The 55,257-nt window shown below is 58.6% G+C and carries 60 protein-coding genes and 1 pseudogene (2 of these 61 running past the window's edge); 39 read left to right on the top strand and 22 right to left on the bottom strand.

Annotation, left to right across the window (positions count from 1 at the left end; all coding sequences use genetic code 11):
* Nucleotides 1-722, bottom strand: the 5' portion of a protein-coding gene (gene leuB / locus ACR0FE_RS20410; RefSeq protein ID WP_480914916.1) for a 3-isopropylmalate dehydrogenase. It extends 382 nt beyond the left edge of the window; only the first 722 of its 1,104 coding nucleotides appear in the window; the start codon lies at nt 720-722; the stop codon falls past the left edge of the window.
* A 91-nt stretch (nt 723-813) separates the two neighbouring features.
* Between leuB and ACR0FE_RS20415 the strand changes: the two genes are divergently transcribed.
* Nucleotides 814-1,341, top strand: coding sequence for a redoxin domain-containing protein (locus ACR0FE_RS20415; RefSeq protein WP_480914918.1), 528 nt, complete (start codon nt 814-816; stop codon nt 1,339-1,341).
* Between the two features lie 4 nt (nt 1,342-1,345).
* Here ACR0FE_RS20415 and ACR0FE_RS20420 read toward each other — a convergent pair whose 3' ends face one another.
* The gene (locus ACR0FE_RS20420) at nt 1,346-2,239 is read right to left on the bottom strand and encodes a LysR family transcriptional regulator (protein WP_480914920.1); all 894 of its coding nucleotides are present in this window, start codon (nt 2,237-2,239) and stop codon (nt 1,346-1,348) included.
* A gap of 83 nt (nt 2,240-2,322) precedes the next feature.
* Between ACR0FE_RS20420 and ACR0FE_RS20425 the strand changes: the two genes are divergently transcribed.
* Nucleotides 2,323-3,222: a Rossmann-fold NAD(P)-binding domain-containing protein gene (locus ACR0FE_RS20425; RefSeq protein ID WP_480914922.1), complete on the top strand. Its 900-nt coding sequence runs from the start codon at nt 2,323-2,325 to the stop codon at nt 3,220-3,222.
* Nucleotides 3,223-3,234: 12 nt separating this feature from the next.
* On the opposite strand, the gene ACR0FE_RS20430 is transcribed toward ACR0FE_RS20425, so the two are convergent.
* The 6 genes from ACR0FE_RS20430 to ACR0FE_RS20455 all read right to left on the bottom strand — a co-directional run bounded on the left by ACR0FE_RS20430 (nt 3,235) and on the right by ACR0FE_RS20455 (nt 8,201).
* Entirely contained in the window at nt 3,235-4,263 is a 1,029-nt protein-coding gene (locus ACR0FE_RS20430) for an endonuclease/exonuclease/phosphatase family protein (protein ID WP_480914923.1), read from the bottom strand.
* Nucleotides 4,260-5,090 (bottom strand): hypothetical protein, encoded by an 831-nt coding sequence (locus tag ACR0FE_RS20435; RefSeq protein WP_480914992.1) that lies wholly within the window; start codon nt 5,088-5,090, stop codon nt 4,260-4,262. The genes ACR0FE_RS20430 and ACR0FE_RS20435 overlap by 4 nt, the downstream gene beginning before the upstream one ends.
* Before the next feature lie 330 nt (nt 5,091-5,420).
* Nucleotides 5,421-6,026 carry a 3-isopropylmalate dehydratase small subunit gene (leuD, locus tag ACR0FE_RS20440; RefSeq protein WP_480813679.1) on the bottom strand — a complete coding sequence of 202 codons (606 nt, stop codon included), beginning with the start codon at nt 6,024-6,026 and terminating at the stop codon, nt 5,421-5,423.
* Nucleotides 6,027-6,068: 42 nt separating this feature from the next.
* Entirely contained in the window at nt 6,069-6,620 is a 552-nt protein-coding gene (locus tag ACR0FE_RS20445) for an HdeD family acid-resistance protein (RefSeq protein ID WP_480914925.1), read from the bottom strand.
* Between the two features lie 38 nt (nt 6,621-6,658).
* The gene (gene leuC, locus ACR0FE_RS20450; protein ID WP_170615578.1) at nt 6,659-8,062 is read right to left on the bottom strand and encodes a 3-isopropylmalate dehydratase large subunit; all 1,404 of its coding nucleotides are present in this window, start codon (nt 8,060-8,062) and stop codon (nt 6,659-6,661) included.
* A 43-nt stretch (nt 8,063-8,105) separates the two neighbouring features.
* Nucleotides 8,106-8,201, bottom strand: coding sequence for an isopropylmalate isomerase (locus ACR0FE_RS20455; RefSeq protein WP_480441683.1), 96 nt, complete (start codon nt 8,199-8,201; stop codon nt 8,106-8,108).
* 114 nt (nt 8,202-8,315) lie between these two features.
* Here ACR0FE_RS20455 and ACR0FE_RS20460 point away from each other — a divergent pair, with 114 nt between their 5' ends.
* The 4 genes from ACR0FE_RS20460 to ACR0FE_RS20475 all read left to right on the top strand — a co-directional run bounded on the left by ACR0FE_RS20460 (nt 8,316) and on the right by ACR0FE_RS20475 (nt 11,195).
* Entirely contained in the window at nt 8,316-9,668 is a 1,353-nt protein-coding gene (locus tag ACR0FE_RS20460) for a mechanosensitive ion channel family protein (RefSeq protein ID WP_480914927.1), read from the top strand.
* Between the two features lie 165 nt (nt 9,669-9,833).
* On the top strand, nt 9,834-10,193 hold the full coding sequence (gene rsfS / locus ACR0FE_RS20465) for a ribosome silencing factor (protein ID WP_058276550.1): 360 nt from the start codon (nt 9,834-9,836) through the stop codon (nt 10,191-10,193).
* Nucleotides 10,194-10,237: 44 nt separating this feature from the next.
* A complete protein-coding gene (gene rlmH / locus ACR0FE_RS20470) occupies nt 10,238-10,708 on the top strand; it encodes a 23S rRNA (pseudouridine(1915)-N(3))-methyltransferase RlmH (RefSeq protein WP_170615576.1) in 471 nt (156 codons plus the stop codon).
* A gap of 1 nt (nt 10,709) precedes the next feature.
* Nucleotides 10,710-11,195, top strand: coding sequence for a flavodoxin family protein (locus tag ACR0FE_RS20475; RefSeq protein ID WP_170615574.1), 486 nt, complete (start codon nt 10,710-10,712; stop codon nt 11,193-11,195).
* Between the two features lie 3 nt (nt 11,196-11,198).
* On the opposite strand, the gene ACR0FE_RS20480 is transcribed toward ACR0FE_RS20475, so the two are convergent.
* Entirely contained in the window at nt 11,199-11,546 is a 348-nt protein-coding gene (locus ACR0FE_RS20480; protein WP_170615572.1) for a hypothetical protein, read from the bottom strand.
* Nucleotides 11,547-11,749: 203 nt separating this feature from the next.
* On the opposite strand from ACR0FE_RS20480, the gene ACR0FE_RS20485 reads away from it, so the two are divergent.
* From ACR0FE_RS20485 to ACR0FE_RS20510, 6 genes are all read left to right on the top strand, one after another.
* Nucleotides 11,750-13,189: an FAD-linked oxidase C-terminal domain-containing protein gene (locus tag ACR0FE_RS20485; protein WP_480914930.1), complete on the top strand. Its 1,440-nt coding sequence runs from the start codon at nt 11,750-11,752 to the stop codon at nt 13,187-13,189.
* A gap of 56 nt (nt 13,190-13,245) precedes the next feature.
* Nucleotides 13,246-14,373 (top strand): FAD-binding protein, encoded by a 1,128-nt coding sequence (locus ACR0FE_RS20490; RefSeq protein ID WP_480914931.1) that lies wholly within the window; start codon nt 13,246-13,248, stop codon nt 14,371-14,373.
* 4 nt (nt 14,374-14,377) lie between these two features.
* Complete coding sequence (gene glcF, locus ACR0FE_RS20495) at nt 14,378-15,703, top strand: glycolate oxidase subunit GlcF (protein WP_480914933.1); 1,326 nt, start codon at nt 14,378-14,380, stop codon at nt 15,701-15,703.
* Nucleotides 15,704-15,819: 116 nt separating this feature from the next.
* Nucleotides 15,820-16,605 carry a trypsin-like serine peptidase gene (locus ACR0FE_RS20500; protein ID WP_321250447.1) on the top strand — a complete coding sequence of 262 codons (786 nt, stop codon included), beginning with the start codon at nt 15,820-15,822 and terminating at the stop codon, nt 16,603-16,605.
* Nucleotides 16,602-17,420 carry a trypsin-like serine peptidase gene (locus ACR0FE_RS20505; protein ID WP_480914935.1) on the top strand — a complete coding sequence of 273 codons (819 nt, stop codon included), beginning with the start codon at nt 16,602-16,604 and terminating at the stop codon, nt 17,418-17,420. Before ACR0FE_RS20500 ends, ACR0FE_RS20505 begins: the two co-directional genes overlap by 4 nt.
* Nucleotides 17,421-17,544: 124 nt before the next feature.
* Nucleotides 17,545-18,012 carry an Hsp20 family protein gene (locus ACR0FE_RS20510; protein ID WP_480490818.1) on the top strand — a complete coding sequence of 156 codons (468 nt, stop codon included), beginning with the start codon at nt 17,545-17,547 and terminating at the stop codon, nt 18,010-18,012.
* Nucleotides 18,013-18,187: 175 nt separating this feature from the next.
* Here ACR0FE_RS20510 and ACR0FE_RS20515 read toward each other — a convergent pair whose 3' ends face one another.
* Entirely contained in the window at nt 18,188-19,081 is an 894-nt protein-coding gene (locus tag ACR0FE_RS20515) for an AraC family transcriptional regulator (RefSeq protein WP_480914937.1), read from the bottom strand.
* Nucleotides 19,082-19,249: 168 nt separating this feature from the next.
* On the opposite strand from ACR0FE_RS20515, the gene ACR0FE_RS20520 reads away from it, so the two are divergent.
* Entirely contained in the window at nt 19,250-20,203 is a 954-nt protein-coding gene (locus ACR0FE_RS20520) for an SDR family oxidoreductase (protein WP_170615559.1), read from the top strand.
* A 137-nt stretch (nt 20,204-20,340) separates the two neighbouring features.
* Here ACR0FE_RS20520 and ACR0FE_RS20525 read toward each other — a convergent pair whose 3' ends face one another.
* Together ACR0FE_RS20525 and ACR0FE_RS20530 are read right to left on the bottom strand one after the other, a co-directional pair.
* On the bottom strand, nt 20,341-20,547 hold the full coding sequence (locus tag ACR0FE_RS20525; RefSeq protein ID WP_170615557.1) for a hypothetical protein: 207 nt from the start codon (nt 20,545-20,547) through the stop codon (nt 20,341-20,343).
* 18 nt (nt 20,548-20,565) lie between these two features.
* Nucleotides 20,566-22,041 (bottom strand): NAD-dependent succinate-semialdehyde dehydrogenase, encoded by a 1,476-nt coding sequence (locus ACR0FE_RS20530; RefSeq protein WP_480914940.1) that lies wholly within the window; start codon nt 22,039-22,041, stop codon nt 20,566-20,568.
* Between the two features lie 270 nt (nt 22,042-22,311).
* On the opposite strand from ACR0FE_RS20530, the gene ACR0FE_RS20535 reads away from it, so the two are divergent.
* The 7 genes from ACR0FE_RS20535 to ACR0FE_RS20565 all read left to right on the top strand — a co-directional run bounded on the left by ACR0FE_RS20535 (nt 22,312) and on the right by ACR0FE_RS20565 (nt 29,594).
* Nucleotides 22,312-23,391: a hypothetical protein gene (locus ACR0FE_RS20535; protein ID WP_480914941.1), complete on the top strand. Its 1,080-nt coding sequence runs from the start codon at nt 22,312-22,314 to the stop codon at nt 23,389-23,391.
* 216 nt (nt 23,392-23,607) lie between these two features.
* Nucleotides 23,608-24,726 carry a hypothetical protein gene (locus ACR0FE_RS20540; RefSeq protein WP_480914943.1) on the top strand — a complete coding sequence of 373 codons (1,119 nt, stop codon included), beginning with the start codon at nt 23,608-23,610 and terminating at the stop codon, nt 24,724-24,726.
* A 57-nt stretch (nt 24,727-24,783) separates the two neighbouring features.
* A complete protein-coding gene (locus ACR0FE_RS20545; RefSeq protein ID WP_480914945.1) occupies nt 24,784-26,715 on the top strand; it encodes an AAA family ATPase in 1,932 nt (643 codons plus the stop codon).
* Nucleotides 26,712-27,317 (top strand): hypothetical protein, encoded by a 606-nt coding sequence (locus ACR0FE_RS20550; protein WP_480914947.1) that lies wholly within the window; start codon nt 26,712-26,714, stop codon nt 27,315-27,317. The genes ACR0FE_RS20545 and ACR0FE_RS20550 overlap by 4 nt, the downstream gene beginning before the upstream one ends.
* A 16-nt stretch (nt 27,318-27,333) precedes the next feature.
* Nucleotides 27,334-28,671 carry a DUF6638 family protein gene (locus tag ACR0FE_RS20555; RefSeq protein WP_170615543.1) on the top strand — a complete coding sequence of 446 codons (1,338 nt, stop codon included), beginning with the start codon at nt 27,334-27,336 and terminating at the stop codon, nt 28,669-28,671.
* A complete protein-coding gene (locus ACR0FE_RS20560; protein WP_170681905.1) occupies nt 28,672-28,938 on the top strand; it encodes a hypothetical protein in 267 nt (88 codons plus the stop codon).
* A gap of 11 nt (nt 28,939-28,949) precedes the next feature.
* Nucleotides 28,950-29,594 (top strand): DUF1523 family protein, encoded by a 645-nt coding sequence (locus ACR0FE_RS20565; RefSeq protein ID WP_170615539.1) that lies wholly within the window; start codon nt 28,950-28,952, stop codon nt 29,592-29,594.
* A gap of 30 nt (nt 29,595-29,624) precedes the next feature.
* Here the strand turns inward: ACR0FE_RS20565 and ACR0FE_RS20570 are convergent, their stop codons facing one another.
* The 4 genes and pseudogenes from ACR0FE_RS20570 to ACR0FE_RS20585 form a co-directional block, all read right to left on the bottom strand.
* On the bottom strand, nt 29,625-30,635 hold the full coding sequence (locus ACR0FE_RS20570) for a flagellar basal body P-ring protein FlgI (protein WP_480441697.1): 1,011 nt from the start codon (nt 30,633-30,635) through the stop codon (nt 29,625-29,627).
* Nucleotides 30,632-32,659, bottom strand: a pseudogene (gene flhA / locus ACR0FE_RS20575) (flagellar biosynthesis protein FlhA). Before flhA ends, ACR0FE_RS20570 begins: the two are co-directional and overlap by 4 nt.
* 70 nt (nt 32,660-32,729) lie before the next feature.
* Nucleotides 32,730-33,422, bottom strand: coding sequence for a lytic transglycosylase domain-containing protein (locus ACR0FE_RS20580; RefSeq protein ID WP_480914950.1), 693 nt, complete (start codon nt 33,420-33,422; stop codon nt 32,730-32,732).
* A 73-nt stretch (nt 33,423-33,495) separates the two neighbouring features.
* The gene (locus tag ACR0FE_RS20585) at nt 33,496-33,924 is read right to left on the bottom strand and encodes an Lrp/AsnC family transcriptional regulator (RefSeq protein WP_170615533.1); all 429 of its coding nucleotides are present in this window, start codon (nt 33,922-33,924) and stop codon (nt 33,496-33,498) included.
* A gap of 177 nt (nt 33,925-34,101) precedes the next feature.
* On the opposite strand from ACR0FE_RS20585, the gene ACR0FE_RS20590 reads away from it, so the two are divergent.
* The 7 genes from ACR0FE_RS20590 (at nt 34,102) to ACR0FE_RS20620 (ending at nt 38,886) form a co-directional block, all read left to right on the top strand.
* Nucleotides 34,102-34,716 carry a ribonuclease D gene (locus ACR0FE_RS20590; protein ID WP_170615531.1) on the top strand — a complete coding sequence of 205 codons (615 nt, stop codon included), beginning with the start codon at nt 34,102-34,104 and terminating at the stop codon, nt 34,714-34,716.
* On the top strand, nt 34,713-35,681 hold the full coding sequence (locus ACR0FE_RS20595) for a KpsF/GutQ family sugar-phosphate isomerase (protein ID WP_480914953.1): 969 nt from the start codon (nt 34,713-34,715) through the stop codon (nt 35,679-35,681). Before ACR0FE_RS20590 ends, ACR0FE_RS20595 begins: the two co-directional genes overlap by 4 nt.
* A 12-nt stretch (nt 35,682-35,693) precedes the next feature.
* On the top strand, nt 35,694-36,293 hold the full coding sequence (lptC, locus tag ACR0FE_RS20600; RefSeq protein WP_480914954.1) for an LPS export ABC transporter periplasmic protein LptC: 600 nt from the start codon (nt 35,694-35,696) through the stop codon (nt 36,291-36,293).
* A 3-nt stretch (nt 36,294-36,296) separates the two neighbouring features.
* Complete coding sequence (locus ACR0FE_RS20605; protein ID WP_170681930.1) at nt 36,297-36,788, top strand: LptA/OstA family protein; 492 nt, start codon at nt 36,297-36,299, stop codon at nt 36,786-36,788.
* The gene (lptB, locus tag ACR0FE_RS20610; protein WP_170615523.1) at nt 36,788-37,546 is read left to right on the top strand and encodes an LPS export ABC transporter ATP-binding protein; all 759 of its coding nucleotides are present in this window, start codon (nt 36,788-36,790) and stop codon (nt 37,544-37,546) included. The genes ACR0FE_RS20605 and lptB overlap by 1 nt, the downstream gene beginning before the upstream one ends.
* Nucleotides 37,547-37,798: 252 nt before the next feature.
* Entirely contained in the window at nt 37,799-38,362 is a 564-nt protein-coding gene (gene hpf / locus ACR0FE_RS20615) for a ribosome hibernation-promoting factor, HPF/YfiA family (protein WP_170615521.1), read from the top strand.
* Between the two features lie 59 nt (nt 38,363-38,421).
* A complete protein-coding gene (locus ACR0FE_RS20620) occupies nt 38,422-38,886 on the top strand; it encodes a PTS sugar transporter subunit IIA (RefSeq protein ID WP_170615519.1) in 465 nt (154 codons plus the stop codon).
* Between the two features lie 57 nt (nt 38,887-38,943).
* On the opposite strand, the gene dalA is transcribed toward ACR0FE_RS20620, so the two are convergent.
* Entirely contained in the window at nt 38,944-39,459 is a 516-nt protein-coding gene (gene dalA, locus ACR0FE_RS20625; protein ID WP_170615517.1) for a divisome-associated lipoprotein DalA, read from the bottom strand.
* Nucleotides 39,460-39,628: 169 nt separating this feature from the next.
* Here dalA and ACR0FE_RS20630 point away from each other — a divergent pair, with 169 nt between their 5' ends.
* Entirely contained in the window at nt 39,629-40,228 is a 600-nt protein-coding gene (locus ACR0FE_RS20630; protein ID WP_321250490.1) for a L,D-transpeptidase, read from the top strand.
* Nucleotides 40,229-40,367: 139 nt separating this feature from the next.
* Complete coding sequence (locus ACR0FE_RS20635) at nt 40,368-40,550, top strand: hypothetical protein (protein WP_010442520.1); 183 nt, start codon at nt 40,368-40,370, stop codon at nt 40,548-40,550.
* A 72-nt stretch (nt 40,551-40,622) separates the two neighbouring features.
* On the opposite strand, the gene hemH is transcribed toward ACR0FE_RS20635, so the two are convergent.
* Together hemH and ACR0FE_RS20645 are read right to left on the bottom strand one after the other, a co-directional pair.
* Complete coding sequence (hemH, locus tag ACR0FE_RS20640) at nt 40,623-41,672, bottom strand: ferrochelatase (protein WP_480490802.1); 1,050 nt, start codon at nt 41,670-41,672, stop codon at nt 40,623-40,625.
* 55 nt (nt 41,673-41,727) lie between these two features.
* Entirely contained in the window at nt 41,728-42,558 is an 831-nt protein-coding gene (locus ACR0FE_RS20645; protein WP_480914958.1) for a methyltransferase domain-containing protein, read from the bottom strand.
* On the opposite strand from ACR0FE_RS20645, the gene ACR0FE_RS20650 reads away from it, so the two are divergent.
* The 4 genes from ACR0FE_RS20650 to ACR0FE_RS20665 are packed head-to-tail and all read left to right on the top strand — an operon-like array spanning nt 42,557 to nt 44,882.
* Nucleotides 42,557-43,303: a double zinc ribbon domain-containing protein gene (locus ACR0FE_RS20650; RefSeq protein ID WP_480914960.1), complete on the top strand. Its 747-nt coding sequence runs from the start codon at nt 42,557-42,559 to the stop codon at nt 43,301-43,303. The two genes, ACR0FE_RS20645 and ACR0FE_RS20650, sit on opposite strands and share 2 nt — an antisense overlap.
* A gap of 36 nt (nt 43,304-43,339) precedes the next feature.
* Nucleotides 43,340-43,597, top strand: a complete 258-nt coding sequence (gene grxC / locus ACR0FE_RS20655) for a glutaredoxin 3 (protein WP_170615509.1) — start codon at nt 43,340-43,342, stop codon at nt 43,595-43,597.
* A complete protein-coding gene (locus ACR0FE_RS20660) occupies nt 43,597-44,427 on the top strand; it encodes a carbon-nitrogen hydrolase family protein (RefSeq protein ID WP_321250503.1) in 831 nt (276 codons plus the stop codon). Before grxC ends, ACR0FE_RS20660 begins: the two co-directional genes overlap by 1 nt.
* 14 nt (nt 44,428-44,441) lie before the next feature.
* Nucleotides 44,442-44,882 (top strand): MarR family winged helix-turn-helix transcriptional regulator, encoded by a 441-nt coding sequence (locus tag ACR0FE_RS20665; RefSeq protein WP_010442526.1) that lies wholly within the window; start codon nt 44,442-44,444, stop codon nt 44,880-44,882.
* A 52-nt stretch (nt 44,883-44,934) separates the two neighbouring features.
* On the opposite strand, the gene ubiG is transcribed toward ACR0FE_RS20665, so the two are convergent.
* Nucleotides 44,935-45,681 (bottom strand): bifunctional 2-polyprenyl-6-hydroxyphenol methylase/3-demethylubiquinol 3-O-methyltransferase UbiG, encoded by a 747-nt coding sequence (gene ubiG / locus ACR0FE_RS20670; RefSeq protein WP_480914961.1) that lies wholly within the window; start codon nt 45,679-45,681, stop codon nt 44,935-44,937.
* 48 nt (nt 45,682-45,729) lie between these two features.
* On the opposite strand from ubiG, the gene pip reads away from it, so the two are divergent.
* The 6 genes from pip (at nt 45,730) to infB (ending at nt 53,021) form a co-directional block, all read left to right on the top strand.
* Nucleotides 45,730-46,710, top strand: a complete 981-nt coding sequence (gene pip / locus ACR0FE_RS20675; RefSeq protein WP_480914963.1) for a prolyl aminopeptidase — start codon at nt 45,730-45,732, stop codon at nt 46,708-46,710.
* Nucleotides 46,707-47,528 carry an ABC transporter substrate-binding protein gene (locus ACR0FE_RS20680; protein ID WP_480914965.1) on the top strand — a complete coding sequence of 274 codons (822 nt, stop codon included), beginning with the start codon at nt 46,707-46,709 and terminating at the stop codon, nt 47,526-47,528. Before pip ends, ACR0FE_RS20680 begins: the two co-directional genes overlap by 4 nt.
* A 160-nt stretch (nt 47,529-47,688) precedes the next feature.
* The gene (gene rimP, locus ACR0FE_RS20685) at nt 47,689-48,279 is read left to right on the top strand and encodes a ribosome maturation factor RimP (protein WP_480914966.1); all 591 of its coding nucleotides are present in this window, start codon (nt 47,689-47,691) and stop codon (nt 48,277-48,279) included.
* A complete protein-coding gene (nusA, locus tag ACR0FE_RS20690) occupies nt 48,279-49,892 on the top strand; it encodes a transcription termination factor NusA (protein ID WP_480914968.1) in 1,614 nt (537 codons plus the stop codon). Before rimP ends, nusA begins: the two co-directional genes overlap by 1 nt.
* Before the next feature lie 22 nt (nt 49,893-49,914).
* Complete coding sequence (locus tag ACR0FE_RS20695) at nt 49,915-50,538, top strand: RNA-binding protein (protein WP_170615495.1); 624 nt, start codon at nt 49,915-49,917, stop codon at nt 50,536-50,538.
* Between the two features lie 8 nt (nt 50,539-50,546).
* Entirely contained in the window at nt 50,547-53,021 is a 2,475-nt protein-coding gene (gene infB / locus ACR0FE_RS20700; RefSeq protein WP_480914971.1) for a translation initiation factor IF-2, read from the top strand.
* Between the two features lie 64 nt (nt 53,022-53,085).
* On the opposite strand, the gene tdh is transcribed toward infB, so the two are convergent.
* Nucleotides 53,086-54,114 carry an L-threonine 3-dehydrogenase gene (gene tdh, locus ACR0FE_RS20705; protein WP_480914994.1) on the bottom strand — a complete coding sequence of 343 codons (1,029 nt, stop codon included), beginning with the start codon at nt 54,112-54,114 and terminating at the stop codon, nt 53,086-53,088.
* 14 nt (nt 54,115-54,128) lie between these two features.
* On the bottom strand, nt 54,129-55,257 hold the 3' portion of the coding sequence (locus tag ACR0FE_RS20710) for a glycine C-acetyltransferase (protein ID WP_480914973.1). Its footprint extends 56 nt past the window's final position; the window shows 1,129 of its 1,185 coding nt (coding positions 57-1,185); its start codon lies off the right edge, out of view; it ends in the stop codon at nt 54,129-54,131.

Consider the following 55,257-nt stretch of genomic DNA (forward strand, 5'->3'; position numbering starts at 1 on the left):
ACGATTACATCGAACTGCTTGGGTGCGCGAACCAACTGCATCGCACCGTTGTCGGCATACATATGGCTCAGTTCGACTTCGGGGTATTCCTGGCCGACGCGGGTCACGACCTCGCGCCACAGAATGCCCGATTCCATCACGTTGGCTTTCTCCATCGAGCACAGTTTCTTGTTCCGGCGCATGGCCAGCTCAAAGGCCGAACGTGCGGCGCGTTCGATTTCGGATTCGGTGTAGCGCTGGGTGTTGATGCCCACACGCTCGTTGCCTTCTTCGAAAATACCGCGCGGCTCGCCGAAGTAGACGCCCGAGGTCAGCTCGCGCACGATCATGATGTCGAGGCCTGCGACCACGTTCTTTTTCAGCGATGAGAAATCCGCCAGTGCGTCAAAGCATTGTGCCGGGCGCAGGTTGGAATACAGGTCCATCTCCTTGCGCAGGCGCAGCAGACCGCGTTCGGGTTTCAGGCTGAAGTCCAGATCATCGTATTTCGGACCACCCACGGCACCCAGAAGAACTGCGTCGACCTCCTGCGCCTTGGCCATAGTCTCATCCGACAGGGGCTTGCCGTGCGCATCATAGGCCGCGCCGCCGACCAGATCCTCGCTCACGTCAAAGTGAAGGCCGCGGTTTTCGCCGAACCAGTCGATGATTCTGCGCACTTCGGCCATAACTTCCGGGCCAATTCCGTCTCCGGGCAGGATGAGGAGCGAGGGGTTGGACATGAAGGGTCTCCTTGCGTTTTGTCGCAATGGCCCTAGCGTCTGCGCCGCATCGGGTCAATGAGACGAACCCGCCAAATCAGAAGGAAAACACATGTTGATACCGGGAAACGCCGTTCCTGAACTGAAAATCCAGACCGTGGGGCAGGGAACGTTCGATCTGGATGCCGACAAGGGCGAAAACGGGACACTGGTGATTCAGTATCGCGGTTTGCATTGCCCGATCTGTATCCGGCAGATGGGCGAGGTGGAAGCTGCGCTGGATGACTTCGCCGCGCTTGGTGTCGAAGTGATCATGTTGAGCACAGACACGGCCGAGCGGGCGGCTGAAACTGTTGGAAAAGCGGGCACCTCGCGGCTGAGGGTCGGGCACAGTCTGCCGCTGCCTGCGGCACGAGATGACTGGGGTTTGTATATGTCAAAAGGGCGCGAAGGCACCGCCGAGGCCGCATTTTTTGCCGAGCCCGGACATTTCTATATCGCCCCGGACCGGACGCTGTATTTCGCATGGCTGCAATCGACCCCATTTGGCCGGCCGTCGGTTTCGGACATGAAAGGCGGTATCAAATACGCGCTCGACAACAGCTATCCGCCGCGCGGTACCTACACAGGGGCGCTCTGATCGCTTACAGGCTGGCCCGCAAACCTTCGGCCAACAGGTCCCAGACCCTGCGAATGCGCGGTGTCTGTCGCATCGCCTGAGGGGCGGCCAGCCACACCGGCAATACCGGAATCTCCACGTCCAGCGGCAGAATCTCGACATCCGGATCCGCTTCAGCCACCTGCACCTGGCTGAAACCGATGCCGCAGCCGGCGCGGATCAATTCCCAATAGGCGCTTTGCAGATCGCATCTTGTGGCAAAGTTGTCCCGATTGGCGGGCCAACCCTTGTTGCGCATCTCGGTGATGATCTGTTCGTTGGCGTCAAATCCGACCAGATCATGCCGGAACAGGTCCTCGGGGTTTTGAGGGCGGCCGGCCCGATCCAGATACGAGCGGGCAGCACAGAAACAAAGCGGCACGTCCCCGAGATAACGGGATACAATGTCCACCTGTTCGGGCCTGTACATGCGCACGGCGATGTCTGCCTCGCGATACAGCAGGTTTTCGCTGGCGTCCGTGGCAACCAGCTCAAGCTGTATGGATGGCTCCTGTATGCGGATCTGGGCCAGAATTGGCGGCAGAAGGTGATGCGAGGCAAAGACCGAAGCCGTAATGCGGACCGACCCTTCCAATTGCGTCGATTGCCCGGCCGCAGTCAGATTGAAGGCGTTCATGGCAGCATGCATCTGCTGGGCCATCGGCAAAAGCTGAGCACCTGCATCGCTAAGGCGCAGGCCTCTTGCATGCCGCTCGAACAGGGATACACCCAAATCGGTTTCCAGGGTCTGGATCTGCCGCCCGAGTGTTGGCTGGCTGCGATTGAGCTGACGCGCCGCAGCCGAGAGAGAGCCGGTTTCCGCCACTGACAAAAAGCTTTGAATCAGCGACCAGTCTGAGTGGGTGAGGGATTTATCCATTCACTGATGAATACATGATCTGTTGTTTTCGGCAATTCCCCATGTGATGTGAATGGATATCTTGGCTCTGACAGGAGGAAGCCATGACAAATACCGTTCTCATACTGGGGTCCACAGGCCGGTTCGGCCGAAATGCAAAGGCAGCGTTTCAAGATGCGGGCTGGCAGGTCCGCACCTTCGACCGCAAAACTCAGAGTTTGCAGGCGGAAGCCCAAGGCGTGGATGTGATCGTCAACGCGTGGAACCCGCAATATCCGGATTGGGAAAGACAGGTTCCAAAACTGCACAAACAGGTGATTTCCGCCGCAACGGAAACAGGCGCCACAGTTGTCGTGCCCGGAAACGTCTATGTTTTTGACGCCAACGCGCCAGGGCCATGGTCTGCGGACACACCGCATGGGGCAACGAACCCCTTGGGTCGTATTCGGGCCGAGATGGAAGACGCTTACCGTTCTTCACCGGTTCGCACGATCATCCTGCGGGCAGGTGATTTCATAGATACCTGCGCCTCCGGAAACTGGTTCGATCAGGTTATTGCCAAGCCATTGCAAAGGGGTTGGATCACCTATCCGGGTGATCCGGACATTCCGCATTCCTGGGCCTATCTGCCAGATCTTGCAAGAACCGCGGTAGAGCTGGCAGAACGCAGGGCCAGCCTGCCCAGATTCTGCGATGTGTCCTTTGCGGGGTATACGCTGACCGGTTCGGAACTGGCGCAGGCACTGTCGCGTGTGACCGGAGCCCAAGTCCTTGTAAAGCCGATGCGGTGGTGGCCCATATATTTGGCCCGCCCGTTCTGGCGGCTGGCGCCGCATCTGATTGAGATGCGGTATCTTTGGAATGTGCCGCACAGTCTGGACGGAACTGCGCTGCGCGACTTGCTTGGGCGGATTCCGCAAACTGATCTGGATGTTGCATTGCGTAATGCATCGCCAGAGTTTGGTGTATCGCAGTCCCAGTCATCGCACGCAGTCGGCGCCTGACGGGCGCACGCCTCAGGGTGCAGTCAGGTCGACCCAGACCAACCTGTGCCTGCTGGCGCGTTCTGCAGTTTTGCGAAGGGCGGACTCTTCTGGCGGCCAGAACAATCCCGACCCCGCAACCGTCAGATCTGAGGAAGGCAAAACATAATCCACCCGCAGTTCGCCGACCCCTTTCCAGCGAACTGTGTTGGTGTCACCCTCACCATTGCGAGGGATCGGGTCCTGCAAGCGTGGATCGGCCAGCAGTTTCCGGATTTCGTCGCGATGACCCTCGCCACCTTCGGGGTCCAGATTGGCGTCCCCGGCAATGACAAACGGGGCGGTCGGTGCCGGTCCCAAATGCCCGTCCAGAAGCAGTGACCAGAACCGAAGCTCATCGCGGTTGCGCAATCCGTTGCGGTCTTCAGGGCCGTCGAAGACAGGTGGCGTGGCATGAAACGTGAAAAGGTTCAGTTTGCCGATCGGAGTGTCGACTGGCACGACCCAGTGACCGGTTGATGACAGGCGTTGCACGTCTTGCGCCTGAGCTGAGGGAAATGGCCTTTCTGCCTGCTGTGGCAGTTGCGCCCCTGGCAAATCGCGCCACAGCAGCGCAGAGAAATCCAGCGTCTCGGACTGAATGATCTTGTATCGCGACAAGACCGCAAGCCCGCCGTGCCCCGTGAAACGCCCCCAGCCTTGTGTATCGCCGGGCCCCTGCGTTTCGCCATCTCCATCCAGATCGAACTCCGTTTCCAGTCCGGAATTGGGCCGTACCGAATAACTATGGGTGTAGTCGAGGCCTTGGATGCGTAATTGTTCGGTGAACGCAGTCAGGGTCAGGCCGTCCAGATCCCAGTCGATACCTTGCAAAGCCACGATGTCGGGTCGAACCGCGCCCAGAACCTCGACCACTGCCTGAACCTGATCGTCACCCTGCAGTATGTCGCGCAGCAAAAGGCCCGGACCTTCCCGGCTGAGTTCTGTGTTGAAAGTCGCGACGCGTACCGTCTCTGCCTGCGCTGCCAAGGGCAGCAACAACAGGACAAGGGCGCGGATCATGCAGTCTGCGTTGACTCGGCTGTGGAGTATGCGCGGCGCTTTTCGACGATCAGCCCGGCAATGCGCAGGGTCGCCATCCCACGCATGATCATGCTGGCGGGCAGGAAGGCCCACGCACACATGGTCCAGATCAGCGTCTGCGGATTGCTGAGCGAGATGGGATTGGCAAAATCGGTCAATAGCTTGATCAGCGCGGGAATCAGGAACGGCAGAAGGATACCGATCGAGATATTCAGTCGGCCATCGCGCTGCAGGCGGGTGACGACGTCACCGCCCTTGGTCGGGTCGAACAGCGGCAGATTGGTCCAGACATTGAACGCGCCGTTTCCTGTCGGCCAGCCGCGCAGCTTCACGGCATAAGCAAAGCTTGCAATTGTCACCAGGGCCGCGACATAGGCCACACTGGCGGTTGCCCGTACCAGTTCGATCATCGACTGCCCGGCGTCAGCAGGAAGCATCAGAACGATCAGCCGAACCGGTGAATATGGAAAGTCAGCCACGTTGGCTACAGCGAGGCCCATGGAATAGATCGCGCGTGTCAGCTCGGTCGGGGCGTACATGTTTTTGCAGATCAGCGTCAGAAACGTGACCATCGACAGCAATCCGACAAAGCGCAGCCGGTTTACCGGCGGTGCATCACGGAATTCAATGAAACTGGGGAAGGCAGAGTTGTATTCTGCAAAGGTCAGGAAAAACGCGAGGATCGCGAGAAAGACGACAATCTCGGTTCCGTTCGTCGAAGATATCGGCAGATATAACGCAGGGGTAAGCACCATCAGTGCCACCAGTATTCCACGTATCGCCGCCCCGGTTGTGCGCGCAATCAATATTCCGAACCCTTTCAAACTGGACTGGTCAGTTCTTTGCCGACTTCATTCCAACTTGTGCCTGCCGAGTGAGTCATCGGCGGATGCCTGTTTTGATGCAAGATGAACAAAACAGGTCAATCAGCTCAAGCCAAGGGGCAGAAAACACGTGCTTTCAGGCAAAATGATGGCGCAACTGGTGCGGGATTGCATCATTTTCGACGCAAATCCGACGTGTATGTCAAATTGATACCTACATGTTGTGGGTCACGAGTTTTCAACCCCAAGAATGCGAGCGGGGCCGCCTTGGCGACCCCGTCAGGTTGAGTATCCCCAGATTCGTTTCCAGAATCAGACCCAGGGGCGGGACTGGCTGGCATGTTCCTCGAATCTGTCGATGTGATGGTCTTTTTCCATCGTCAGGCCGATATCGTCCAGGCCGTTCAGCAGGCAATGCTTGCGGTGCGGGTCAATTTCGAACTCGATGACAACGCCGTCCGAGGTGGTGATCTGCTGATCTTCCAGATGCACGGTCATGCGGGCGTTTTCGCCCTTGTGTGCATCTTCCATCAGGATCGCGTGATGCTCTGCCTCGACCACGATGGGCAGGATGCCGTTCTTGAAGCAGTTGTTGAAGAAGATGTCGGCAAAGCTGGTCGAGATCACGACCTTGATGCCGAAATCCCTGATCGCCCAGGGCGCATGTTCGCGCGACGAGCCGCAGCCGAAATTGTCACCGGCCACCAGAATTTCGGTGTTGCGGTAGGCGGGCTTGTTCAGGACGAAGTCTTCGTTCTCGCCGCCATGATCGTGATAACGCATCTCGTCAAACAGCACGACGCCAAGGCCGGACCGTTTGATCGTCTTCAGATGTACTTTCGGAATGATCATATCGGTGTCGATATTGATCAGCGGCATTGGGGCGGCCACCCCGTGGACTTTTTCAAACTTTTCCATGTTCACACTCCTGCGGGAGAGGGCCGCGCCCATGCCCCGCGTTTAAGCTTCTTTCGCTTGTGTCGTTTCGTTAGGTGCGCCTTTGACGAAGAGCGCCATGAAGACCAGACCGAACCCGTTGAACAGCATCTCGATGCCAAGCAGGATGCCCAGCAACCGCAGCAGAACCGTTGGTTCCGCAGCCGCATAAGACCAGATGATGCCTGCCAGGATGATCGACAAGATCCCCGAAATCAGGGTCGGCCAGAAAAATGACGTTCCGCGCATCTGAAATGAAAGGATGATTCGGGCAATCCCGCCTGCCATGAACAGGATCAGAACAACCGTTGCCAGCGTCAGCGTACCTTCCAGCGGGTTGTCCAGGAAGGACCAACCCAGGAACAACATCACGGCCCCCATGATGAAGGACAGGATTTTGTTACCCGTTCCTTCAACCGAAAACCCCCCGGCAACCTGCAGTACGCCGGAGATCAGCAACAGCACACCCGTAACCAGTGTGACGGCAATTGACGCCACATAAGGCGCGCCCAGCACAAAGACGCCGAACGCTATGGACAGCAGCCCCAGCAGGAGCCATTTGACCCAATCACTCATTTCAGTCTCTCCCTCAAATATCTAGATATGAGGGTAGCTTACATCAGTTCACGGACGTCTGTCAGCCGTCCTGTGATTGCCGCTGCGGCAGCCATTGCCGGGCTCAGCAGATGGGTGCGTCCGCCCCGGCCCTGACGACCCTCGAAATTGCGGTTCGAGGTCGCGGCACAGCGCTCGCCCGGCTGCAACTGATCGGGGTTCATCGCCAGACACATTGAGCATCCCGCCAGACGCCATTCGAAACCGGCCTCTTTGAAGATGTCTGCCAGACCTTCTTCCTCGGCCTGAGCACGGACCAGACCCGAGCCGGGCACGACCATCGCGCGCATGCCGTCCTTGATCTTCTTGCCTTTCAGGATCGCGGCGGCGGCCCGCAGATCTTCGATTCGGCCATTGGTGCACGAGCCGATGAAGACGGTGTCGATTTCCACATCGCTCAGTTTCTGACCGGCTGTCAGGCCCATGTACTCGATCGAACGACGTGCTGCATCGACCTTGCCGCCTTCAAAATCCTCGGGGTGGGGCACTGTTGCGGTGATCGGCAGAACGTCCTCGGGGCTGGTGCCCCAGGTCACGACCGGCGCGATGTCTTCGCCACGCAGGGTGACGACCTTGTCGAAATGCGCACCTTCATCGGTGTAGAGCGTCCTCCACCAGTCCATCGCGGCTTCCCACTGCGCGCCTTTCGGGGCGTGCGGGCGGCCTTTGACATATACAAAGGTGGTCTCATCAGGTGCGATCAGGCCTGCGCGGGCACCGCCTTCGATCGCCATGTTGCAGACGGTCATGCGGCCTTCCATCGACAGATCACGGATCGCTTCGCCGCAATATTCAATGACATAGCCGGTGCCGCCGGCGGTGCCGGTCTCACCGATCACGGCCAGGGTGATGTCTTTCGCGGTCACTCCTGGTTGCAGTTTGCCAGTGATTTCCACCTTCATGTTCTTGGATTTCTTCTGGATCAGCGTCTGCGTGGCCAGAACATGCTCGACCTCAGACGTGCCGATGCCGTGGGCCAAGGCGCCAAACGCGCCGTGGGTGGCGGTGTGGCTGTCGCCACAGACGACGGTCATTCCGGGCAGGGTCCAGCCCTGTTCCGGGCCAACGATGTGCACGATGCCCTGACGAACGTCATTCACCGGGTAGTAGTGAATGCCGAAATCCTTGGCGTTCTTGTCCAGCGCTTCGACCTGAATGCGCGATTCCGGGTTTTCGATCCCGTTTACGCGATCCGGCGTGGTGGGAACGTTGTGATCCGGCACGGCAATGGTCTTTTCTGGCGCGCGCACCTTGCGGCCCGCCATGCGCAGGCCTTCGAACGCCTGCGGGCTGGTGACTTCGTGCACCAGGTGGCGGTCGATATACAGCAGGCAGGTGCCATCATCGGCTTCGTGCGCGACATGGGCATCCCAGATCTTGTCATAGAGTGTCTTGGGGGACATCGGTCCTCTCCCGTAAGTAATGAGAAATAGCTGGCGAGTTGGCTCAGGCGGCCGATAGGCGCGCCAGGACCGTGCGGGCAGCCCCGTAGAACCGTTCACGCAGACGCGCGCGGTCTTCCAGATTCTGAAGTTGGGCCACATTGAGTCTCATGCGGTTCAGATATAACGGCCACTCACGTCAATCAAGGTTCAATACCGGTGCAGTTCGCGTGCGGGCTTGCATCGCCTCGCACAGATCGCCAATCTGGCGGGCATGAACCAGGATTTGCTACCGGAAACGCTGTCCGAGCTTTACGCGAACATGACGGCGGCTTTTTCAGAACAGCTTGAAAATCTGATCGAATTGATCGTCACGCCGGGCTGGAGGCAGTACCAACTCGTCATCATCCTGTTCGTGTGGTTGTTGGCGTTCCTGCTGAAACTGCTGACACAGAGCCGGTGGGAGGCCTGGGCCCGCGCGCGCTCCGGCTGGCCGAAATGGCGACTGCGCATTCTGGTCCAACTGATGCGGCGCCTGACGCTCGTATATTTCACGCTTCTGTCCTGGGGACTTTATTGGGGGATGCAGCAGGCGACATGGCCCTCGCGCAGTTACATCATCGGTGTTTTTGCCACATTGGGCCTGGCCTGGCTGGCCATCGCGCTGGTCTCGCGGCTGGTGCGGAACCGAACGCTGCGGCAGATATTCAAGTGGTCCATGTGGGTCTATGCAACGCTGATTGCCCTGGGGTTGACCGATGATGTGGCCGGGTTCCTGGACGGGGTGGCGATTTCCATCGGCGATCTGCATATCTCGGCGCTTGGGATCATCAAGGCTGTCCTGCTGATCGGCATCCTGCTGACGCTGGCCCGGCTTGGAACGCGCGCGGCCGAGCGCGGGCTGAAAAGCAACGAGGACATTACGCCCTCGATGCAGGTGTTGCTGGCCAAGGGCATTCAGGTGCTGCTTTACGGCGCGGTTTTCATGGCCGCGATCCGCACGCTTGGCTTCGACCTGACGGGGATCGCGCTGTTGTCCGGTGCGATCGGTGTCGGCATCGGTTTCGGGCTTCAGAAAGTGGTGTCGAACTTGATTTCCGGGATCATCATCCTGATGGACCGGTCGATCAAACCCGGCGATGTCATATCGCTGGGCGACACGTTCGGCTGGATCAATGCGCTGGGCGCGCGTTATGTTTCGGTCGTCACTCGAGATGGGCGCGAATATCTGATCCCGAATGAGGATCTGATCACCAATCAGGTGGTGAACTGGTCGCATTCTGACAAGTTCGTTCGGCTGGATCTGAAGTTCGGCACCAGCTATGGCGATGACCCACACAAGGTACGTGCCACGGCCATCCGGTCCGTTAAAACGGTGGCCCGGGTGCTGAGCGGCGGCTCGCACGAACCTGTCTGCCACATCACCGGTTTCGGCGACAGCAGCGTGGACTACGTGTTGCGGTTCTGGATCAGCGACCCGACCAAGGGGCTGACGAATATCCGGGGCAATGTCTACCTGGCGCTGTGGGACGCGTTCAAGGATGAGGGAATAACAATACCCTTCCCGCAGCGTGAGGTTCGCTTGCTTCCCGACGACGCAGACGCGCAACAACTCTCGAAAGAGTGAAAGGGCCAGGCGCCCTGAAATCGCCCATTCATTGAAATGTTGCATTCCCCTTGTTACCTTAATAGTACCCCAGCGCCGGGGTTTTGGCGGCGCGCAGCAAAGGAGGACTATGTCCTGTCTCTACATACACAGGCGGGTTTGCCCGCCGATGATGGTGCCAGCGTAATGGCCCACTCTCAGTCAATCAGCGACAAGCTGCTTGAACGCATCCTTTCCTCACTTTCCGATGACAAGGCCGAAGACGTCGTGCAGATCAACCTGCAGGGCAAATCGTCGGTTGCGGATCACATGGTGATTGCCTCGGGTCGGTCGACCCGTCAGGTCTCGGCCATGGCGGAAAAGCTGACGGATCGCATCAAGCAGGAATTCGGTTTCACCTCGAAGGTCGAAGGCAAGGATGCCGGCGACTGGGTGCTGATCGATACGGGCGACGTGATCGTCCATATCTTCCGTCCCGAAGTGCGTGAATTCTACCAGCTGGAAAAGATGTGGCTGCCTCAGGGCGGCAGCGCCTCGGCGAACTGAGGCGCCATCCCGGCCTGCATTAACTGGCCGGAGGCTAGAGAGACATGCGTATCAGCATAGTTGCGGTCGGGCGATTGCGCGCCGGACCGGAGAAGACCCTGCTTGACGATTATCTTACCCGATTTGACCGGACCGGCCGTGCGCTGGGCCTTGGTCCTGCGCGGGTGATCGAGGTTGAAGATAAGAAAAACGCCGGTATGGGCGCCGAGGGCGCGCTTCTGCGCAAGGCACTGCCCAAAGGGGCTGTAATCTGTACAATGGATGAGCGGGGACAGGTGTTGTCCTCTCCCGATTTTGCGCGGAAGCTGGGCAACTGGCGGGATACCGGGCGACAGGATCTGGCGCTGATCATTGGCGGGGCGGACGGAATAGATCCGGGTCTGCGCGCCGAGGCCGACTTTTCCATTTCCTTTGGGTCGATGGTCTGGCCTCACATGTTGGTCCGTGTGATGTTGGCCGAACAACTCTACCGGGCCGCAACTATTCTGTCGGGCGGCCCCTATCACCGGGTCTGACATGGCACAGCTTCTGATCATCTATCATTCACGCACCGGCGGTAGCCGCCAGATGGCCGAGGCTGCGGCAGAGGCGGGGCGGGCTGAGGCAGATGTGGTGTTGAAAACCGCCTGTCAGGCTGAGCCCGAGGACCTGCTGCGCGCCGATGGATACATCTTCTGCGGACCCGAGAATCTGGCGGCGATTTCGGGTCAGATGAAAGAATTCTTCGACCGCAGCTACTATCCGGTTTTGGGAAAAATCGAAGGCCGTCCGTATGCACAAATGATATGCGCCGGGTCAGATGGCCAAAATGCCGCCCGTCAGATCGCAAGGATCGCGACGGGATGGCGATTGAAAGAGGTGCAGCCCCCTTTGATTGTTTGCACCCATGCCCAGACGTCCGAGGCTATACTGGCCGAAAAGACCATCCCGGCCGACCAACTGGACAAATGCTCCGAAGTTGGGGCAGCCATGGCCGCCGGCCTCAGTCTGGGTGTGTTCTGATCGTCACTTCAACTGGACGATTGTCGTCTCGGCGTTCCAGCCGTCCACGCTGCAACGGGCCTGCACCTGAACCTGCGACGTGCCCGCCGGTATCGTGATGCCGCTCAGGGATCGCGTGAAAGGCTGCTCGGTCTCGTGTGGATGGTGCAGAACGCGAATACCAATCTGTTCGCCGTTCATGTTGAGAATACGCCAACCATCCGCGTAGTGATCCCAGCCGGTGTCAGGGTGACGGATGGTGACATCAAACCGCCACGTATCCCCGTTGCTGCTGGTCGAGACATTTTCGATCACGGGCGGGTCGGCGAGGGCTGGCGCAGCAAGGAGAAGGTTGAGAATCAGGTATCGCATGGTCCGAAGCTACGGTTTTGTAAGCGGATTGTTAATCACGTCTGTGTGTCTGTCTGACCGGTTGTCAGTGCAATGTGAAGAGCTGATCGGTGTGACCGTGCGTTTGGACGGTACTGATCATGTGGGGCCGAAGCGGCCACCAGATGAATGCTTGTCAGCCCTCCCTTTTGGTAATATTATTTTACCAAAAGGGAGGGTTCGCCATGGAAATGCCACTGCCTGATCCGGACGTGATTTCACGAAAGCACAGGATCACAATGCGCCTGCAACAGGTTTTGCCAAGCGATGCGATCATTCACGATCAGGCTGAAACCCGGGCCTATGAATGCGACGCCCTGACGGCATACAAGTGCCCTCCGATGCTGGTGGTTCTGCCATCTACCACGCAAGAGGTTTCGGAGGTTCTGCGTATTTGCCATCAGGAAGGCGTGCCGGTTGTGCCGCGTGGTGCGGGGACGTCTCTGGCCGGAGGCGCCCTGCCAACCGCCGACTGTGTCATTCTGGGCGTCGCCCGTATGAACGATGTGCTGGAGGTAGACTACGACAACCGCTTCATCCGGGTGCAGACGGGCCGAACGAACCTGAGTGTTACCGGTGCAGTCGAAGACAATGATTTCTTCTATGCCCCGGACCCCTCATCGCAACTGGCCTGCGCGATTGCCGGTAATATCGCAATGAATTCGGGTGGGGCGCATTGCCTGAAATATGGGGTGACGACCAACAACCTGCTGGGCGTGAAGATGGTAATGATGGACGGCAGCGTGGTCGAAATCGGCGGTGCGCATCTGGATGCAGGCGGACTGGACCTGCTTGGCGTCATCTGCGGCTCGGAAGGGCAATTGGGTGTCGTGACCGAGGCAACGCTGCGCATCCTGCGCAAACCGGAAGGCGCCCGGCCTGTTCTGATGGGTTTTGACGATAACGAAGTCGCCGGGCAGTGCGTGTCCGACATAATAAAGTCAGGCATTCTGCCGGTGGCAATCGAATTCATGGACCGTCTGTGCATTCAGGCCTGCGAGAACTTTGCCAAAGCCGGGTATCCGGATTGCGAAGCCCTGCTGATTGTCGAGGTCGAAGGATCCGAGGCAGAAATCGACAGCCAGTTGTCCAAGATCGTCGAGATCGCCAAACGTCACAACCCGGTCGAACTGCGCGAAAGCCAGTCCGCCGAGGAAAGCGCCCGAATTTGGCTGGGGCGCAAATCGGCCTTTGGCGCGATGGGGCAGATGAACGATTATATGTGTCTCGACGGCACGATCCCGGTTTCATCGCTTCCAAAAGTGCTGCGACGTATCGGCGAGATGAGTGAGGAATTCGGACTGCATGTCGGCAACGTGTTTCATGCAGGCGACGGCAATATGCACCCGCTGATCCTGTTCGATGCCAACAAACCGGGCGATCTTGAGAAATGCGAAGCGTTCGGTGCCGAAATACTGAAGCTGTGCGTCGATGTCGGCGGATGTCTGACCGGCGAACACGGGGTCGGCATCGAAAAGCGCGATCTGATGACACATCAATACGGGGCGCAGGATCTTGAAGCGCAGATGGCGGTCAAGGATGTGTTCGATCCGAACTGGCTGCTGAACCCGGCCAAGGTGTTTCCGCTGGATGTTTCGGCGACGCGCCGAATTGCTGCAGAGTAGGGGGCACTGCCCTCGTCGCGCGATCGCCCCGAGGATTTTGGAACAGAAGAAGAGACATGAGACCTGAAACAGAGGCCGAATTGGCCGAAATGGTGGCCGGGCTGGCGCAGCCGGTGCGAATTGCCGGGGGAGGTACCCGAGGTGTGACCGGGCCGGATGCGGACCTGAGTGTGACAGGATTGCGCGGGATCACCCTCTATGAGCCGGGTGCGCTGACATTGGTCGCCCGGGCCGGAACTTCGGTAGCGGATATCAATGCCGCGCTTGATGCCGAAGGCCAGAGGCTTGCGTTCGAGCCGATGGATCATCGCGCGCTGATGGGCACAACAGGCGAGCCGACAATAGGGGGCGTGGTTGCCGCCAATGTCTCGGGGCCGCGCCGCGTGCAGGCGGGGGCGTGTCGGGATTTTCTTTTGGGCGTGCGCTATGTCGACGGTTTGGGGCAAGTGATCCGAAACGGTGGCCGGGTGATGAAAAACGTCACCGGATACGATCTGGTCAAGCTGTTGGCCGGGTCGTGGGGGACGCTTGGCGTGTTGACCGAGGTCTCGCTGAAAGTTTTGCCGCGCTCGGAAAGTTCGGCAACTCTGGTGTGGAGCGGGTGCGACTGGTCACAATCCCTGAAACTGTTCAGCGAGGCGCTGGCGTCCCCTTTCGAAGTCACGGGTGCCGCGCGACTGCCGGGCGGATCACAGATGAAACAAACAACGTCCGAGACGGTCATTCGTATTGAAGGGTTCAGCGATTCAGTTGCGTATCGGGTTGGCAAACTGGCAGAAATGTTCAACCATCAAAAGCCCGACCGAATAGTGACCGACGCTGCGGAAAACGAGGCGATCTGGAAGGCTGTTCGTGATGTCGAGCCCTTCGCAGACACTGCGGGAAATGTCTGGAAAACGTCCGTCAAACCGACAGACATGCTGCGCGTCGTAGACCAGCCGGGCTGCACTCATCTTCTGGATTGGGGCGGAGGGCTGATCTGGACGCTTGCGCCCGAAGGGTTCGATCTTCGGGCCGCGCTGGAGGGGGTTCCGGGACATTCCACGCTTGTTCGGGGCCGCGATGCTGAAATCGCACAGTTTGGTCGTTTTCAGCCCGAACCTGCAGGGGTGGCCGCGCTGACGCAGGGATTGCGACAGCGGTTTGACCCGAAGGGTTTATTCAATCCGGGCCTGATGGGGTAGGGTAATGCAGACAACCTTTTCCGAAGAACAGTTGCAGGATCCCGCGATCCGAAGGTCCAACGACATCCTGCGGAGTTGCGTGCATTGCGGTTTTTGCACTGCGACCTGCCCGACCTATCAGGTTCTGGGGGATGAACTGGACAGCCCGCGCGGGCGTATCTACCTGATCAAGGACATGTTGGAGAACAATCGCGTTCCGGACGAAAAGACCGTCAAACACATTGACCGTTGTCTGTCCTGTCTGGCTTGCATGACCACCTGCCCGTCGGGCGTGCATTACATGCATTTGGTCGATCACGCGCGCGAGTATATCGATACGAACTACAAGCGCCCCTTCATGGATCGTGCACTGCGCTGGATGCTGGCGCAGATCCTGCCTTACCCGATGCGGTTCAGGTGGGCTTTGATCGGGGCAAAGCTGGGGCGGCCATTTCGCTTTCTGATGCCTGATGCGCGTTTGCGTGCAATGCTGGATATGGCACCAAAACACATCCCGCCAGTTAGCCGAAACGATGATCCGCAGTGCTTTGAGCCCAAGGGCGAACGCAAAAAGCGCGTGGCGTTGATGACAGGTTGCGCACAAAAGGCGCTGAACACCGATATCAATGACGCCACAATCCGCCTGTTGACCAGATTGGGGTGCGAGGTCGTGGTCGCAGATGGCGCCGGTTGCTGTGGAGCGTTGACCCATCACATGGGCAAGACGCGCGAAAGTCACGCTTCTGCCGCGACCAACATCCGGGCCTGGACGCGCGAGATGGACAGCAAGGGACTGGATGCCATCGTCATCAATACATCGGGCTGCGGGACAACCGTGAAGGATTACGGTCACATGTTCCGCAACGACGCGCTGGCTGCGGATGCGGAATGTGTATCTGCAATTGCCATGGATGTCAGCGAGCTTCTGATGCAGCTGGAACTTCCCGAAAGTGAAGGCCGGGGCATGAGTGTGGCTTATCACGCGGCCTGTTCGCTGCAGCACGGGCAAAAGATCAAAACCTATCCCAAGGATTTGCTGAAGCGCGCAGGTTTCACCGTGTCCGAGCCGGCTGACAGTCATCTGTGCTGTGGCAGCGCCGGAACCTATAACCTGTTGCAGCCTGAAATTTCGGCCCAGCTCAGGCAACGCAAAGTGCGGACACTGGAAGCGAAAAAGCCCGATGTGATCGCCGCCGGAAATATTGGGTGCATGATGCAGATCGGGTCGGGAACAGGTACGCCCGTCGTGCACACGGTCGAGTTACTGGACTGGGCGACTGGCGGCCCAATGCCCAGGGCCTTGCAACAAAGCCGAACAGCCGACGGCGGTGACGTACCCATTCTGAAGTAATCGCGGTTGATGCAACGCTGCCTCAATTGCGATGGAAAAACCCCGACTGGGCCTGCGCCCTATTTTCGCCGCACCGTTTGCGTAACAAACTGTCTTTAGCAATACCGGAGACATGCGTGCGAAACTGGATCAGGGCCATAGCGTTTGCTGTGTTGCCAATGGCAGCCATGGCGCAGGACACGGGGCTGAAAAGCCTTGAGACTTCGGATTCCGGGCGCGAGTGGATGGCCGTCGGGCGGTTGGATATCGCCGGTACCGGTTTTTGCACCGGGACACTGATTGCACCCGGACTGGTTCTGACTGCAGCACATTGCCTTTTCGACAAATCGACGCGCCGTCGGATTGACCCCGCGTTGATCGAGTTTCTCGCTGGTTGGCGCCTGGGCCGCGCATCGGCGTACCGCGCTGCCCGGCAGGTCGTAATCCACCCAGAATACCGTTTTGACGGCGGAACCCCGTCAGAACGTGTCCGGCATGATATCGCGCTGATCGAGTTGTGGCAGCCGGTCCGGAACACAACGGTCATTCCTTTCGAAACTGGTGAACGCCCTGTGCAGGGCGAAGAAGTGGGTGTTGTGTCCTACGCACAGGACAGGGCCGAGGCGCCATCCCTGCAGGAGGTTTGTTCTGTCGTGACCGGGCAGGGGGGTGTTCTGGTGATGTCCTGCGACGTGGATTTTGGCGCTTCAGGCGCGCCGGTGTTTTCCTTTGCTGGTAATCGTCCCCGCATTGTCTCGGTCGTTGCGGCCAAGGCGATGATGGGCGGCAAGAGCGTCGCGATCGGTACGGCGGTTGAGGATGCGCTGCAATTGCTGCGTGCAGAACTGTCGGCGGGGCGCGGATACGGCTCTAAAACCGGTGATTCAGGCAAAAACATCGGGGCAAGGTTCGTAAGGCCATGATCAGGTTTCTGCTGTTCTTCCTGTTTTGCCAGTCCGTTCTGATCGGTGCAGCATCCGCCCAGACATCAAGCAAACGCACGCTGGTGGACCGCGATGATCTGTATGGATGGGAAGCGGTCGGACGATTGGATTTGGGGTCGCGGTCGTTTTGTACCGGAACGCTGATTGCGCAGGACCTGGTGCTGACGGCAGCGCATTGCGCCCTGGACAAGAAAACCGGCAAACCTTACCGGTCTGGCGAGGTGGTTTTCCGCGCCGGGCTGAGCAACGGCAAGGCGTTGGCCGAACGCAACGTGGTGCAGATCGCCGCCCATCCCGCCTATGGCGCGAATGAACCGCTTTCGCCTGAAGCGGTTCGCGCCGACGTCGCGCTCATGCGTCTGGAAAAGCCAATCCCTTACACGATTGCCGATCCCTTCGCCTTGCATGGCGGGCAAATTCTCAACAAGGAAATCACCATTGCCTCATACGGGTTGGGCCGGTCCGAGGCGATTACGCGCGAACGATCATGCCGAATTCTGGAACGACGTCTGGGTCTGATTACCTTTGATTGCGATATTACCTTTGGGTCATCCGGTTCGGCCATACTGGCGAAAAATGGCCCGCGCTGGCAGATCCTGTCCGTGGTGTCCGCCGTCGGAGTCTATGACGGAAAATGGGTCGGATTTGGTATGGAACTGGCCGGCGTCGTGTCCGAACTCAAGGCGATCATGCGGCGGGATGCGCCGCAACCCAAGGCCTCGATCCGCCGGTTGCAGGTGGGATCGGGCAAGTCCAGCTCTGGTGCGAAATTCATCGGTGCTGGCGGGTCTTGAACTCGGCGAAATCGCTACCCATGTGAATTGTGCCGGATCGCCACAACGGGGTTCGGGAAACATCACCGCCCGTCCGAACGGAGGGCAACAAATCGTGAATCGCTCAAACATGAGGATACGACACATGCGTACATTTGATTTTGCACCGCTGCACCGCGCCACCATCGGTTTCGACCAGATCGCCGACATGATGGACCGCGTTCTGACCAACGACGTGGCTCAGCCCAGCTACCCGCCCTATAACATCGAAAAAACCGATGCCGACACCTATCGGATTTCCGTCGCTGTCGCCGGTTTTTCGGAAGATGACCTGTCGGTCGAAGTGAAGGAAAACGCGCTGATCGTCGCCGGTAAGAAAGTCGCCGAAGACAAACAGCGCAGCTACCTGCACCGCGGCATCGCCACGCGCGCGTTCGAGCGCCGCTTTGCGCTGGCCGACCATGTCCGTGTCACCGGCGCCAGCCATGAAAACGGCATGCTGAACATCGACCTGAAACGCGAAGTGCCCGAGGCCCTGAAACCGCGCCGGATCGAGATTTCTTCGGCGAAAGCCATCGAGAAGGATGTGGTTGACGCCAAGGCCGTGAACTAACGCGCTTTAAGATCCTGCGACGGTCTCCTCCTCCCGGACCGTCGCAACACCCGCCCCGCGTTCCTCCAGACGCGGGGCGTTGTTTTTTTGTGGGGTCAGTGAGTGGCCGTAATGCGGACAAAGCTTCCGTTCGCAGCGGTGGCTCCAAGGTCCGCTCCGCTCACGCAAGTCAGCTTCATGCAACATCGACCGGAAGTTGATGTGCCTCTCCCCATTGCCTCGGCGATTGCCCATACGTGCGCTTGAACTCGCGACTGAACTGGGACGGGCTGACATAGCCAACGTCCATCGCGGCTTCGTTCACAGGCATCCCGCCCGCGATCTTCATGGCGGCGTTGTTGAGCCGCATCGACTTAACGAACTGGATTGGGGCCATCGTCGTAACCTGCTTGAATTTGCGATGGAAGACGGCCCGGCTCATACCCGCTCGGCTTGCCATATCGTCAATCGAGATCGGCGCATCCAAGTGTGACGACACGTGCGCAATGGAACGTGCGATGGCGTTGCCAGCACCGAATGCCTGCCGTGCGAATGTGCCAGCTTCTCCCTTCAGGATCGAATAGAGCACCTCACGCAATCGCGCCTCGCCGAGAACCGCTGTATCCGTCTCGCTGTCTCCGAGCCGCAGTAGCCGCAGCAGCGCATCAGTAAAACCATCGTCCCATCGCGCGAGCCTAATTCCGGGCTCCCGCAGTTCTTCTTTGACCGAAGGCAGAACGCCCCCGGCATTTTCCATCTCCATCGCCAGCTCGGCCATAACACGTTGTTCCAGTGAGATCATAACCCCGTAGAGAGGATTGTCATGCGAGGCCAATGGCGTACCGGCCTTGACCGGCATCGACATCGGACAGCAGAGATATTGACTGCTGTCGTATTCGTATCTTCGGCCATCCAGAACGGCTTCCTTCACCCCACTCACGATGGCCACGATGCAGGGCTCGTAAACGGCTGGAACACAGGGGATTGAAAGCGTGGCGCGAAACAGCCGTACACCCTTGATGCCCGTCTCAGTCAGGCCGTCCGTTTCGGTTCGGTCTGCAATGATTTGCTTGATCTGATCCTTGCTCATAAGAGGGATGTAATGGCTCCAGATCGATGCTAGCAACTATTTTGATGCAATTGGGCAAGTATTTGCGATAATTTTGCCTGTTTCCGCGTTCTTATGAGAGCTATCTGCATTTCCATGCTTCAACAAAGTTCGCTCGGCCCATGCGCCAACGCGGATAGGAGATAAAAAATGCCAGATACCACATTTGGACCCAAAGGCTGGATGCCTGAGCGCCTCGGCGACCTCTCCGGCAAGACCTACCTCATCACGGGTGCCAACGCCGGTGCCGGGTTCCAGGCCGCGCGGACGCTCCTAAAAAAGAACGCCAAGGTCGTGATGTTGAACCGTTCGGCTGAGAAGTCTCAGGCAGCTGTTGCGGACCTGAAGAGTGAGTTCGGCAGTGAAGCAGAAGTGATCTTCATACGAATGGACCTGGCTTCGCTCGCAAGCGTGCGTGAAGCTGCAGACGAGGTTCTAAATTCCGTTCCCCGGATTGATGCGCTCATCTGCAATGCTGCCATCGCGCAGGTGCCAACCCGCAAGCTGACAGAAGATGGGTTCGAGAGCCAGCTTGGCACCAACCATTACGGTCACTTCCTACTCTGTGGTCTTCTGTTCGAGCGGATCGAAGCCTCGAAGGGTCGGATCGTTGTAGTTGCCAGTCTTGGCTACAACATGGGATTGAAGACGATCAAATTCGACGACATGAACTGGGAAGAGAGTTACGGGCCTAATACCGCATACTCACAAAGCAAGCTCGCGCAAATGATGTTCGCCTATGAACTACAGGACAGGCTTGCAGCCGTAGGGCGAACCAAGGTCGAGGTCTATGTCTGCCATCCCGGCTCGTCGGCAACGTCACTGATCAGTACAAGTGGCAGCCGGACGATGCGGTTCATCTGGTGGCTTATGACCATGACGCCGATGGTTCAAACGGCCGAGCAAGGGTCGTATCCCGAAGTCATGTGCGCCACCGAAGAGAATTTGACCGAACAACGCGCGCTCTACGGACCAACAGGCCGCTTTGAAGCCGTTGGCCCGGTCGGCAAGGGTACATTGAACCCACATGCGTATGACAAACCGGTAATGACAAGGCTTTGGGAGGTGACTGAACAAGAAACAAGCTTCAAGTGGGAGATTTGATCCAACGGGCCCCGTGCGGCTGGTGATGCTTCACCCACCATCGGACATTCGTGCTCCGTGCAGCATTTAGTAGAATGGGCTCAAGGCTGACATTAAAAGAAAAGCCCCGCGCAAATTTCGCACGAAGCACATCTTACTCAGTGTTTGAAAGTTGGATCCTCGACCACCAACCCGATCGACCAGAACACCGTGTCGCCCGCGGGCAGGATGGCCTGTCCTTCGATCTTTTCCAGAAGCTTACCGTCGGTCGAGGCCAGGAAGGGCAGCAGGTCGCGTTGGAAATCAGCAACGCCTATTGAAAGAAGGTGACGCTTTGGGTGCGCTTTTGTGGCAAGCGCACCCAAACACCGGACCGGGCCTTATCAAACCGACAGGCAGACGTATTTCATCTCCAGATAGTCTTCCATACCGTGGTGGCTGCCTTCGCGGCCCAGGCCTGACTGTTTGACTCCGCCGAACGGGCCAAGCTCGGTCGAGATGATGCCGGTGTTCACGCCGACGATGCCATACTCCAGTGCCTCGGCCACTTTGTAGACGCGGCTCAGGTCATTGGCGTAGAAGTAGGAGGCCAGACCAAAGATCGTGTCGTTGGCCATGGCGATCACATCGTCCTCGTCCTCGAACTTGAACAGCGGCGCGAGCGGCCCGAATGTCTCGTCCTGCGCGACCATCATGTCCTGCGTCACACCGGTCACGATTGTCGGCTGGAAGAAGGTGCCACCCAGGTCATGCGGCAGACCGCCGGTCAGAACTGCACCGCCCTTGTCGGTGACATCCTTGATGTGTTCCTCAACCTTGGCGACAGCTTCGGCGTTGATCAGCGGACCGGTGGTGGTGCCGGAGGTCAAACCGTCGCCGACTTTCAACGCTTCGACCGCTGCTTTCAGCTTTGCTGCGAAGGCGTCGTAGACACCCGCCTGCACGTAAATCCGGTTGGCGCAGACACAGGTCTGGCCGTTATTGCGGAACTTGCACAGCATGGCACCTTCGACGGCTGCATCCAGATCGGCGTCGTCGAACACGATGAAAGGCGCGTTGCCGCCCAGCTCCATCGAGCACTTCATGACCTGATCGGCGGCTTGGCGCAGCAGGATGCGTCCCACCTCGGTCGAGCCGGTAAAGGTCAGCTTGCGCACACCCGGGTTTTCGCAGAACTCCTTGCCGATCTCGCTGGCACGCGAGGACGGCACGACGTTGAACACACCCGCCGGGATGCCGGCCTTTTCGGCCAGAAGGCCAAGAACCAGCGCGGATAGCGGTGTTTCGGCTGCAGGGCGGGCGACAAACGCGCAGCCAGCGGCCAGCGCGGGTCCTGCCTTGCGGGTAATCATCGCGTTGGGGAAGTTCCAAGGCGTGATCGAGGCTGCAACGCCGATCGGCTGTTTCAGAACCATGATCCGCTTGTCGCGCTGATGGCCGGGGATCGTCTCGCCGTAAACGCGCTTGGCCTCTTCGCCGAAGAACTCGATGAAGGATGCACCATAGGCGATCTCGCCAACGGCCTCGGCCAGTGGCTTGCCTTGCTCGGCGGTCAGGATTTTGCCCAGATCCTCGGCGTTTTCCATCATCAGGTCGTACCAGCGGCGCAGGATCACGGCGCGCTCCTTGCCGGTCAGCTTGGCCCACTCTTTCTGCGCGGCCTCTGCCTGTGCAATCGCACCAGCGACCTGAGCGCGGCTGAGATCCGCAACTTCTGCAACCACATCGCCGCGCGCGGGGTTGGTCACGGCAAAGGTGCCATTGTCACCGTCCACCCACTGGCCGCCAATATAGGCTTTGGTCACCAGCAGATCGGGGTTTTTCAGGATTGATTTAAGGTCGGTTGTTGCGTCCAGCATGAGTCAGTCTCCGGCAGGAAAAGATTTGCGCGCACCCAACCATGTGCCGCGGGTTTTGTCCATGGCCACTCCGGAGGACGGATCAATCCAGAATATGAACAACAGAACGTCAGCGTCGGCTGATAATACAGCTTTGGATTGTATCGTCGCGCCTATCTTTTTCTGATTGATTTTGCCAAAGTTCTGGTGATTTCGAGACCCATGGGGATGTAAATTGTCATAACATCCACTATCTCATTGGGTAGATAAGAAAAAACAAGGATAGGACAGATGTCGAACCAACAGTTCGAGGCATTGATTCAGGAAACTCAGACCAAAGTGCGTGAAAGTCAGTCACAGATCGAAGGGCTGACCTCGCGGATTGAGGCCGCGCGCGCCAAGATCGGCACTGCCGAGGCGGATATCGACATCGAGAACGCGACGCTTGAGGACGTGCATGCCCATACTGAGGTGATGAATGCGAATATCGCCGAGCTGATCATGGGCCTGGACGACGTGACCAACGCCTTTTCCAAGGATTTCGACGAGATGCGCTCGAAAACCGGGTGGGAGAGCTTTGTCGGCATCTTTGCCAAGGCCAAATCCGAGTCGATGCGGCAGGAGCGTATGCGCACCGCCAATATCGACGACAAGCTGCAGGACCTGATCGCCAAATCCGACGTGATCGTGAAGCTGCTGGAAGGGCAGTTGGCGGTGCTGGAAGAACAGCGCGTCAAGGTCGAGAACAACCTGACCGGTACATTGGATGACCGTGAGGCGACTGTTGCCGAACTGGAAGCCTTGCGCGCTGAAATTCAGGGCATGGACCCAACGATTATCACTTTGGAGAACAAAATCTCCGTCGAACAGGACGCCGCCGCACGCACCCAGCTGGAAACCGAACTGGCCGAGCTGAACAAGCAATACAACGCCAAGGTTCAGGAGGAGCAGGTCAAGCTGGCCAAGTCGCAGACGCTTGAGCGGTATATCGAAAAGGGCAAGACCTGGGTCGATTCCCTACAGAACCAGGCGGCGACGCAGATGGTACTGATAAACAAGCTGCAGACAGACACGCAACAGCGCGTGGTGCTGTATGACGCCCTGACCAAATCGCTGAAAACCGCGCAGCAGCAGGACGTGGCCCACCGCATCAATGAGATCGGCGTGCAAACGGACCAAGAGGCGCAAACCGCCATGGCCGCCATCGGCACCGCGACCAACCAGAAGATGGCCGACATGCTTGAGGCGCACGAGGACCACATGGTCTTTGCCCGCGACGTGCTGGAGAAAAAGGCCAAGGCAGATGAACGCTTTGCCCGCCGGTTCGCGTCGATTGTCGAGAAGCATGATAAGAATTTGTATGGCGGATGAAGTTATCTGAATTCAGGGTAATCGGTTTGCCCAGATCAGTTCCTGAGTGGGTTTTCCAAATGGTCATCGCGACGCTGATCGTACTGGCGATAATTTGGATGTGGCCCGAAACAACGGCTGAGTGGGTTGGAACTTATTCCGCCATATGTGTGGGTAGCCTCGTCAACTTGTATCTCTTAGTCAGAAAGAACAAAAAAACAGAAGAACGCTCAGAGGATGACTGACCCCACCCAAGACCATGTCGGCCTGACCGACACCTTCGCCTCGCGCCGTTATTTCCGCAAATTCGAGGTGATCACCGTTCACCTCCTGCGCGTGGCCGCGACGATGGAGGCGGAGGGCGCGATCTCGAAGCAAGAGGTGCGGATCGTGTCGCGTTACCTCTCGGGGTTGCTCTACACCTTCCGCGCGCTATCCATGAAGTACCTGCTGGTTGGGCGCGATACGGGGCGGTTCTTTGGCAGCCTCGCCATGGACAAGCGCGACAGCGGGTTTCCGGTGGCGGCCGAGCTGCTGACCATGGCCAATGACGCGCAGCAGGCGCAGGTGCATCTGGCGAATATGCCGTCCGAAGATGACCTGAAAACCGACATGGTGCGGACGATTATTGCCGACCGGGAAATCCCTACCAAGCTGCAATTCGCGTTGTCCCAAAGGCTCTATTACGAGGAATTGCTGAAAGGACAGCTTTTCTGGGCTCGCAACGATCCCGAATGCCACTGGATCGGGAATGAAGGCGAGCGGCGCAAATTTCTGATCCACTGGGCGGTCTATGACAGCCAGATCAACCTGCCGGTCATCTACCTGATGCAGTTGGAGGACAGTGGCAAAACCGCCTTGCCCAAGGACCAACGCCGCTGGCCCGAGGTGCAGGCGCATCTGATGGCGCAGTCCTTAGGCGGGTTGAAACTGGTGACCATTGCCAAGGGATTTGATCAGGACTTTGACGACCTGCATCCCAAACACCTGCGCCGCATCCATGTGGGGCCGATGTATTCCTCGGCCTATACCGAGCAATCAGGCCCCCTTCGGCAGGTGTTGGAGGACGCGCAGGCGCCCGAAGGTCATGACTGGGCACTGGCCTGGACCACGGAAGAGCTGGAAAGCGAAGAGGTCATCGAAGAACGCGCCGGGTGGTTTTCTACCGTCGAGCGCGAGGTTTTTGCGCTGGACCCGTTCGGCGGGCAGGGGGCCGAGACCGGGGCCACGCGTACCCAACGTTCCATCATCCTGCCCCAGCGCCCGTTTCAAGTGCTGGCCGAGCGCAACCCGCCAGGCTTTGCCGATGTGCGCAAGTTCGTCGTCAGTAAAGCCGGGCAGGTGTTGAGGTATTAGATTCTGTGCCTCCGGCGGGAATACTTTTGAAAAGATGAAGCAAGGGCGGTTTTTGAGATGAGTTTGACATCAGATCAGATGGAATTGCGTGAGGCGGATATTCGCAAGCATTATCCGGCGGCGACCGCTTTGCTGAACGGTTTCGAACACGCCCCGCGAATTGCCAAAGCGGTTGAAGCCACCGTTGAACGCTCTCCGGGTGTGTCCACCGGGCGGCGGTTTCGCTCTACGACACCGGGGCTGGTGACACGCCGCACTGCGCGCGCGGATGGGGTGCATCTGGTTGAGCGGATCGAAGCCTCGGATGAGGGCGATGCGCTGGTGTCACCACCGCAGGCCACCACCCAGCAGGCCATCCGGCGCGCCATCGCAATCGCTCTGGCCGTCGCTGAGGCTTACGCGGAACAGACGCCGCTGGCCGATCTAAAGCGTGCGAATTTGACCGGGGATTTGCCCGCTGCACGCAAGACCGAGTTCTCGGAACTGCTGACGGCGGAGGCTCTGATCACGTCGCACGTATTCGGCAATGCTTTGGCTTACCTCATGTCATCGCATCTGGGTGAGACCACGGTTGATATCGGCGAGATTGAGGAAGTTCTGACTGACAACGGCCAACTCGCTCTGCATGGCGCGTTGTGGGAACTGGACCAGACCTTTGCCAAACACGCTCCCGATGATGCGCATTTGATCGCCGCAACCAGCGCCTATGCCGAGCAACTGATGGAGAAGGCCGCCCTGCGCGCGCAATCGGCTGGCCATCTGGCCCCGTTCCAGAACGCTGCCTGGCATATCGAGTCTGACGACCTGACGATCCGGGGGTTTGAGCCAGCCTCGAAGGCCAAATCCACCACCCTGACCATGACCTTCAAGAAACCGAACGAAGTGGTCGGCAACCATATCGCCAAATATCAGGCGATGAAGCTGGCCAAGATGCTGATGGCCTATGACTTCGACCGCCGCCTGAACCCGTTTGCCGAGCTTGGCGGGTTCATCTTTACCTTCATGGGCGACGGCAAACCGGGCACCGGCAAGACCACTCTGATTCAGATGATGGCCGGGCTGATCAACGACTATTGCCAGAACGCGGGCTATCCGTTCCGCTATCAGAACCTGAGCACCGACAATATCGACAGCTATCAGGGCAAATCCGGCCAGAACGCCAAGGCGTTTATCAACACGATCATCGACCCCTCGGTCATCGGCTTTGGTACCATCGACGACATCGACCAGCTGGCGGGCAAACGCGGCGACCGGCAGTCGTCAGCCGGTCAACTGGAAATCACTGCCGTGCTGATGGAGAGCTTTGCGGGTGCCAACACCGTCGTGCGCGGCAACTGCACTTTTGGCATGTTTTCGAACTACCCCGAGAATGTGGACGACGCCCTGCGCCAGCGGGCGGGGGCGCGGTTCCTGGTGGACGGGCCGCAGACGCGCGAGGATTACATCGACATCCTGCACCTGCTGATGGGCCGCAACCACGACATCCCGCTGGGCGAGCACGACGCCTATGCCGCGCAGGAAATCAAGAAGGCCGTTGCCGCCAGCTTCGAAAGCCACGCCCGCCCGCATGAGGACGCGCTGCTACAGGTCTATGACCGGGTCTCTGCTCAGATCGGCCAGATGGACACCATCGCCAAGCTGGGCACCTACCTCAAGGCGATCCAGCAGGCGGATGAGCGCTTTACCGGTCGTGCGATCAAGAACATCACCGACGCGGTCAAGGTCCGCGCGATGGATTTCGAACTGCCTGACGAATGGATGGAGAACCCCGACCTGTTCCTGTTTCGCGATTACGACACCAAAAGGGCGATGATCGAGGACCTGCGCCAGCCGATTACGGTGGACATGGTGATCCAAGAGATCAACCGCTACGCCGACAGCGAATTCCGCTATGCCGACAAGAGCGACGAGGTCGCCATTGAGAACGCGGTGCGTGAGATGGGCAGGATGGAAGAGGCCAAGCGGCGGTATCTGGAGGGGAAGGGGTGACGCCAGGTCTTGCCGAGATAGTTTCAGCTATTGCCAATACCGTCACAGCTTTGGCGGCGATTTCTGCAGCGATAGCCGCTTGGATTGGGCTGAATACTTGGAAAAAACAAACTAAGTGGCAGCATGACTACGAACTCGCTATCGAATTGTATGGTCGATTTCGCGAAAGACGTGAAATCTACAATTATTTTAGATCACCTCATTCAGTTTTGCCCGAGATCCAGAACGCGGAACGCAAAAAACAGATCGACAACGTACGCGCGAACGGAAAACGAACAGAAGCTCTCATTCTGTATTGGCAGGTGTTGAAAGAAACAGAAAACAAACAAGCTCGACTGTTCGATGAGGCCGAGCTGCGTTGGGGCGTGGACCTAAGACAGTTAAGTGAACCAATTATTGAATTGGAACACGAGCTGATTTGCTCTCTAGATGATCTTCGCGAGGTAGAAATCGGTAGTTTCCGCCCAACAGAAGAAGTAAAAAAAGAACTCGATCAAGTATTGAAAAGTCGGAGAGATTCAGAGAATCGAAAAGAGCGCTACAACAGTTGTTTCAGGCAGCTAGAGGCGGTTCTGAAGCCAAAGATTGTTCAGGTAGGATAGAGGAGGGCACTAAACAATGATCCGCCTCATCGAACAAGGCCTGATGTTCGGCAACCTCGTCCACATCTCCAGCCCGGCCTTAGTCGAGCGGTATAACCGCGCGTTGCAGCATCTGGCGGGCAAAACCACAGAGCTGACGGATTTTCATGTCGATATCTCGGGCTATTCGCCGGAGGTGGGGATTGAGCTGGAGGATGAGCTCTACCTCAACCCCAACGGGGTCAACCGGCAGTTCATTCTGTTGACGACCGAGCAGAAACGCGCGCCGTTGCTGAACGTCAAATTCTCGACCTCGCGCGATATCCTGCGCGAATTCATCGAGATGAACGAGGCGCAGCTTTTCGCCCTGACTGCCACCGATGCGGTGGCCGGAGAGCTGGTGAACTCGGTCATCAAACTCACAACGCCGCGCGATCTGCTGAACCTGCGCAAGATCGAGATTGAGGCCGACACCGCGGGCGGCACTCTGCGCAAGGCACAGCAACTGGCGGGGATGGTCGAACGGTTCAAAACCGAAGAGGATGCCTGGTTCGATGATGTTCTGATCGCGAAGATGATCGAGACAGCCAAGGAGACGGGGGACGTCACGCGCAATCCCGTCCGCCTGCGCCACACCGCATTCGAGCAGCGCAACTTCTGGACGGCGCATTTCGGCGGGCTGTATCTGTTCCCGGATCTGGATCACCCGGCGGCGATTTGTATGGGGGACAGGCCGGATGGCCTGCCGATCAAGTACATCTTTGGTCCGTCGCAGCGGAACCAAATTGCAAAATTTCTCGACTACAACGATCTGGTCGAACCCATCGTCAAGGCGCGCGGCGTGGATGCCGCCGCGATCTTGCAGCAGAAGATGGATTTCCTGACCATCGATGCTGCTGCGGATGCCGATGTCGATCTGACCGGGCTGGACCGCAGGGACATGCGCCGTCTGGCGCGCAACCATTCGGACCGTCTGCCCGAGGCTTATCACGGTCTGGCGCAGTTGCTGCGCTGGGCGACGGACGGGGGGCCCTGGCCGCGTGTAACTTCGGATCATCCGGCCTATTTCTATACTTTGCGCGCCGCCGATACGCCGCACCGCGATCTGGTGAATATGCTGCTGGCCGAACTGGCCCCGCTGGATCCGCGCCAGATGTTCATTTGCCACAAAGAGCTGTTCTACCGCACTTATGCGACATGGCCGGAAACAAAAAAAGCCTATGTTGCCGAGTTCCTTGCGCGAGAGTATCAGGTGGACAAGGCAGGCGCCCGGGCCGCGCTGTTCGGGCATGAGCCGGACATGAGTGGCAGTGATCGGGTCAGCGATGATATCATCGCGCGCGTTGGTCCCTGGGGCGCAGTAGGGAGAAGTTAAATGTTGGTCGCACTCCGCTTTCTGATCCCGTTGCTGATCGTTCTGACCGTCTTGTATGTGGGCGTATCAATCTATTCCCGCCGGGTGCGACGCGGTAAACTGATCGCGCATTGGGAGAAAAAGGGCATGACAGGCGACAGGGACGCCTTTGTCCAGCGCGGGCTGAAAAAGTACGACGGATCGTTTCGCCGCAAACTTATCCTTGGGATCTATGTCGTGCCGCTGGGCCTGATCGCGATCCTGATTTATGTTTCGAATTTCATGTGAGGGTTTGACCAATGCGTTATGTCAAATGGGCCATCATCATCCTGTTCTGGGGCACGATCGCGGCGGTGTCGAACTACACCCTGCCGCAGCATGACGTGGTTCGAATCTCGGACACCTATGAAAAACGGATCGACCCCGGTGAGAACAGCATCTTCTGGTCGGTTCATGATGTCGGCAGCGACCCGACCACACCGAACCGTGATGTGTTCTTCATCCAGACCCGCAAGACCAACGGCAAGGTCATGGTCTATCGGAACGAGGATACAGGCTGGGGCTGGCCGCCCTATTTCAAGCTGAACTCCTCGAACCTGCAGGCAGAAGCGGCAGACCTGAAATCAACAACCGAGGCGCCGCGTTGGGTGGTGGTACGTCACTACGGCTGGCGCAGTGAATTCCTTTCGATCTTTCCGAACGCCGTTAAGATATGGCAGGTCGACAGCCCGGATGTGCGGATCATTCCATGGTTCAACATCATCTTCCTGACTGTTTTCTTCGCCCTTGTTTGGGCCATCTGGGTGCGCTGGCGCAGGTTCCGAGAAGCCCGCATCGACCCAATGATGGAGAATGTGGAAGACGGCCTGTATGCCGCAGGCGACGCGATCGAGGAACGCAGCAGCAGGTTTCGCAGGTGGCTGAACAGTTGGAAGTCAAAGTAGGGGCCGAATATGACTGGGCCGGCCTTGGTGTCACCGAACAATGAATTCAGCATGCAGCGCACCGGCGGCTTTGATCGTCTTCAATATGTCAATCATGTCCCTTGGAGAAACGCCCAAAGCGTTCAAACCGGCCACCACTTCTGACAAGGTTGTCGCTTCGGGTATTTCTGCCAGCCCGGTGCCTTCTTCTTCGTCAATACCTGCGACGGTTCTGGGAACGACCACCGTTTCGCCACGCGCGAACGGGTTGGGCTGGATTGCGATCGGAGCCTCTTCGACGGTGAGGGTCAGATTGCCCTGGGATACCGCCACCCTCGAGATACGCACCTCTTGACCCATCACGATGGTGCCCGAGCGTTGATCAACCACGACACGAGCCTTGGTTTCCGGCTCTACCAGGATGTTTTCGATGCGTCGAAGTGCATGTGCAGCTGATCGTGCGCCGGTGGCGGGAATGCTTAACTCCACCGTGCCGGAATCTCTCATGATGGCCACTGCCTTTCGGAATTCTGAATTGACTGCAGTTTCGATTCGTTCACCCGTTGTGAAATCCGGTTCTCGTAGGGCCAGGCGGATTTGACTGAGCGACGACAGTTCAAATTCGATTTCACGCTCAACCTTGGCGCCGGACGGAATGACGCCAGAAGTCGGAACTCCGCGCACAACGGATGCGGCCTCGCCCTCTGCCGCCCCGCCCAGAAGCTGGGATAGCGATGTCGCCTGAGCGGCAATTGATCCTGCTGTCTGAAGGGCAAGCACGAAAAGCCTCAAGCTTAAGCCAAGTGCCAGACCCGTCAGGATTTCGGTGCCGATCAGCCGCACTACGGGGAACAGTCCAGACATCGCCCCGGACGGGTCAATTGCGGAAGAAACCACGAGCGTAAATGCCACTGCTATCGCCAGTTTTACGCGGGCCGGAATGCTGCGCTCTCCGAAGGCAGGCAGAAGGGAAACCAAAGCGGAAACCCGCAGGAAAACGGCGAACAAGTGCTCAAGCTCGCTACTGATAAACGGCAGCAAGTCAGGGGGCAGGCCGATCACGCGGGCACCGTACCGACAAGTGCCGGCCTGGCTTCCAAGCCGATTTCTTCAAATGACAGAACCGGGTTCGAGATGCCGCGTGCGTGCAGGATCGTGCGCAGCAACCTGCGTCGACGGGTCGAAGTCACAACGGCCGCAAACACGCCCCGATCCGCGGTTTGCGCAACGCTTTGCACGACACCGTCTGCAAGCTTGTTGAACAGGTTGGGCGGAAGCGCGACGTCGAGACCTGCGCTTTGGGCGTCGATTTGGTAAGTGGCGAACGTGTCCTCCCACTCCGGTGCCAGTTGGATCAGTGGGATCGACCCATCTTCGCGCTTCATGTCGGCGACCAGCTGGAACCCGAGACGTTGGCGCACCAGTTCGCAAATCCCCTCGGGCAGAGTTGTGGTCAGCCGGGCCTCGGCCACGGTTTCCAGGATCAGGGCCATGTTTCGGATGGACACCCGTTCGTCCAGCAGCAGCCGCAGAACGGAATGTAATGTATCGATCGGGACCTTGTCCGGGATCAGTTCGTCCAGCAACTTGCGGTTGGCCTCGGCCCGGCCCGGATCGCTCAGCGGAGTCATTTCGGACAAAAGACGCCGCAGCGACTTGAGTGTCAGCAGTCGGGAGAAGTTCTGCTTGATGATTTCAAGCAGATGGGTCGCCAGGATTTCGGGGGGCGAGACGATCGTCGCGCCGCTCAGGGCCGCAGCCTCCTGATCTTTGGGCAGGATCCAACGGGCCGGTGCGCCGTAGACGGGTTCGGTCACATCATTTCCTTCCGGCAGAATGTCCGGCCCTTCCTGAACCAGCGCCAATACGAGATCGGGGTTCAGAACACCGCGCGCCTGTTCGACGCCCTGAACTTTGATAACGTAAGTGCCGGTTGGAAGATCGGCGTGATCGGTCAACCGAATTTCGGGCAGGATCAGACCAAAGCCAGAGGCGACATATGTCCGCATATTGGCGATCCGCGCGTCCAGACCGGTGCCTGGGTTTAGAACCATGCTGACCAGATCCGGTGCGAATTCCAGATGAACGTCGTCAAGTTCCAGGATGTCTCCGATGGCCTGTGGAGCCGGGGCATCGGTCTCGGGTGCCGGTGAGTGCGCTTTTGTCAGCTCGGATTTTTGTTTGCTGTAAACGCTTTAGGCTGAGTATCCCAAAACACCTGCGCCTAGAATGAAGGGCAGAAACGGCAGGCCTGGCACCAACGCAAACAGGGCCATCAGCAGCGAGACTGTGCCCAATGCAGCCGGGTGCCGCCCCAATTGCGAGAAGATGGCGCTGTCGGTTGCCCCCTGCGTGCCGCCCCGCGCCAGCAGCAGCGCGGACGCGATTGAGATAATGACCGCAGGGATTTGTGAGACCAGCCCATCACCAACCGTCAGGATCGAATAGGTTTCGAAGGCGGATGCAACCGGCATACCATGCACGATCACGCCCATGATCAAACCCATCACAAGATTCAGCAAGGTGATCAGCAACCCGGCAACGGCGTCGCCCTTGACGAATTTGGACGCACCGTCCAGCGAGCCGAAGAAAGTCGTTTCCTGCTGTTCTGTTTCGCGCCGTTCCTTGGCTTGCTGATGGTCGATGGCCCCTGCGGACATGTCGCTGTCAATTGCAAGTTGTTTGCCCGGCATCCCATCCAGCGCAAACCTGGCTCCGACCTCGGCCATGCGGGCGGCGCCCTTGGTGATCACCATGAAGTTAACGATCAGCAGAACGCCAAACACGACGAGACCCAGAAAGATGCTTCCGCCCATGACGAATTGGGCAAACCCCTCGATCACATCACCTGCGGCGTTGGTGCCCGAATGACCCTGACCGATGATCAGCTTGGTGGACGAAACATTCAGCGACAATCGTAGCATCAGGGATGCCAGCAGGATCGTTGGAAAAGATGAGAAATCCAGCGGGCGTTCGATGAACAGGGTCAAGGTGAAGATCAGAATAGCCAGCGCAAACGACGCTGCCAGCCCCACATCCAGAACCCAGGCGGGCACTGGCAGGATCATCATCACGATGACCGTCATCAAGGCCAGCGCCAGCAAGACGGTCGGCGAGAACACAGAGCGGGCATCGAACCTGAACACGATCACCCCCTTAGTTGAAGACGATAAAGGCGGTGGCACTATCCGCTACCGGAACCAGCGACCCCAGCATTACCCGTTTTGGCGCTTCAGATCGCGACGGAAGCAATGGAGCAGAGGAATGTGTGAAAGGATCGCGGGCAACTGCCGCATAGCTTGTCGGCTCGTCCTCGTTGAGGCGCGCCAACTCGGTCTGAAAACGCTCGGAATAGGTCTGGGCCAAAGCGGGAGTGCGAGAGTGATAAGCTCCGGCCGCTGCGGGCCACGATGCAAACTCTGCAACAAGGCCTTTCAGAAAACGGGCGGCATATCTGGCGTTCTGATCCGGGTCGAACATTTCGTCAATCGACCGGAATGCCTGCCCGTGCCAGCGATAGTTGATCTGGAAGCAGCCGATGTCGAAACTGCGTGCGCCCGCCTTGAAGATTTGGAAAACATGGGATTTTGCCTCGACCTCGGTGTCAAACCAAAGACCTTGCCCCTCGACATTGATCGCCCACGGCCATGGACGCAGGGTGCCAGCGACATTAAGACCGGATTCCACGCGCGCGATGGCCCGCAGGACATCCAGAGGAACCCCTTCCGACAAAGCGGCTTGCCTCATGGCCTGATCACACAGATCGGCGGTTCTTGCGTCGGGTCGTGCATGCAGCGAACGCCCGGCAAAAAGCAAAATCAGAAGGAAAAGGAGTATTCGATGGGGCATTCTGCCGGTCCGGGATCTTGATCAGTCCGGGGCAGGCTAGCCGCGCATCGGTTTACATAGGGTTATCGCAGCATCAGTTCCGGTCGATCCGGCGGCCAAACACAACGCTTGTGTTGGTTCGCATGACGCCCGGGATCTTGGCGAGTTCGTCGACGAGGATGTCCAGATCTTCGATATGCGGTGCTTCGGCACTCAGCAGCAGGTCGAATTCTCCGTTGATGGACAGGCACAGTTTGACCTCGGGATAGGCTTCAAGACGTTTGATGATGCGGGCCGTTTCTTTTTGCTGCACTTCCAGCAGAACGATGACCTGAACACGCGGCGTGTCTTGCGGGCTATGCAAAACCACAGAGTACCCTGCAATTACACCGCGATCTTCCATGCGGCTGATACGCTCGTGAACGGTGGTGCGCGCCACGCCCAGCTTTGCTGCGATCCGGGTTGTTGATTCACGCGCGTTCTGCTGAAGTGCGGCAACGATATTACGATCAAGTTTGTCCATGGTGGCCAAGGTTTAGAGCATTAGCATACAGATGCTCAAGTTCCTGCTGACCTCATTTGTGTCGCGGCAAAATCCCGTCCCGGCAGCGCCTGGTCACAATCACGCCCGATGGATGGCGTTGAGTTTGCGGACCAAACCTCCTATCTCGTGGTTTGAGACCGAACAAAGGAAAAATCCGTGGCGAACCACTTGTACAAAAACGACCTGCCGGATGGGCTGGATTTGGGCCCGGTCGTGGCGATCGACTGTGAAACCATGGGTTTGAATCCGCATCGGGACAGGTTGTGCGTTATCCAGATGTCGGGTGGCGATGGGCACAGCCATATCGTTCAAGTCGAAAATGGGCAGACATCAGCTCCGAACCTGTGTGCCATGCTGGAAAATCCAGATGTGCTGAAGCTGTTTCATTTCGGGCGATTTGACATCGCGGCCATGTACCACACATTCGGTGCGCTGGCGGCGCCGGTCTATTGCACCAAGATCGCCAGCCGACTGGTACGCACCTATACAGACCGACACGGGCTGAAGAACCTGTGCCAGGAACTGATCGGCGTCGACATCTCGAAACAGCAGCAAATGAGCGACTGGGGTGCGGAAAACCTGACCGAGGCTCAGCTGGACTATGCCGCCTCGGACGTTCTGTACCTGCATCAGTTGCGCGATGCGCTGAACGGTCGTCTGGCACGCGAGGGCCGGACCGAGATGGCGCAGGCCTGTTTTGATTTCCTGCCGATGCGTGCCAAGCTGGACCTCGCCGGCTGGCCTGAAACGGATATTTTCGCGCACTCATGACTGACAACGAATCCTTTCTGAAAACCGCGCGGCAGGTCATCACTGACGAAGCCCGTGCGCTTGACGTTCTGGCGGACGGCCTGGATGAGAATTTTGCCACTGCCGTGCAGATGATCCTGCAGGCAACCGGTCGGATCATTGTCAGCGGGATCGGCAAATCGGGCCATATCGGCCACAAGATCGCGGCGACGCTGGCGAGTACCGGGACACCCGCCTATTTCGTGCACCCGGCCGAGGCAAGTCACGGCGATCTGGGCATGGTGTCGAAGGGCGATGTGGTTCTGGCGATTTCGAACTCGGGCGAGGCACCGGAGCTGGCCAATCTTCTGGCCTTTACCCGGCGGTTCGGCATCCCTCTGATCGGCCTGTCCAGCAAGCCCGAAAGCACGTTGATGAAACAGGCGGACGTGCATCTGCTGATCCCGTCGATGGGTGAGGCCTGCGGCTTTGGTATGGTGCCTTCGATTTCGACGACGCTGACGCTTGCAATGGGGGACGCGCTGGCGATCGCCTTGATGAAGTACCGGGATTTCCGGCCCGAAAACTTCCGTGATTTCCACCCCGGCGGCAAACTCGGCGCGCAGCTCAGCAAGGTTCGCGATCTGATGCATACCGACACGCCGATCGTTTCCTCGGGCACGCCGATGAGCGAGGCGTTGCTGGTCATGAGCCAGAAGGGTTTTGGCGTTGTCGGCGTTATTGATGCCGAGGGGCGGTTGCTGGGCATCGTGACCGATGGCGACCTGCGGCGGCATATGCAGGGTCTGCTTGACCTGACCGTCGATCAGGTGATGACCGAGAACCCGCGTACCATCGGACCGGGTGAACTGGCCGAGAGCGCCGTGGCTCTGATGACGATGCAGACGCCCAAGATTACCTGTTTGTTTGTGGTCGATCCGGCCTCGGGCGGGCGGGCTGAAGGCATTTTGCACATTCACGATTGCCTGCGCGTCGGGTTGGGCTGAAAGGTGGAAACTGTGGACCGCTATTCCCGCATGGTACAGTTCTTGAAGGTGCTGTTGCCACTGGTGGCTATCCTGATGCTGTCCACGGTGTTCCTTCTGTCCCGCAGCATCGAGACAGACGTGTCGGTTCCATTCCCGCAAACGGAAATCAACGATCGCCTTGCCGACCAGGTTATTACCCAGCCCGACTACCGGGGCACAACCCGCAAGGGCGAAGACGTACACATCAAGGCCATACAGGCGGCAAAAGGGGCCGAAGGATCTGTCCCGACCGCGGCCGAGTTTCGGGGGCGTCTGGGGCTGTTGAATGGCGGTGTCATAACATTGGATTCAAATTCGGGCATGATCCGACCAGACAAAAAGACGGCAACTTTTGTCGGCGACGTAGTCATAACCACCACGGACGGCATCCAGGTCACCACGGATTTGCTGAACACCTCGTTGGATGAAATCCGCGGGGATACACCGGGTCAGGTTAACGGAACCGGACCGATCGGTGATTTCTCGGCCGGGCGCATGACATTTGGGACTGAAAAAAAAGACGGACCGGTCCATATTGTTTTTACAGATGGCGTAAAGCTGGTGTATGAGCCGGCAAAAGCAGAAAGATGAAGTGTGTTTGATTTTCGAATTGCCCTTGTTTGCATCGCTCTGGTGACGAGTGCCGTTTCCGCGACCGCGCAGGAAACGCAGGTGGCGTTTGGGTCGACCAAGGCGGACCCCAGTTTGCCGGTCGAAGTGACGTCGGAAACACTCAACGTCAATCAGGAAAACGGGTCGGCCGAGTTTCTGGGAAATGTCATCGTGATTCAGGGCGAAATGCGTCTGACTGCAGAACGAGTTCTGGTCATCTACAACAACGAGCGTTCGGCGATCGAGCGGCTAGAGGCCACGGAAGACGTGGTTCTGGTAAGCCCTCCCGACGCGGCGCAGGGGGATTGGGCCGAATATACGATTGATTCCGGTGTGATCCTGATGAAGGGCAATGTTCTTCTGACACAGGGGCCAAGCGTCATCAGCGGCGATCAGATGAATGCCAACCTGACCACAGGTACCGCAACCATGACCGGTCGGGTGAAAACGATCCTGCAACAGGGCAACAACTGATGGCACGACCCAACTTATCCGTTGCCGACGGCACCTCGGGTCTCAGAATCGAGAAACTGCGAAAGTCCTATCGCAAGAAGACCGTGATCCGGGATGTTTCGATGACACTGGGCCGGTCCGAAGTTGTGGCTTTGCTTGGTCCCAACGGGTCGGGCAAGACGACGACGTTCTATTCTGTCGCCGGGCTGGTTTTCCCCGAGGCGGGCACGGTCACGCTGGACGGGCACAATGTCACGACTTTGCCGATGTACCGGCGCGCCCGGATGGGGATCGGTTATCTGCCTCAGGAGATGTCGATTTTTCGCGGCATGAGCGTCGAGGACAATATCGCCGCTGTGCTGGACATAACCGTCAGCCACGCCCATCGCCGCAAGGAACGTTTGGAAGAACTTTTGTCCGATTTCTCGATCGAGCATTTGCGGCGGGCCCCGGCCCTGGCTTTGTCAGGGGGGGAAAGACGCCGGGTGGAAATCGCCCGCTGCCTGGCTGCCGATCCCAAGTATTTGCTTTTGGATGAACCGTTTGCGGGTGTGGACCCTATCAGTGTTGGGGATATCCGGCATTTGGTTGCCGACCTGAAAAAGCGCGGAATTGGTGTTTTGATCACGGATCACAACGTCCGCGAAACGCTGGAAATTGTGGACAGGGCCTACATCCTGCATGACGGAAAGATGCTGATGTCCGGCACGCCGGACGAAGTTGTTGAAAACGAGAATGTGCGCCGCGTGTATCTGGGTGAAAACTTCAGGATTTCATAGGCTTGCGCTGATCTGCACTTGCTGCATGTCGGAAATTACACAAATACGCTTTTGTTTTGATTGACTCTTCCGCCGCCTCTTGGCTCAATTGGCTCATGGCAGTTTTGCGGCTCCAGTCTGGATCACGATATCCCTTCTCCGAAGGGCGCGATGGCAGACAACCACAAAACATGTCGCTACCCCCCACCCGATAAAAACAAGCTCGCCGCGTAACGTGGCGTCAGAATGGGTGTGAATTGTGAAGGAGATCACATGCGTTACCAAATCAGCGGAAAACAGATCGACATCGGCGCGGCGCTGCAGACCCACGTGCAGACCGAGCTGGGCGAGGTTGTGGGTAAGTATGCCCAGCGCCCGACGGACGCCGCCGTCGTCTTTTCCCGTTCAGCGCATGAATATGTATGCGAGACCACGGTGCATCTGTCGACGGGCCTAACCGCCCAGGCCAAGGCCCACGCAATCGAGATATATGCGGCATTCGAGGCTTGCTGCGACAAAATGGAGACACAACTGCGCAGATACAAGCGCCGCCTGAAAGACCACCATAAGGATCGATCCGAGCCGGTTGAACTCTTCGGCGCGTCCTCATATATCCTCGCCTCTAATGAATCGGAGACGGCTGACGAACCCGAATCGCTGCAGCCTATGATTGTGGCTGAGATGGAAACAAAGATACCATCTCTCAGCGTTGGCGAAGCTGTTATGCAAATGGAACTTGCAGGCGCCCCGGTGCTGGTGTTCCGTAATGAAAACAAGGACGGATTGAATGTCGTGTATCGCCGGGATGACGGCAATATCGGGTGGATCGATCCGTAACAGGCAAGATTGAAAGACGGGCCCCGGTTTTGGCCGGGGCAACGTCATGGAGCGTGATCATGGAGCTGTCGAGCATACTGAAGCCCGAAGCCGTACGTGTATTGTCATCTGCTTCCAGCAAGAAGCGGTTGTTTCAGGAAATCAGCGATGTCGCTGCCGCCACCCTTGGGCTGGACGCGCAGGAAGTTGTGGACAGCCTGCTGGAGCGTGAAAGCCTCGGCCCGACCGGGGTTGGCCATGGCGTGGCGCTACCACATGCGAGATTGCCGCAGCTTCAGGCCGTTTCGGGCGTATTCGTCATGCTGGAAAAGCCTATTGATTTCGGTTCGGTCGACCGTCAGCCAGTCGACATTGCCTTTTCGTTGTTTGCGCCGGAAGAAGCGGGTGTCGATCATCTCAAGGCTTTGGCGCTTGTGTCGCGGACCTTGCGTGACACATCTGTCTGCGCAAAGTTGCGGGCAAATCCTGACCCCGTCAAACTTTATGCCATTCTGACTGAAGCGCAGTCGATGCAGGCTGCGTAACCTGGCTCTATTGAAAAAGCCCCCGCTATCCGGAGGCTTTGTTGCGGCCCGAGGCGATCAGCCGCCTGTGCCCATTTCCAGTGTCCACCAGATTTTGCCGCCTTTTTCCTGATGCCAGGCAAAGCCCATCTGGCTTGCCTTCGGATCCATGATGACGGCGCGCGGGCCGGGCTCCTGCATCCATGCGGCCAGGGTTTCGGTCTCGGTCTCGTAGGTTTCCGATATCGCTTCGCCCAGGAAGGTCCCGAAGTAGCCTGCGCGCGCGGCGCGATCGATGGGCGAGGATCCGTCCGATCCGAAATGCCAGGGGCGGTTCTGACGGGCCATGTCTTTGGAATGGGTGGCTGCGGCCGCATTCAGTTGGGCATTCAGTTGAACCGGTTGCAGGCCCGAGGCCTGACGGAGTGCATTCACCGAATCCAACATGCGGAATTGTAGTTTATCGGTGCTGCCGCGAATCTTGTAGACTGTCGGCAACGGCCGCCCGTCGGCCCCCAAGGCTGTGGTTGAGGTGTCCGTGCATGCCGCCAGTGCGACAAGGCAAATAACTAGCAGAGAAAGGATACGCGTCATGATCGACCTGATAATTGTGTTATCAACGGGCATAGCGTGACTGAACGCGCTGGGCAAACGTACAATGGCCACAACCCGCGTGATTCTGCCGGTTTGATTTGCGACTGAAGCATTCTGGCAATAAAATGATCCGAAATTTCCAAGTCACCTAAGCAAAGGACCCTTTGTCATGGTCAAAAAACGTATTCAGCCCTCGACCCGCCGCGGATTTCTGGCAGGTGCGACGGCCGTGCTGGCCACGCCGGCAATCGCCCAGTACATTCCCGGAGACCCATTGCGTCCTGCTCCGGAAGCAGAACCGGCGGTTCGCCGCAATGTTTCGGGCTTCCGGGCGTTGGACTGGCAGCCCTATTTTTCCAATACCAGAAACGGTGCCATTTTGGTCGATACCGTCTCGCGGGCGCTGCATTATTGGTCAGATGATCAATCTGTATACAAACTCTACCCATCTTCGGTTCCATTGACCGAAGAACTGACCCGCCGCGGACGGACGAGCGTGATCCGGAAGGTCGAAGGCCCAAGCTGGTCGCCGACGCCGTCGATGAAGAAGCGAAATCCGGAATGGCCCGACTATATCCCGCCTGGTCCGGATAACCCTTTGGGAACACATGCTTTGTATCTGAGCTGGAAATATTATCGCATTCACGGCACCCATGACACGCGCAAAATCGGGCGCCGGTCTTCAAACGGCTGTATCGGCCTGTTCAACGAGGACATTGCCGAGCTGTTTTCTATGGCGAAGGTTGGCACGCAAGTGTTGCTAATTTGACGACATTTTCATGCACGAACCCGCTTGGCGATCAAGTTGCAATTGCAATCCCTGCGCATTGCTGATTAGAAAAAAACACGAGGTAAGTCTTAGATGTGTGACTCCACTAATCGGAATCACGCAAATTCTGGAGGTTAATATGAAAAAACTCGTTCTCGCCGCTGCTCTGACCGCTGCTGCTTCGACTGCCTATGCTGGCAACCTGGAAGAGCCGGTTGTAGAGGCACCTGTCGTTGTCGAAGAAACCCAAGGTTCGTCGCAGGGTATCATCCTGCCGCTGATCCTGCTGGTTGTTGTTGCCGCAGCTGTTGCAGCAAGCTAATTCGACAAGCTGATCAAAGAAAAGGCGGTGGATTTATCCATCGCCTTTTTTTGTGTCCGGTCCGTGGGTCGTTCAGTCCAGCCAGCCCCTGAGATTGTCTTCGATCACCGCGCCAAGTGCGGCGATATGCGAATCATCGGCGTTGAGGCATGGGATATAAGTAAAGCCCTCGCCGCCGGCCTCCTCAAAGCTTTCCCGAATTTCTTCGTTGATTTCTTCCAGCGTTTCGATGCAGTCGGCTGAAAAGGCCGGGGCGATTACCGCGATGTTCTTTTTGCCCTGCCGCGCCAGATCGGCGACGTGATCGACGGTGTAGGGCTTCAGCCATTCCTCGGGTCCGAACCTGGACTGGAACGTCGAAACCAGCTGATCGTCTGTCCAGCCCAGCCGCTCTTTCAGCAATCTGGTCGTTTTTGCGCATTGGCAGTGATAGGGGTCGCCTTGCTGCAAATAGCGTTCCGGCATCCCGTGATAGGAACAGACAAGAATGTCGGGCCTCGTCTCCATCTCTGCATAAGCGCGCTCAACCGACCCCGCCAATGCGTCGATGTAGGCAGGTTCGTCAAAATACGCGGGTACGGTCCGGGTGGCCGGTTGCCAGACCTCCTCCATCAGCGCCCGGAAGAACTGATCATTTGCTGTCGCTGTCGTGGCTCCCGCGTATTGCGGGTAGAGCGGGAAGAACAGGATGCGGTCACAGCCCGCCGCCACCATCTCGCTTACTTTGGACTTGGTCGAAGGGTTGCCATAGCGCATGCAGAAATCGACCATCACCTGATCGCCGTAACGATCTTGCATTGCGTTGCGCAGCTTGGCTGTCTGGTCCTTGGTGATCGTCATCAACGGGCTTTCGCCCTCGTCGTGATTCCAGATCGATTTGTAGGCCTCACCCGAGCTGAACGGGCGCTTGGTCAGGATGATCCCCTGCAGGATCGGTTGCCACTTCCACTTTGGATAGTCGATCACGCGTTGATCCGACAGAAACTCGTTCAAATAACGCCGCATCGGCCAATAGCTGTAGTCATCCGGCGTGCCGAGATTTGCCAGCAGGATTCCGACGCGGCCCGTTTTGACCTTTGGGTGGTCGGCTGGTGCATGGTCGGGGCGGGTTGCGTCAGTCATTTAAGCTTCCTGAGTTTTTGTGGTCCGGCCTGAGATAAACGGAAATGCCCGGCGGTCAATCGGACAGTTTGCCTTCTTTTGTCCCTAAAGCTTCAGCTAGTCGCATGCGGGCGGACCCGGGGCGCAACGGTTGCGGTTGGCTGTCGTGCGGGGACCAGCCTGTCAGGCAGATCAATTCGAACGTCGCCAGCAGACGGCCCTGAGGCGACGCAAAGTGGCGGTTGTAGATGGTCTGGGCTTTGTCAAAGATAAGGCGTTGAGTCGGGTATTTCAGACGGGCGGTCAGAATATTGGTCTCACCCATTGCGCGAAGATCGTGCATCAGGTGCATCAGGTCACGGTATTCCGCTGTCACGGTAGCCCTGTCGGCCACGGGCAATGCAAATCCGGCCCGCTGCAATAGCCCACCCAGATCCCGCAGTTCTGCCATCGGGGCGATGCGGGGGCTGAGCCCCCCGGTTACTTCGATCTCTGCCTGGCCCAGGGCTGCACGCAGTTCGTGCAGGGTTTCACCACCGGGACAGACGCCCAGCAGCAGCCCGTCCGGGCGCAGGGCGTGACGGCATTGGATCAATTGCCCGACCGGGTCATTGGCCCAGTGCAGCGCCATCGCGTGAATAACCAGATCATGCGATCCACTCTCCAGCTCCAGAACCTCACTATCCGCTATGGTGGTAGCAGCGGGCAGAAAATCGCGCCAGAGATGCGGGAACGGAGTGATAATCGCCGGTGCTGTAAAGGTTCTGTTAACCATCAAAAGCCGATCCTTCACCTCATCCATGGCAGCGTGATGCAGGAACAACGCATCGTCCCGGGCACGGGCGCGGCGCATGGTCAGTATCGAGCGATCAAACGGCGAGGGTGCAGTGTCGGCAGGCAGTTTCATGGGTCGCAAGTATCGCATGTGGCAGCGGATTCAAACCGTTGTTGCACTGATCTACCCGCCGCGTTGCCTGGGATGCGGCGTATTGACGGAATCCGACTTTGGTTTGTGCGGCTCCTGTTGGCGTGACACACCATTTATCGGCGGGACCGTCTGCGAAACCTGCGGAATGCCGATAGAGGGCGAGGCGGATGGTCACAGAATCGAGTGCGACGATTGTCTGGCGAGCCCCCGACCATGGAGGGACGGGCGCGCAGCGCTGTTGTATCAGGGTCAGGCACGATCGCTGATCCTGAGCTTCAAGCACGGTGACAGGCCCGAACTGGCCCGAACAGCGGCCCTTTGGATGGCGCGGGCAGGCCAAGATCTGCTTCGCGACGAGATGCTGATCGCACCTGTCCCGTTGCACTGGTCGCGCCTGCTGAAACGGCGATACAATCAGTCTGCCCTGCTGGCGCAAAGTCTGGCCCGTGAAACCGGCCTGGACATGTGTCCGGACCTGCTGGTGCGTCGAACAAAAACCCCGGTTCTGGATGGCAAAACCGCAGCGGAACGGGCGGACATCCTGTCTGATGCGATCGCAGTTCACCCCAAGCGGCGAAACCTGCTGACAGGCCGCGATATCCTTCTGGTGGATGACGTGATGACATCCGGCGCGACTTTGGCAGCCTGTACCCGGGCATGCCAGATCGCGGGGGCAAATCATATTTTCGTGTTGGTACTGGCGCGCGTTGCCAAGGATGCCTAATTCGCTCAAGATTGCGCGAAATCTAGGGAACGGAACATGAAGCCGGTAGAAATCTACACCTCGCCGCTATGCGGCTTTTGCCACGCTGCCAAACGCCTGCTCAAGCAGAAGGGTATCGATTTCAAAGAAATCGATGTCCTGATGGACCCCAAGCGAAAACCAGAGATGATCAAACGGGCCTCGGGTAAACGCACGGTGCCTCAGATCTTTGTAGGTGACATCCATGTCGGCGGTTGCGATGACCTGTACGAGCTGGACCGGCAGGGCAAGCTGGACCGTCTGCTGGCGGCCTGATGAAAACGGCGCTGTTGCAAATCACTTCGTCGGATGACCCGGCAGAAAACCTCATTATGGTGCGCGCCATGATGGCCGATGCGGCAGCGCAGGGCGCGCAGTTTGTCCTGACGCCCGAGGTCACGAATTGCGTCTCGACAAGCACCACACGGCAGCGCGAAGTTTTGCAGCACGAAGAAGATGACATCACGCTGGCCGGCCTGCGAGAACAGGCCGCCACGCTTGGTGTCTGGCTGCTGATCGGCTCGCTGGCGGTCAGGACCCATGACGCAGATGGGCGATTCGCCAACCGGTCCTTCCTGATCGAACCGAAGGGTCAGATCGTGGCCCGCTATGACAAGATTCACATGTTCGACGTGCAGGTCACCGAGTCTGAGACCTTCCGCGAATCCAGGAACTATCGGCCAGGCGACAAGGCAGTGATTGCCGAGACCGATTTCGGCAAGGTTGGCATGACTGTCTGCTATGACATTCGCTTCCCGCAACTTTACGCGGCGCTGGCGCAGTCCGGCGCGCGGATTCTGACTGTTCCGGCGGCTTTTTCACCGGTTACCGGCGCGGCCCATTGGGAACCGTTGTTGCGCGCGCGCGCGATTGAGACCGGCTGTTGGGTTCTGGCCCCGGCACAAACGGGTGAGCATCCGAAAACCCGCGGCAGGACGCGTCATACCTATGGCCACAGCATGGTTGTGGCCCCTTGGGGAGAGGTGCTGATCGACGCAGGTAACGATCCGGGCATTCACATTTTCGATTTGGATGATAGTTCTGTGACACAGGCGCGCAGCCGTGTGCCCTCATTGACTCACGTGCGGCCTTTCGACGGGCCCTGATCCAGAACCGGAATATGACGGACGAGAAAAATGCCCTTGCGGTCACGCTTTTCAGCGAGATCCTGACCGCCGATCAGCTTTTGCGAAACCGGCTCAGCCGGGTGCTGCCCAAGGGCATGGAGATCTCGCATTTCTCGGTGCTGAACCATCTGGTCTTTGTCGGAGACGAGCGCAGCCCGGCGCAACTGGCCAACACATTCCATGTGACCCGAGGTGCGATGACCAACACTTTGGCCAAGCTGGAATGGGCCGGATACATCCACATTCGACCCGACTGGGACGATGCCCGTCGTAAGATGGTGGCGATCAGCCCCGCCGGCCGCCGAGCGCGCGATCAGGCGATTTCGTCGATTGCACCGCTGATCAACCGAGTGGTCGGAGAGTTGGGTCTGGAGCGGGTCCGCAGCACCCTGCCCGTGTTGCGGGATTTGCGGTTGCAGCTTGAGGGTGAATAGGGGCAATTCGGCATCCAGCGTCAGATGGGCGCTTGCCCCCATCTCGATCAGCTCACCCCGGCTTCACGCTTGCGGTCACGTAATTCACGCTGAGGTCGCGGTCGGAAATTGACCAATTCCACAGGATTGGGTTGAACACGAACCCCTTGCGGTCGACCGGGTCCAGCCCTGCCTGGCGCAGCAGGTCGAACAATTCGTCTGGTGTGATGAACTTGTGCCACTCATGGGTGCCGCGCGGCAGCCAGCGCATGACCACTTCGGCTCCGATAATCGCCATGGCGTAGGATTTCGGATTGCGGTTGATGGTCGAACAGATCTGCAGTCCGCCGGGTTTTAGCAGGTGCTGGGTCGCCGTCAGGTAGCTGAGCGGATCAGCAACGTGTTCGACAACTTCCATGTTCAGGACAACGTCGAACTGTTCGCCTGCCTCGGCCAGCGATTCGGCCGTTGTGTGGCGATAGTCGATTTGCAGCCCGGATTGTTCCGCATGAATACGTGCGACGGGCAGGTTGCCTGCGGCGGCGTCGGCGCCGACGACCTCGGCCCCCAGTCGGGACATCGGCTCGCTCAGCAATCCGCCACCGCATCCGATATCCAGCAAACGCAGGCCTTCAAAGGGATCAGGGTCCTTCAGGTCGCGATCGAACTCGCCCGCAATCTGTTGTGTGATATAGTCCAGACGGCACGGATTCAGCATGTGCAATGGCTTGAATTTACCATGCGGATCCCACCATTCCGCGGCCATCGCTTCGAATTTTGCGATCTCGGAAGGGTCGACCGTGTTCGGATGCGCTTGCATTCCTGTCTCCGTATGCTCTTTTACCCGTAAGGACTATATAGGCCAATAATGGACAAGTACCCGGACCAAAAGCGCGCAGTTCAATATCTCTACCCGCCGACCGACCCGTTCGATCAGCGGATGGTGGATGTGGGCGACGGGCATCGCATCTATATGGAACAATGCGGCAATCCCGACGGGATACCGGTCGTGGTTTTGCATGGCGGCCCGGGTGGCGGCTGCAGTCCGGCGATGCGCCGCTATTTTGATCCTGATGTTTACCGGGTGATTCTTTTCGACCAGCGCGGCTGTGGCCGGTCCCGGCCCCACGCTGCGGTCGAGGACAACACGACATGGCATCTGGTTGACGATATCGAACGCTTGCGGGTTTTGCTGGACATAGATGAGTGGATCGTTTTTGGCGGCAGCTGGGGGGCCACCTTGGCGCTGATCTACGCGCAGGCCCATCCGGATCACGTTGCCCGTCTGGTGCTGCGTGGCGTGTTCCTGATGACAAAGGCCGAACTGGACTGGTTCTATGGCGGTGGGGCCGGAAAATTCTGGCCCGAGCAGTGGGCGAAATTCACGTCCCTGCTGCCCGAATCTGAACTGCACGATACAATCACCGCCTATCACAAACGCCTGTTTTCAGGCGATCGCGCGACCGAAATCCTGTATGCCCGCGCCTGGTCCAGTTGGGAGAATGCGCTGGCTTCGATCCATTCCAACGGATCGACCGGGGAAAGCCCCGGAGAGTATGCGCGCGCCTTTGCTCGGCTTGAAAACCACTATTTCATGAATGGTGGATTTCTTGAGAAAGACGGCCAGATTCTGGATCGGATGGATCGGATCGCACATATTCCCGGCCATATCGTTCAAGGTCGCTATGACATGATCTGCCCGCCGCAGGCAGCCTGGAATCTGGCCGACCGTTGGTCCAACGCCGAGCTGAAAATGGTGCGGCAGGCAGGCCACGCCCTCTCTGAGCCCGGAATTAGCGCCGAACTGGTCCGTATCATGGACCGTGTGGCCGAGGAGGCTGTAGCATGACACGGATCGACCGCCGAGCCCTGTTTGCGTCGGGTGCCGCCGCCGCTCTGCTGGCGGCGACCGGAGCTTCGCTGGCGGATACGCCGAAATCGGGCGGGGCTTTGCGGTTGGCCGTGCCCCGTGATGACAGCCTCGAGCAAGTGGCGCGCGGCGCGGTGTTCGATACGCTGACCGAGATTGCGCCGGATGGCACCTTGCGTGGAGAACTGGCAACCAGTTGGCAAACCGATGCCGAGGCGCGCGTTTGGAATTTCGAGCTGCGACAGAATGTTCTGTTTCACGATGGCGCGGTTTTGGAAATGGGTGATGTTCTGGCCGTTCTGGAAGAAGTCGGACAGGCCGAACCGCTTTCCCTGACTTCGATACGATTGGAATTGGCCGCGGCCAATCCGGGCCTGCCGTTTCTTCTGGCCGACAGTCGGTTTGTCATTACACGCAAGGGGCAGGGGGTCACGCCACTGCACGCCGCGAACGGGACGGGGTGTTACCGTGTCGAGCGTGCCGAGGATGGCCGCCATTTCCTCGGGCGCAAGGTGAGCGGCCACTACAAGGACGGACAGGCCGGTTGGGCGGACTCCGTGGAAATCATCGTCATTCCGGATCCAAATGTCCGCTCTGAAGCATTGCGGGATGGGTATGTCGACATCGCTGCCTTGCCTGCCTCGGAGGGGCTGAAGGGCCAGAGAGGTTTGCGGTTTTATCCCGCCGAATCGGAGATGGCACTGGCGCTGGCTGCTCATGTGGGAATGCCCCGCCAGATCGGAAAGGGCCGCGCGCTCGACGACGGGCGCATCGCCGAAAGGTGGTGGGTGGCGTAATTCCATTCAGTGTGAACTGCCGGGGGTTGCAGTTTCGGAAAACCCTGCGTATATGCAGTTTCAACAGCGGCGTGTCGGGCTAGGGTCCGGGGCTCCACCGGAAAAGATCGACGGGCCGCGCGCCCGTTTTTTTGTGCCCGATTCATGGGTAGAGAACCTGATGACAAACGACCTGATAGCCAAAGCTGCCATCGATCGGCGACTGGCCGAGATCATTACCCCCGTGATTGAGGATCTGGGGTATGAGCTGGTCCGTATTCGCCTGATGAGCGGCAAACAGACCACGCTGCAAATCATGGCCGACAAGCCCGATGGCGGTATCGAAGTGGATGATTGCGCCGAGATTTCAAACGCGGTCAGCGCCACGCTGGATGTCGAGGATCCGATCCTTGACACCTATACGCTGGAAGTGTCCAGCCCCGGTATCGACCGCCCTCTGACTCGTCTCAAGGATTTTGAGACTTTCGAAGGGTATGAAGCCAAGATCGAAACTGCCGAGCTGATCGACGGCCGCCGCCGCTTTAAGGGTGAATTGGCCGGGATCGAAGGGGACGAGGTTCTGATAAACATCCCCGAAGGGTCAGAAACGATCACCATCGGTCTGCAGTTCGACTGGCTGAGCGACGCCAAGCTGGTCCTGACCGACGACCTGATCAAGGAAATGCTGCGCCAGCGCAAGGATGCCGGTGCCCTGAACGAAAACGCTTTCGACGATATTGAGACCGAAGGGTCCGAAGAGGAGACGAACTGATGGCAATCACCTCAGCCAACCAGCTGGAGCTGCTGCAGACCGCCGAGGCCGTGGCCCGCGAAAAGATGATCGACCCCGGTCTGGTTGTCGAAGCGATGGAAGAATCGCTCGCCCGCGCCGCCAAGAGCCGCTACGGCGCCGAGATGGACATTCGCGTCAGCATCGACCGTAAGACCGGCAAGGCCACCTTTACCCGCGTTCGTACCGTGGTCGAGGATGACGAGCTGGAAAACTATCAGGCCGAGTTCACCGTCGAGCAGGCCAAGCAGTACATGGAAGACCCGCAAGTCGGTGACGTCTTCGCTGAAGAGGTGCCGCCGGTCGAAATGGGTCGTATCGCTGCCCAGTCGGCGAAACAGGTGATCCTGCAGAAGGTCCGCGAGGCTGAGCGTGATCGTCAGTACGAAGAATTCAAGGATCGCGCCGGAACCATCATCAACGGTGCCGTCAAGCGCGAAGAATTCGGCAATGTCATCGTCGATCTGGGTGGTGCCGAGGCCGTTCTGCGCCGCAACGACAAGATTGGCCGCGAAAGCTATCGCCCGAATGACCGTGTGCGCGCTTATATCAAGGAAGTCCGCCGCGAGGTTCGCGGCCACCAGATCTTCCTGTCGCGTACCGCGCCGGAATTCATGGCTGAGCTGTTCAAGATGGAAGTGCCGGAAATCTATGACGGCATCATTGAGGTCAAGGCCGTGGCCCGTGACCCCGGCTCGCGCGCGAAGATTGCCGTGATTTCCTATGACGGCTCAATTGATCCCGTCGGTGCCTGCGTCGGTATGCGCGGCAGCCGCGTGCAGGCCGTCGTGAACGAGCTGCAGGGCGAAAAGATCGACATCATCCCGTGGAACGAAGATCAGCCGACATTCCTGGTGAACGCGCTGCAACCCGCCGAGGTTTCCAAGGTGGTTCTGGACGAAGAAGCCGGCAAGATCGAGGTTGTGGTCCCCGAGGAACAATTGAGCCTTGCCATCGGTCGCCGGGGTCAGAACGTGCGTCTGGCCAGCCAGCTGACCGGTCTGGACATCGACATCATGACCGAGGCCGAAGAGTCGGCGCGTCGTCAGAAGGAATTCGAAGCCCGCACCAAGCTGTTCATGGAAAGCCTGGATCTGGACGAATTCTTTGCTCAGTTGCTGGTCTCAGAGGGTTTCACCAACCTCGAAGAGGTGGCTTACGTCGAGATCGACGAGCTGCTGGTCATTGACGGTGTTGACGAAGGCACCGCGCAGGAACTGCAAACCCGCGCGCGGGAATTCCTGGAAGCACAGGCCAAGGCCGCGCTGGATGCTGCCCGCGCCCTGGGCGCCGAGGATAGCCTTATTGAATTCGAAGGCCTGACACCCCAGATGGTTGAGGCGCTGGCCAAGGACGATGTGAAGACACTGGAAGACTTCGCGACCTGCGCGGACTGGGAACTGGCCGGTGGCTGGACCACGGTCGACGGCGAACGCATCAAGGATGACGGTGTTCTGGAGCCTTTCGGCGTCACGCTGGAAGAAGCACAGGATCTGGTCATGACGGCCCGCATCATGCTGGGTTGGGTTGACCCGGCCGAACTGCAGCAGGCCGAAGAAGACAGTGAAATTGCAGACGAGGAGGCCGAGGCCTGATTTCAGGCCTCGGGTGGCGTGAATGGGTCGCGGTGGCGTCCATAAAGACCGGTCCGAAGGACCTGAACGCAAGTGCATCGCCACGGGCGAAGTTCAGCCTAAATATGGGTTGATACGCTTTGTGACGGGGCCGGACGGTCAGGTCTATCCGGATGTCGCGGCGAAACTGCCGGGACGTGGGGTCTATGTGGCGGCGGATCGCGCCGCACTGGACCGGGCCGTGGGCAAGAAACTGTTTGCACGCGGGTTCAAGGCTCAGGTGACCATACCGCAGGATCTGGCGGATGAGGTCGAGCGGCAGATTTCGCGCCGGGTGATTGAACTGCTGAGCTTGGCCCGCAAGTCCGGCGATGCGGTCGCCGGCTACGAAAAGGTCAAGACGTGGCTGGACCGGGAAGAGGCCCAGGTACTGATTCAGGCCACCGATGGATCGGGGCGCGGCAAGTCGAAACTGAGCACGCCGCATTTTGGAAAATACATCGGTTGGCTGACGGCGGACGAGTTGGGACAGGCATTTGGGCGCCAAACCGTGATTCATGCGGCTCTGGCCTCTGGCGGACTCGCCAAACGTGTTGTAGAGGAAGCGCAGCGCCTGCGTGGCTTGCGCGAAACGGATGACGGCGGCAAGGGCCGCTCGGAAGGGTAAGAAGCTTTATGAGCGATAGTGACGGCAAAAAGACATTGGGTCTTCGTGGCGGGGCACGCCCCGGAAATGTGAAACAGAGTTTCAGCCACGGACGCACCAAGAATGTCGTGGTGGAAACCAAACGCAAACGCGTGGTGGTTCCCAAGCCGGGTGCCAGCAAGCCAGGTGGCGGCGCTGCGCCGTCGGGTGATCCTTCACGTCGTCCGGCCGGCATCTCGGATGCCGAAATGGCGCGCCGCATGAAGGCATTGCAGGCCGCCAAGGCGCGGGAGGCCGACGAGGCTGCTGCCCGCGAGGCGGAAGAAAAGGCGCGTGAAGAAGAACGCGCCCGCCGCCGTGCCGAGCAAGAGGCCAAGGAACGCGAACAGCGTGAGGCCGAAGAACGTGCGCGCCAGAAGGCAGAAGACGAAGAGCGCAAGCGCAAAGAGGCGGAAGAAGCCGCCAAACGCGCCGCTGAGGCCCCGACCCCCGAAGAACCCAAGGCGGCCCGCAGCCCGGCCAGCAAGCCTGCGCCAGCGGCGATTCCGCGCAAGCAGGATCGCGAACGCGAACAACGTGGTCGCGGCAAAGGGCGTGACGACAACCGCAGGTCCGGCAAGCTGACACTGGGTCAGGCCACCGGTGGCGAAGGTAACCGTCAGCGCTCGATGGCGTCGATGAAGCGCAAGCAGGAGCGTGCGCGTCAGAAAGCCATGGGCGGCCCGGTCGAGCGCGAAAAGGTGATCCGCGACGTACAGTTGCCCGAAGCGATCATGGTTTCGGAACTGGCGAACCGTATGGCCGAGCGCGTGGCCGATGTAGTCAAATCCCTTATGCAGATGGGCATGATGGTGACGCAGAACCAGACCATCGACGCCGATACAGCCGAGCTGATCATCGAAGAGTTCGGCCACAAGGTCACCCGTGTTTCCGATTCGGATGTCGAGGACGTCATCAAAGAGGTCGAAGACAGCGAAAAAGATCTGCAACCGCGCCCGCCGGTCATTACGATCATGGGTCACGTTGACCACGGTAAGACCTCGCTGCTGGACGCGATCCGCGATGCGCGGGTCGTCGCAGGCGAGGCCGGTGGCATCACCCAGCATATCGGCGCCTATCAGGTCGAAACTGATGGCGGCACCACGCTGACCTTCCTGGATACGCCGGGCCACGCGGCCTTTACCTCGATGCGCTCGCGCGGTGCCCAGGTCACGGATATCGTGGTTCTGGTGGTTGCGGCCGATGACGCGGTGATGCCGCAGACGATCGAGGCGATCAACCACGCCAAGGCGGCCGAAGTGCCGATGATCGTGGCGATCAACAAGATCGACAAACCGGACGCGAACCCGGACAAGGTCCGCACCGACCTGCTGCAACACGAAGTGATCGTCGAGAAGATGTCGGGTGAAGTTCAGGACGTCGAAGTGTCGGCCATCACCGGTCAGGGCCTGGACGAACTGCTGGAGGCCATCGCGCTGCAAGCCGAGATTCTGGAACTGAAAGCCAACCCCGACCGCGCCGCCCAGGGCGCCGTGATCGAGGCGCAGCTGGATGTGGGCCGTGGTCCTGTGGCCACTGTTCTGGTTCAGAACGGCACGCTGCGTCAGGGCGATATCTTCGTTGTGGGTGAACAGTACGGCAAGGTCCGTGCGCTGATCAACGACAAGGGCGAACGCGTCAAGGAAGCTGGCCCCTCGGTTCCGGTCGAAGTCCTGGGCCTCAATGGTACGCCCGAGGCCGGTGACGTTCTGAACGTGACCGAGACCGAAGCACAGGCCCGTGAGATCGCAGCCTACCGCGAACAAGCCGCCAAGGACAAACGCGCCGCCGCCGGTGCAGCGACCACCCTTGAGCAGCTGATGCAGAAAGCCAAGGAAGACGAGAACGTGGCCGAGTTGCCGATCCTCGTCAAAGCCGACGTGCAGGGTTCTGCCGAAGCCATTGTTCAGGCGATGGAGAAGATCGGAAACGACGAAGTGCGCGTGCGTGTACTGCACTCGGGCGTTGGTGCGATTACCGAGACGGATGTCGGCTTGGCTGAAGCCTCCGGCGCGCCGGTCTTTGGTTTCAACGTACGTGCCAACGCGTCAGCCCGGAATACGGCGAACCAGAAGGGTGTTGAGATCCGCTATTATTCTGTGATCTATGACCTCGTTGATGACGTGAAAGCGGCCGCATCGGGTCTGCTGAGCGCCGAAATTCGCGAGAAGTTCATCGGCTACGCCGAGATTCGCGAAGTCTTCAAGGTCACCGGTGTTGGCAAGGTTGCTGGCTGTCTGGTCACCGAAGGTGTTGCCCGTCGTTCCGCAGGCGTCCGTCTACTGCGCGACAACGTGGTGATCCACGAAGGCACGCTGAAGACGCTGAAGCGCTTCAAGGACGAAGTGGCCGAAGTCCAGTCGGGTCAGGAATGTGGTATGGCATTCGAGAACTACGATGACATCCGCCAAGGCGACGTCATCGAAATCTTCGAACGCGAAGAAGTTACCCGCTCGCTGGACTGATCCAGACACAATCAGACAAAGAAAAACAGCGGCTCATTCGGGCCGCTGTTTTCGTTTTGTCACTTCAGGTCCAGTCCAGCACCACTTTGCCGGATTGACCGGATTTCATGGCCTCAAACCCTTTGGCGAAATCGTCGACGTTGAACCGATGAGTGATGACCCGGCTGACATCCAGGCCGTTCTGAAGCATGGCTATCATCTTGTACCAGGTCTCGAACATCTCGCGGCCATAGACGCCTTTGATGGTGATCGCCTTGAACACGATGCGCGACCAGTCGACCGGGGATTTGCCGGGCGGGATACCCAGAAGGGCAATCTTGCCGCCCATCACCAGCGCTTCGACCATCTGATCCAGCGCGGCTTGTGAGCCTGACATCTCCAGGCCCACATCGAACCCCTGTTGCATTCCAAGCGCAGCGATAACGTCTTTCAGGTCTTCGCGGCTGACATCGATGGCGCGAACCGTGGGTACGACATGTTCGGCAAGCTTCAAACGATCCGGGTTGATATCGGTGATCACCACATGCCGTGCCCCGGCATGACGGGCGACCGCAGCAGCCATGATGCCAATGGGACCCGCTCCGGTAATCAGAACATCCTCTCCCAGCAAATCAAAGCTGAGCGCCGTGTGCACCGCATTGCCGAGCGGATCAAGGATCGCTCCGATTTCATCCGGGACATCGTCTGGCAAGGGCACAACGTTAAAGGCGGGCAGCTTCAGGTATTGGGCAAACGCCCCCTGTTCGTTTACCCCGATGCCGCGCGTGCCGGGGTCGAGGTGAAACTTGCCTGCGCGGCTCTGTCGGCTGTCGGTCCCGATCAGATGCCCTTCCCCCGAGCACCGCTGGCCAACCTCAAGACCCGTCACGTTGCGTCCGATCTCAACAATCTCTCCGGCAAACTCGTGGCCGGTGATCATCGGCACCGGAACAGTATGCGCGGCCCATTCATCCCAGTTCCAGATATGAATATCGGTGCCGCAGATACCGGTCTTGTTGATCCTGATCAGCACCTCATCAGGGCCGATTTCCGGCACTGGAGCCCGCACCATCCAAAGCCCTTCCTCGGGCCTGGACTTCTCGAGCGCCTTCATTGTGTTGGGTCGCATCAGATCACTCCCAGCTCCTTGCCGACCTTACCGAAGGCCGCCAGTGCGCTGTCCAGTTCGTCCCTTGTCAAGGCCGCATTCATCTGGGTTCTGATCCGCGCCTTTCCGCGTGGCACGACAGGAAAGAAGAAGCCCGAAACATAGACGCCTTCGTCAAACAGACGTGCGGCCATGTCCTGCGCCAACTGCGCTTCTCCCAGCATCACGGGGATGATCGGGTGCTCGCCGGGCAGCAGATCAAATCCAAGCTTTTCCAGACCCGCGCGCCAGTATTTCGCATTGCCGAATAGCTGAGCGCGCAGCATGTCGCCCTGTTCGACCAGACGGATGGCTTCAAGCCCTGCGGCGACGATGGAAGGCGGCAGCGAGTTTGAGAACAGATAGGGCCGCGCCCGCTGCCGTAGCAGATCAATCACTGGCTGCGGCCCGGCGATATAGCCGCCGATTGCCCCCCCAAGTGCCTTGCCCAGAGTCCCCGTCAGAATATCCACATCGACGCCGAAATGATCGGGTGTGCCCGCACCGTTCGGCCCCATGAAGCCGGTGGCATGGCAATCGTCGACCATGACGATGGCATCGTATTTATCGGCCAGCTCGCGGATCTTCGGCAGATTGGCCAGATAGCCGTCCATGGAGAAAACGCCATCCGTGGCAATCATGATATGCCGCGCCCCGTCCTCGCGCGCCTGTTTCAACCAGGCTTCAAGGTCGTTCATATCATTGTTCATGTAGCGATAGCGCTTCGCCTTGCACAGCCGCACGCCGTCAATGATCGACGCGTGGTTCAGACTGTCCGAGATAATGGCGTCTTCCGGGCCTAACAAAGGTTCGAACAGTCCGCCATTGGCGTCGAAACAGGCTGCAAACAGGATGGAATCGTCCTTGTTCAGGAACTTCGCCAACGCCTGTTCCAGTTCCCGGTGAATATCCTGCGTACCACAGATGAAACGCACCGAAGCCATACCGAACCCTTTAGGTCCCATCGCGTTCGTGGCAGCCTCGATCAGCGCCGGGTGATCGGCCAGACCCAGGTAATTGTTTGCACACAGGTTGATAACCTGCCTGTCGCCTACCGTAATCTCACCGCCCTGGGGCGAGGTGATCATTCGTTCGCGTTTGTACAGGCCT

The sequence above is a fragment of the Ruegeria sp. K7 genome (genome assembly GCF_056531785.1).

Coding starts and splice junctions, on each gene's coding strand:
- ACR0FE_RS20415 (WP_480914918.1), top strand. CDS start 814: ATGTTGATACCGGGAAACGCCGTTCCTGAACTGAAAATCCAGACCGTG.
- ACR0FE_RS20420 (WP_480914920.1), bottom strand. CDS start 2,239: ATGGATAAATCCCTCACCCACTCAGACTGGTCGCTGATTCAAAGCTTT.
- ACR0FE_RS20425 (WP_480914922.1), top strand. CDS start 2,323: ATGACAAATACCGTTCTCATACTGGGGTCCACAGGCCGGTTCGGCCGA.
- ACR0FE_RS20430 (WP_480914923.1), bottom strand. CDS start 4,263: ATGATCCGCGCCCTTGTCCTGTTGTTGCTGCCCTTGGCAGCGCAGGCA.
- leuD (WP_480813679.1), bottom strand. CDS start 6,026: ATGGAAAAGTTTGAAAAAGTCCACGGGGTGGCCGCCCCAATGCCGCTG.
- ACR0FE_RS20445 (WP_480914925.1), bottom strand. CDS start 6,620: ATGAGTGATTGGGTCAAATGGCTCCTGCTGGGGCTGCTGTCCATAGCG.
- leuC (WP_170615578.1), bottom strand. CDS start 8,062: ATGTCCCCCAAGACACTCTATGACAAGATCTGGGATGCCCATGTCGCG.
- ACR0FE_RS20460 (WP_480914927.1), top strand. CDS start 8,316: ATGAACCAGGATTTGCTACCGGAAACGCTGTCCGAGCTTTACGCGAAC.
- rsfS (WP_058276550.1), top strand. CDS start 9,834: ATGGCCCACTCTCAGTCAATCAGCGACAAGCTGCTTGAACGCATCCTT.
- rlmH (WP_170615576.1), top strand. CDS start 10,238: ATGCGTATCAGCATAGTTGCGGTCGGGCGATTGCGCGCCGGACCGGAG.
- ACR0FE_RS20475 (WP_170615574.1), top strand. CDS start 10,710: ATGGCACAGCTTCTGATCATCTATCATTCACGCACCGGCGGTAGCCGC.
- ACR0FE_RS20480 (WP_170615572.1), bottom strand. CDS start 11,546: ATGCGATACCTGATTCTCAACCTTCTCCTTGCTGCGCCAGCCCTCGCC.
- ACR0FE_RS20485 (WP_480914930.1), top strand. CDS start 11,750: ATGGAAATGCCACTGCCTGATCCGGACGTGATTTCACGAAAGCACAGG.
- ACR0FE_RS20490 (WP_480914931.1), top strand. CDS start 13,246: ATGAGACCTGAAACAGAGGCCGAATTGGCCGAAATGGTGGCCGGGCTG.
- glcF (WP_480914933.1), top strand. CDS start 14,378: ATGCAGACAACCTTTTCCGAAGAACAGTTGCAGGATCCCGCGATCCGA.
- ACR0FE_RS20505 (WP_480914935.1), top strand. CDS start 16,602: ATGATCAGGTTTCTGCTGTTCTTCCTGTTTTGCCAGTCCGTTCTGATC.
- ACR0FE_RS20510 (WP_480490818.1), top strand. CDS start 17,545: ATGCGTACATTTGATTTTGCACCGCTGCACCGCGCCACCATCGGTTTC.
- ACR0FE_RS20515 (WP_480914937.1), bottom strand. CDS start 19,081: ATGAGCAAGGATCAGATCAAGCAAATCATTGCAGACCGAACCGAAACG.
- ACR0FE_RS20520 (WP_170615559.1), top strand. CDS start 19,250: ATGCCAGATACCACATTTGGACCCAAAGGCTGGATGCCTGAGCGCCTC.
- ACR0FE_RS20530 (WP_480914940.1), bottom strand. CDS start 22,041: ATGCTGGACGCAACAACCGACCTTAAATCAATCCTGAAAAACCCCGAT.
- ACR0FE_RS20535 (WP_480914941.1), top strand. CDS start 22,312: ATGTCGAACCAACAGTTCGAGGCATTGATTCAGGAAACTCAGACCAAA.
- ACR0FE_RS20540 (WP_480914943.1), top strand. CDS start 23,608: ATGACTGACCCCACCCAAGACCATGTCGGCCTGACCGACACCTTCGCC.
- ACR0FE_RS20545 (WP_480914945.1), top strand. CDS start 24,784: ATGAGTTTGACATCAGATCAGATGGAATTGCGTGAGGCGGATATTCGC.
- ACR0FE_RS20555 (WP_170615543.1), top strand. CDS start 27,334: ATGATCCGCCTCATCGAACAAGGCCTGATGTTCGGCAACCTCGTCCAC.
- ACR0FE_RS20560 (WP_170681905.1), top strand. CDS start 28,672: ATGTTGGTCGCACTCCGCTTTCTGATCCCGTTGCTGATCGTTCTGACC.
- ACR0FE_RS20565 (WP_170615539.1), top strand. CDS start 28,950: ATGCGTTATGTCAAATGGGCCATCATCATCCTGTTCTGGGGCACGATC.
- ACR0FE_RS20580 (WP_480914950.1), bottom strand. CDS start 33,422: ATGCCCCATCGAATACTCCTTTTCCTTCTGATTTTGCTTTTTGCCGGG.
- ACR0FE_RS20585 (WP_170615533.1), bottom strand. CDS start 33,924: ATGGACAAACTTGATCGTAATATCGTTGCCGCACTTCAGCAGAACGCG.
- ACR0FE_RS20595 (WP_480914953.1), top strand. CDS start 34,713: ATGACTGACAACGAATCCTTTCTGAAAACCGCGCGGCAGGTCATCACT.
- lptB (WP_170615523.1), top strand. CDS start 36,788: ATGGCACGACCCAACTTATCCGTTGCCGACGGCACCTCGGGTCTCAGA.
- hpf (WP_170615521.1), top strand. CDS start 37,799: ATGCGTTACCAAATCAGCGGAAAACAGATCGACATCGGCGCGGCGCTG.
- ACR0FE_RS20620 (WP_170615519.1), top strand. CDS start 38,422: ATGGAGCTGTCGAGCATACTGAAGCCCGAAGCCGTACGTGTATTGTCA.
- dalA (WP_170615517.1), bottom strand. CDS start 39,459: ATGACGCGTATCCTTTCTCTGCTAGTTATTTGCCTTGTCGCACTGGCG.
- ACR0FE_RS20630 (WP_321250490.1), top strand. CDS start 39,629: ATGGTCAAAAAACGTATTCAGCCCTCGACCCGCCGCGGATTTCTGGCA.
- ACR0FE_RS20635 (WP_010442520.1), top strand. CDS start 40,368: ATGAAAAAACTCGTTCTCGCCGCTGCTCTGACCGCTGCTGCTTCGACT.
- hemH (WP_480490802.1), bottom strand. CDS start 41,672: ATGACTGACGCAACCCGCCCCGACCATGCACCAGCCGACCACCCAAAG.
- ACR0FE_RS20650 (WP_480914960.1), top strand. CDS start 42,557: ATGGGTCGCAAGTATCGCATGTGGCAGCGGATTCAAACCGTTGTTGCA.
- ACR0FE_RS20645 (WP_480914958.1), bottom strand. CDS start 42,558: ATGAAACTGCCTGCCGACACTGCACCCTCGCCGTTTGATCGCTCGATA.
- grxC (WP_170615509.1), top strand. CDS start 43,340: ATGAAGCCGGTAGAAATCTACACCTCGCCGCTATGCGGCTTTTGCCAC.
- ACR0FE_RS20660 (WP_321250503.1), top strand. CDS start 43,597: ATGAAAACGGCGCTGTTGCAAATCACTTCGTCGGATGACCCGGCAGAA.
- ACR0FE_RS20665 (WP_010442526.1), top strand. CDS start 44,442: ATGACGGACGAGAAAAATGCCCTTGCGGTCACGCTTTTCAGCGAGATC.
- ubiG (WP_480914961.1), bottom strand. CDS start 45,681: ATGCAAGCGCATCCGAACACGGTCGACCCTTCCGAGATCGCAAAATTC.
- pip (WP_480914963.1), top strand. CDS start 45,730: ATGGACAAGTACCCGGACCAAAAGCGCGCAGTTCAATATCTCTACCCG.
- ACR0FE_RS20680 (WP_480914965.1), top strand. CDS start 46,707: ATGACACGGATCGACCGCCGAGCCCTGTTTGCGTCGGGTGCCGCCGCC.
- rimP (WP_480914966.1), top strand. CDS start 47,689: ATGACAAACGACCTGATAGCCAAAGCTGCCATCGATCGGCGACTGGCC.
- nusA (WP_480914968.1), top strand. CDS start 48,279: ATGGCAATCACCTCAGCCAACCAGCTGGAGCTGCTGCAGACCGCCGAG.
- ACR0FE_RS20695 (WP_170615495.1), top strand. CDS start 49,915: ATGGGTCGCGGTGGCGTCCATAAAGACCGGTCCGAAGGACCTGAACGC.
- infB (WP_480914971.1), top strand. CDS start 50,547: ATGAGCGATAGTGACGGCAAAAAGACATTGGGTCTTCGTGGCGGGGCA.
- tdh (WP_480914994.1), bottom strand. CDS start 54,114: ATGAAGGCGCTCGAGAAGTCCAGGCCCGAGGAAGGGCTTTGGATGGTG.